Raw genomic sequence first — 47329 nt, forward strand, 5'->3', positions numbered from 1 at the left:
CGGTGACTGGGAAGCTGATACCGTACTGGGTAAGCATGGAACGGGTGCCATAGTCAGCCTAGTTGAACGCCAAAGCAAGCTTTATTTAATACGTAAAGTGCCAGCAAAGAGCGCGGCAGACGTAAGCCGAGCTATGATAGGCATGTTGTGGCGATATCGCCGCCATGTGCATACGATAACCGCTGATAATGGCAGCGAATTCTGTAACCACGAGTTAGTTGCAGATAAGCTCAATACGGATATCTATTTCGCTAATCCGTATTCCTCATGGGAGCGCGGGTTGAATGAAAACTTCAACGGTTTACTGCGCCAGTACATACGCAAAGGCACGGATTTAAGAACGGTCACGGATAAGCAGGAGGCCGATGTAGAACGTGCGCTAAACGCCAGACCTAGAAAGTGCCTAGGTTACAAACAGCCTGTCGTTGTGTTTAACGAATTACGCAATGCGGCCTAATTTAGCGAGTGGTGCACTTCGGGGTTGAATTCGCGATTAGTGAATCATAATTATTTTTAGAATTAATATTATATATCAGTAGAGAAAGCTATCGCGTTGTTTTTTAAATTGCTCTCGTGGTTAATTAACACCTGATGTAAATCCAATGAATTTGATATTAAGAATAGGACATAGATCAAAAAAAACCGCCTACAAAATGATGAGGCGGTTTTTAGTTGGGATCTAATTTGTGTAATTCTTGGCGCTTTTAATTGTTTTATTGAATTCACTAAGGAGTGAGTCATAATCTATTTCAGTTTTAATATTGTACTTTTCACTAAGGTTATTTAGCTCGCTCATAGTAAGCGTAGCAGATGATGAGAAATTAGGCTTTGCAACTACATAACTTTCATCAATAAGCATTACCCCTTTGAGCTGATGGAGCTTAATATAACGCTCGATATAAGATGCCAGCTCTGCAGGTGTAGCCCCCTCTGATGTAATGCGCTTTGAAATTTCTTCTGGATTAAACGTTTGAACTTTCGCATAACCTGCAATTAAATCAGTTACTTCAATCATCGATTTTTCGCTTACTGCTTTTGTGTAAGATACACCAGCAAAAAATGCTAAGGCTGACATTACTAGGCTGATAAGAATCATTTTTATATAGTCATTCATTGTTTAATCACCTAATTTTAGTTTAGTGCCAGATAGCACAGCGAATGTAATTGAACGTCCCGGTGATATCTCAATTACTGGGTGAATCTGTTCTGCTAAAGCGATGTAGTATTCAGCTAGTCTATCCATAGCATCAGCTGAGCCTTGGAACACACCAGCGGAAGCAACGGAGCCTAAGTCTACTGATTCCCATACCGCTCTATCACCACCAGACGTATTGATTGATGTAGTTCGTTGAGGTGCAACAGCTTCAGAAATGCCACTCATAAATCCAGCTGCCATAGAGCCTGCTAAGAGGTTACCATTTTTGCTTACAAGTCTGCCGGCTATACCAAGTTTGCCATCAAAGTCAGAAACTGCATTCGCTTGAATCGCGCTTTCAACACTCTTACCGTCATTACGTACACATGTAATTGATTGTGCGCGTATATGCGCTCTTTCGCTTGATAAATCCCCGATTGCTTGGCCAATAACGTGACACTCGCGAATATCTAAAGTGAAATGGTTAGGCAAGATAGCTTCTTTTTTAACTCGGATAACAACCGGCATAGGAGAAGACTTGGCTGCAAGCTGTGTTGGAGCATCCAAACCAGTAAGTAAAACACCAGAGAAAAATGAGCCTGCAGGCAAGTAAACAACACCCTCGTCAGAATCAATTAGTCCACCTTCATTTGGATCGCTTTTCTTTTGGACCTCTTTTTCAGGTTTTAGACTTTGTTGTGTGATCAATAAATCTTTTTGCTGTTTTTCTTCAACAACACCGAACTCTTAATACTTCGAACGCTGCGTTGGGTGATAGTTCTAATAACACGGCCTTCGATTTGTGGTTTTGCAGTAACAAGCTGAGTAGGGGTTCTGTCAAAGACCCTCTCATCGTACTGTTGTGGTGCATCAGCTATAGCTTGTTGCCCTTGCTCTGCACCAGAGTATGAAGTGTTGTAATTTGAGCGTGAGCCACCATTTGATTGTCTATTATGTTGGGTATTTGCATATGCTCTATCGCGAACTTCCAGTTGGCGCTCGTAATCTTTCAATTTTAGCGTCAGGTCATCGATGCTTTGCTGCTGTTGCTGAACCATCTCAAGTACACGCTCTTTTTCTGTATATACCTCACGCTCTTTTCTGCGAATTGAGTCTACAGACTTGTCATAGATTTCGTCGAATTCGTTTTTATCGATGTTAGCAATGCTTTCAGAATCAAATAGCCCGCGTACTTTACCCTTTCCATCAAGGCGGTCTTCAGCTTGTCTTGCTGCAATTCTGTCCTGCAGACTGGTTTTATTATCACTCGAAGACATCGACTTATAACCAAAGAACGCAATAGGAATAATCACCAGTATTGCTGCAAACTTTCTAACTTTGGGATTTTCCCATTGTTTTTTAATGCTCATTTCCACCAGCCTTAGTTGATTACACGAGGACGTTTAGAGTTAGTGTTAACAATGCTTTGGCGCAATTTGTGTCGCAGGATATAAACTTCTGTTGCTTCGCCAGGTTGAAGTAGTGATTTGTTGTAAATGGCAACGGCCATAACATCACGTGACTCGCACATTTGTTCACGAATTGTATAGGGGCGAGTAGTTGTATTTTGGACTCTGACTACATCAACAACTTCTCTTGGACCGACAATTCGCTGTAGTACTTGCTGACTAATGGTTAAGCCGCAAGGTTGGTGCATCGCTTTTGATACATCATGAGAAAGTGAGAAACCTTGTGGTATTTCACCTTTACCAACAGGTTTTAGAATTTGCTTAATACGCGCCACTCGATCTGTTTCAACATTTGCGACGTGGCCTTCAGTTAAAGACGCTTCAGTTAACGCTTCTTGCTCTTTTATTTCCGCTCTGTGATTTGCGCCTTTGTATTGCATCGTTTTTGAAAGATTCACATCGATATTTACAACAACGGGCATCGCTTCCATTGGTACCAATGTAAGATTAATCATTGACTCTGGCACACCTTCTTCAAACAACATTAAAGCAACAGGCTTAAGTGAGTTTAAAGTGATGTATAAACGGCCATCTTCTAATTCAATGACTGATTCTTCGTCGTGGGTTCTAGCGGCAACCATCTTAAAGTTAGTTATGATTGGGTTCGTCAAGCCGACGGCTACAGGTATAGCGATATTAGCACCCGGTTCAAGGTTGCTAAGGTTTTGGGTTGGCTTGTATTTTGATTTAACGATATCTAGGAATGAGTACCCATTTCCTGAGCGAATTGACTGTGCAGTTTGTGGCTGCTGGTATTGGTTAAAGTCAGCTTCATTCATCATTCCGTTTGGTTTTACGTTATCGGCAATTTGATTGATTTCATCTTGAGGTGAGACTGTTTTCATTGCAGGCTCACTTCGACTATCTAATTTAATGCCGCTTTTAGTCGCTTCAAATATGGCTTGTTTTGTAACCGGAATAGGTTGTTCATTTACTACTTCTGTTGGTAGCTTGAATGTATTGCTTGGATTTTCAGTTGCATCATTAGCGAAGATGAATGTACTAGACGCACAACCAATGGCTAAAAGTATTGATTTCATTTTCATCTAGTTGCTCTCCTGTTGTTCTTTCACTTTCAGTTCTTTTGCCGCTTCTAGTACCCCTATCTCCAGCTCACTGTCATAGTAAGGTTGCGACTCTAAAGTTCCCGGTTCAGCATCGCCACGCGCTTCCATCGCTTGTTTTCGCTTTCTTGGGGTGCCCGGATATTGATCTAAGTGGGTGATTTTAGGTCTTCCATTTCTTGCGGTGATCTTAAATTCGTAGCTCCACTTCGTATCTGCTTTGGGTTCTCCACCAATGAAAGTGATTTTTTGGCCCCAAATGGTGATTAAATCAGTTTCAGGTTCATGAATTAGGTCGTCGGCAATAAAAACTTGTCGTATATCACGCATTTTTATCATTTCAGCTTGTTTATCTAGCATTGGCTCGATTTCAACTTGTAGTTGTGGAGATAACATTTTCATCATTATCTTTTTTACAAAATCGATGTTTTGCGAGTTAATGTTGCCTATTAGAGTAGAAACGCTGTAGGCCCATGCTTGTTGGTAATTCTGGTTAGCTTTATCGCCTTGAATTGTAAGCTCACCAAAGTAATTCTGTTCTGGGATAACAACGACTTCACTGTCTTTGAAAAACAGTGTTAAAGCGCTTAGAGCAACTGTAATGGATAAAAATAGGTTAGCTACTCGGCTTATGTTGTTAGATGCAACCATCGATTTGAAGCTTCGAACTGAAGCGGATTTATCATCAAGCATTTTCTTGCCTTAGCGGTGGTATGTACGTTTAACTGGATCTGCAATTGATTTGCTTTGATTGGTTAAGATGAACCCATAAGACCAAAGCTTGTGTTTAACATAGGCTTTAGGGAATCGGCCTTTAACCTTTTGAGAGATATAAATGTATGCCATGGCTAGGCATACAAGGATAAAGGTCTGTTTGGTCACCATGCCAATCGCTACTGCGGCCATCAACGGTATTACTTGCTCTTTAGTAAATACAAACAAGATTAATAGCGGTTGGTTGATGTGGGTCTTGCAGCGGTAGCGATTGGGCGTTTCCATGGTTTAAAGCACTCCAACTGAAGCCGTTAGGAAGTACTCAACAGCATCTTGTGCATTTGCAAATAGCAGTGCTATAAGGAATGCGCCCACACAAGTAGCATAGTTCTGCTTCATAATGCCTTGGAAAGCAGCAAAGCCAAATGTGAAAATTGAAATGATGATGCCAGGTGCGCCGGTTAACCAGCCAACTACTTCATTGTAAACTCCGTATAGGAAGTCACCAGAAGTTGGGGCCGCAGCCATTACACCTTGTGAAATTAACAGAGCTAAAAAGAATACCATCAGTGCGATGGTCGCTTTTTTAGCTGTAGACATTTTTTTAGTGATTGTTGGTGCTTCAACAATGCTTGATTGGTTGGTTAGTTCCATTTTTAAACCTCTTAAGAGTTAATGTTCAACGTTAAAGTCGAATTAATCTTAAACTCTTAAAAACAGCATAAAGCCGGATTTTTATTTAAATTTGAATAAAAATAGTGGAAATTGATATTTAATTGGCGTGTTTTATTTTTACGTTAGTTGGTCTCACTTCATGAAAGAATGAGAGAAAGCTTAATTTTAAAATTAAGCTATGTGTTTAAGATTACGTGAAATTTGTAATTGTTGAAATAAATGGCTTGTTGCCTATAGTTTTTTTACTTTATGGTTGTGGATGTATTCGATTAATTCTTCCAAAGGTAAGGGCTTTGAATAAAAATATCCTTGGATCCTAATCTCTTTAAACTTTCTTAAATAACTAATCAATTCTCTACCTTCGACACCTTCCACTACGACAGCTTTATCTAAATCGATACAGGCATTGATTATTGTATCTAATAGGCGTTGCTCTTTTGAAGGTATCTCTGCGCCAAAGGTGAATTCTCGATCAATTTTAATGATGTTTGATGGCTGGTTCGCAAGAGATGATAAGCTAGAGTAACCAGTCCCAAAGTCATCAATAGCAATGTTAATTCCCTTGTTCATAGCAGCCTGAAGAGTTTGACTTACAAGTGATTTATCCTGAAGAGATGATTCAGTGACCTCTACTGTAAAGTTATTAAATTGAGCAGCGCTATTTGCTATTTGATCAATTAAGTTGTTTAGAAAATCAGGCTTAATAATTTGTTTAGCTGAAAAGTTTACAGCAACTTTGATTCTTTGAAGTGCAGGTGAGCGATTAATATCACTAATTACACGCTGTAAAACTAAATCTCCTATCTGGACTATTTGCTCGGTTGTTTCTGCGATAGGTATGAATTTTGCGGGTGAAATCCATTTATCATTGTGCTCCCAGCGAATTAAGGCTTCAACACCAACAACGCTTTCGTCCTCAAGCTTGTGGATTGGTTGATAAAAAACAGAGAACTGATTGTCTTTAATAGCCCCAAACAAAGCATTCCTTATGTCAACAGCCTCCTTGTATTCATCCTCCATTGCTGCTTGGAATAAAACGGGTTGATTTCCACCCCTTTGAATAGCTTGAGCCAAAGCTATATTAGCTTGATGGAGGTTATGTTTTATGTCTATATCAGCTGGAGTGGTATAACTAACGCAGCCTGCACTAGCTGTAAGATTAATTTTTAAATTATTGACTTCATATGTTCTAGATATTTCATTCAGTAATTGTGTTAAACATTCACTGTTCTTGTCACTCGGTTTTTCAAATAAGTAAATAACAAATGAATCCCCAAAGCCTTTAGATAAAACAAAGTTACCTCGCATGGTTGCTTTGATCCTACAGGCAACTACTCTTAAAATTTCATCGCAAACTTCATGTCCTAAGGAGCTGATAATTGATTCAAATAAATCTATTTTCAAAATAAATACTGAAAATTGCTCAATGCCTTTAAATTCTCGTAATTCATCGCGAAGAGAGTTCAATCTTAATAAGCCAGTGACTTCATCAAATTTAGCTCTTAAAGCGGATTCTCTTGATGCGTCGGCTATTAAAATAACTACAAATAGAAATAAAAACGTAAGCCATAGTGTCAGTTGAGTAATAACAGTATTGAAATGGATTGTTTGATAATTACTGATAAAGCTAAATACCCGGTGTGTGATAAGTTCCTTAATAGTAATCTTATCGGTAATGAAGTGATTATACTTCGCTTTGATATCCAGAAGTTTTTCTTTTGTGCTATTTTCAATGTCGATAGAGAAAAATAACTCTGGAGTTAATTCAATAAAAGTGTCGTATTTACTTAGGTAGTCTAGGTAATTCTTTTCGAATAGTAGATTCATGTCAACTAACATAATGATGTGTCTGACTTTATCCCCATCAAGATTAGTTATGGCATGAAACATTAGTACTGGCGTTTCAGTTTTAAGGGTCAGAGAGTTGGCCGCAAAATTTGTAACTTTTGACTTTTCTAACAACCAACTTTTTATAGTTGGCTTTTCAAGTTTACCCGTGTAGTAAAAATTTTCTGCAAATTCATTTCCGTAAACTAGTTTGAGATTATCATCTAAGACCAAGATCCCTTTTACCATTTCGTAGTCTGTAGTGTAATGGTGTGTGTCCGTTTTAATTAATTTGTTGAACTCAGTTGGATTTAAGTTTTCGGCTCTTGCTATTATTCTGCTTAAAGATTTTTGTTGATCTGTAAGTGTCTTATTTAACATTATTTCTATTAGCTTAACTTTCTCTCTTGCATTCGTTTCTTCTGTTTTAATGAGAGAAAAAGAGCTTTGATACCAAACAACTAACCCTAAAGTAAGTATGAAGAGAGATAGAGTTTGAATGCTTCTAAGTTCATTACTCCTTACGTTAGAAAACTTTAGCTTGATAAACACCCCAGAAGTAATAGCAAACATAAAGACTGGCGCTAGAGATAAAGTGAATGGACTTTTATCGATTGGGCCTAAGGGGATTGCTATATCCATATGCAGCCAAAAAGCAAGCTGAAGAAATGTAAAAACCAGGAAAAAAATTAGAGTTAGTGGTAATAAGGCTTTTAGGGCTTTTTCACTAAGCTTCGCATTTTTTAAGAGATGGAGCATTAAATAACATGTAGCAGATATAAGAGCTGTCATTGGCGTTGTAACATACATCAGCTCATTATTGCTTAAAATAGATTCCGTCAATCCTAGTACAGGCAGAATTAAGAAGAAATTCATAATGGCACTGTAAAACATGCTTGCTGCTGCCTGGGATATTTTCAATCTCATATTTTCAATAACTCATTTTGGTACTTAAGGGTTGTTTTTTATTTTAGTTTCACCCTAAATGATTATAGAGCGCATCGTTGTTGAAGTTAACCTTTTTGTTTTATTTATAGCGCCTTACTTTTAAAAAAAATCAGGAAATACTTAAATATATTTTTTACAAGCCAAGCGTTTTGAGTGTTGCATAATTTTTGCCTAGCATCATACCTGTCTTTGCAGTCGTTCGACTTAATATAGCATGTAGTTACAACTTAACTCTTATGCTTTATACATTTACATCGTACGGCTATACTGTTTTTGAACTTATCAATGAGTACAACAGGAATCAAAGTGGCTTCAAATAGATCTGATTTAGAGGCGGAAAATAAAGCGCTAAAAAAGATGCTCGATCAAATTACCAGTGAGCGTGATAAATATAAGAAGTTATTTGAAGTCTCGGGTGATGCGTTATCTATAATAGATTTGAAGACAGGTAAGTTTATAGAGTGTAATCAAGCGGCTATCGATATGCACGGTGTTGAAAGCTGCCACAATTTTATAAACTTAAGCCCATCAGAGTTATCACCTAAGTTTCAACCCTGCGGTAACTGTTCAGATGAGCTGGCTAACAAGTATATTATGAAGACAATGTCAGATGGACCACAACTATTCCAATGGACCCATGCTAGACTCGATGGCTCTACTTTCCCATGCTTAGTTTCATTAACTGCATTGTCAGTTAGGGATAAACAATTAATTCTAGCAATTGGTCGAGATATCTCTGAGCTGGTAAATACCCAAAATGAGTTACACGAAGCGTCAATCAAGAAAAGCGAGTTTGAGCTAGCTTATCTAGAAGAAAAGCAAAAGTTTGAGAAGTTCGTTAATCTTGCACCTATAGGCATTGCTATAAACTCAATTGAAGACGGTAGTTTTGAATTTGTAAACAAATCATTCAGTGATATCACAGGCTACAGTATCAATGAACTGAATCAAATGGATTATTGGCAACTCACTCCTAAAGAGTATGAAGAGCAAGAGTATTTGCAATTAGATTTGTTAAATGAGACTGGTCGTTATGGGCCTTACCCTAAAGAATACATACATAAATCAGGCGTAACTTATCCTATATTGTTATCAGGCATAAAAATTAGTCATAGCAACGGTGAAGCCTCTATTTGGTCAATTGTGCAAGATATGTCAGCACAAAAAGAAACTGAAGCACAGATACAACTTTCTAAAGAAAAAGCTGAGAGCTTGGCATTGAGGCTTCAACTTGCTAATGACTCCGCAGGGATTGTAGTTTGGGAATGGGATTTAATTTCAGGAGAGTTAGACTGGGATAAGTGGATGTATAGGCTTTATGGAACAACAGAAGCCAGTGTAAAAGAAATAGGTACTAAAGAAACTTGGATAAACAGAGTTCACCCCGACGACATCGAGTGCATTAAGTCAAAGTTAGAGGCTGTGATTGAGGGCGTTGAGGTGTATGAACCAGAATTTAGAGTGGTTCATCCAAATGGTGATATTAGGAATTTAAAAGCTTGTGCAGAAGTGCTAAGAGATAGTTTCGGTAATGCAATTAAAGTCGTTGGTGTTAATTATGATGTTACTGATAAAACCCTTGCCATGCAGATTTTATCAAGCGCTAAGGAAGCAGCTGAAAGTGCCGCAAGAGCTAAAAGCGATTTTTTAGCTAATATGAGTCATGAAATACGAACTCCAATGAATGCAATACTAGGTGGATTACAGCTACTTAAGGATGCTGAGTTACCATCTGATTTAAAGCTAGTGCTCAACAATGCTACTTTTTCAGCCCAGTCTTTATTAACTATAATCAATGACATTTTAGACTATTCAAAGATTGAATCTAATAATGTGATTCTTGAGCAGGAGCAATTTTCATTATCAGAAGTTTTAGATTCCGTAAAGTATGATATGGAAACACTTGTGATTAGTAAGGGAATTGAATTTTTAATCGAAAAGGATGATAGCTTCATTGATTATTGGGTAGGTGACTTGGTTAGGGTAAAACAAGTTCTCTTAAACCTTGTCTCCAATGCCGTTAAATTTACTAATGCCGGAGGCGTAAAAATAAGCGTTAGCAGTCATAGAGAAGGTCAACAGTCCGCATTTCTTGTTAAAGTGATAGATAGCGGCATTGGTATGAATGAAGAAGCTGTTTCCAAAATATTTGAGAGATTTACTCAGGCGGATACTTCTACAACAAGGAAGTATGGGGGGACAGGCCTAGGTATGTCTATCGCTTTAAGTCTGATAAAGATGATGGATGGTAATATTGAAATTACTAGCTCGGAGGGAGTTGGAACGAAGGTTGAAGTTACATTACCATTAAAGCCTGTTGATATGGTAAAGGTACCGAAAACACAAAAGTCACCATCAGCACCCAATTTAGCCGATAAAAAAATATTAATAGCAGAGGATAATCCTATTAATAAAATATTGATAGAGTCGATGCTGAAATCAACAAAGGCTCAATTAACAATAGTAGAAAATGGCCAATTGGCAGTGAATGCGGTTGAAAAAGGTACTTATGACTTAATTTTGATGGATATCCATATGCCTGTCATGGATGGTTCAGAAGCTCAAAGGCTTATCAGCGATCTAAAACCTAGCCTACCTGTAATAGCACTAACCGCAAATGTTATGAAACAAGATGTAGATGGCTATTTAGCTCAAGGCTTCATTTCCCACATCGCCAAGCCTATCGACATTAATGATTTGTATGGTTCGTTGAAGAATATCTTTGATAGTTGACCACTTCCTAGTTAAGAATTGGGAGAGTCTCAATACTTTGAGAACAAGTTAGGCTTTTTCAAACTAACTAAGAAAGGCATAAGATCTGAGAATTCATAAAAAATAATAAAATAAGTTTAACTTATTGATTTGCGTTGATAAAATTATAAATTCAAGCTTCGTGTAACTAAAGCGCTTTGCAAGGTAACATGAGTAATTTCTAGTAAATAACAATAATAGTCTTTTCGCTTAATTAAACAAATCTCCTCCACCTATTAAGAGTAAGTTTGTAGCAACTGCTACTACCTAAAACCAATACATTAAGACAATTTGTAGACATCTTATAAGTCATAATCGCCATATAGGTTTGATAGTGTCTGTAAATGAAACCAATTTTTCTGTATATAATGGAGGGGATTGTTGATGGTTGTTCTTCAACATCAATTACTAGTCGTTTGTGTACTGGACAGGTATTGTTATTGATCAGCTCACGTTCTGGATAATATTGTTCACATGCTTAGCAGTAGTTACCTGAATAGTGCCCTAGATATATATCATTTTGTTTTTGTAGAGTTTTCCATAAATCCTGAATATGCGCTTTGTGATCTTCAGATGTTGTACGTATAAAAACATCAGGCTTTATCCATAACTGTGGCCACAATATTTGAAAAGACTCCGAGGTCTCATCTACAAATTCTTGTATGGGTTGTTGTCGAGATAGAGCTGTGTTCGCGATTATCTACTCATGTTCATCAGTCCCTGTTATTAGTTTACTTTCAACTCCCAACAACAAAGAGAATCGGTTAAATATATCAGCGATAATTCCTGAATATGCATGCCCTAAATGTGGTTCCCCATTGGCATAAAAAATAGGGGGCGTTATAAAAGGTTTCTTGCTTGATACTGAGGAAAGAGTGTTAATTAATTGATTTAAGCTCATAATATAATCTCTTTAGATACCATCACAGTGGTCGAAAGGAGATCTTAATATCTGCTTAGTAACATCACCTTTCCAACAATATGTTCTGGAATGGTGATGCAGTGAATGAATAATTTAGAATACGCAACCCATCCCTCCCAGCATTCGCTGAGAAGGCATGTTCATCATGAAATTTTTTATAGAAAAATGAGTCATTGATTGTACTTTTTAGTGTTCACTTGCCCAAATTATCAGACTTTTTTTAACAGGCAACAGTTTCTTAGGCAAAATCGTATATATGAGGGGTTATAGCTCCAACAAGAAACTTCTGCGTTATAGTTGTGTTGCTTTGGTATCTGTTAAACAGCTGTTGAAGTTTCGCTTTAATCAGCGAGGGCGATGAAAAACTTCGCTGCTTAGAATACACCAGTAACACTAACTAAGCTGTTACATGCTCCGTTATATACAGGCTCCTTTAGAGTCCCACCCTTAGTTCTAAATATGCTTTTGCAGTGTTGCTATGTATCTAGATGTTAGGAATGATGCAAATAATAAAGCAATAAAAGGTATGTATGCCCCAGCTGTGGGGTAAAAGTTGGGTAGGGCGAAATAGACAATAATACCTACTAAAATACCTTTGATTAGTTTCTTAATAACTAACATACGAGTCTTAGTTTTGTTACCGAATGTATAAGCCCTAATTCTCCAGCTATAAAGACCAATAACTAGTTGAGCAAGTGCGAAAGGCACTAAAATATAAAGCCAAATCATTAAAAGGTTTGCTCTGTGTAAGATTTGGTATGTAAGCGTTTGTATGTTGTTTGTTACTCTTTTCACTAAAGGCAAAAGTTTTGCTGTTAGCCTGGCTAAAGGGTTTTTATCGTCTGTATCTCGATTTACTTTGTCTAAGAAATACTGCTTAAATCCTGACCTCACAATGATTGTGTTGTAGTGCCTATACGATGCATCTGTAAGGTTAAGCCAATTTTTTTCACCGATGGCCTTGTAGCTCGCTTTAACTTCATTTTCTAGCATTCTGTTAAAGCTGGTGGGGTTTAAAGCAAGAACCTGTGCTGCCAACGCAAATAGAATAAAGATGAATAACTTTGAGTATTCTTTTTTTCTATTTTGCTCTCCAGACTTATCCTTATATAGGTCTTCGCTGTCATTCTCATAAATCATGACGAAAACGCCTCCTTAAATGTAAGGGTTTTACTTTCATCGAAATTAGGAATGCCGAAATAGAACAGGTGTGAACGCTTCACAATCTTGCTCAGTAGAAAGTGTTGTATCATCAGTAATGAATCTTGATTTAACTCTTTTTCAATTAAGTTTGGTTTAGCGCGTATTGCTGAGTTCTTGTGCGTGATTAGAAACTGGCTGATTGTCTCTAAGAGTGGGTCCCATACTGCAATACACGAGCCTGACCCCCCTGTGTAGACCATAACATCGAGTACGGCTGTAAGTTCACTTGTAACCGTGAAGAGAAAGGCTTTAAAAAACTCTGCTCGGCTCAGATGTGAACTATGTACAAGAGAGTGCTGACCAGCTTTGTTAATGATGTGATTAAATAGATCTACATCTTGTTGTGGATGCTTCAATTCATCCCCAATAAAATCTAACAAATATCGAAGTGTTTCTTCCACAGCAGGTGCTTTCTTGTAGATGACCGAGTATATGTGCTTGTTATCTTCTGAAAGTGAATTATTCACATTGCTTTTTTTGTAGCATCTACTTTGAATTTTATATACTTTTTCTCTGCTCATCGTTGTATTACCGGTACTTTAGCTTTGATTGTTCTGCCGTCAGCAAGTCGTGCTACATATTGTAAAATAGGCAGCGAACCAAGTAGGCTTTCGTTAAATGCTTTGTCGTTTTGTTGTGTAAGCCTCTCAGCGTATGAAGAACCAAAGTCAGTCATGTCGTTTGTGTTCCCTGAACTTTGACCTAAAGTGATTTGTTGGCTGGTTATTGGCACTTCACCAAATTGGCTGGAAGCATATTCTTGAGTTGATGTGTCGTTTGCTCTCATAGAGAAGAAGTTGTTGCACAGACCTAATACACGGTTTGCAGTAGCTGGGTCTGTTTTAGCTTCAATATCAGCTTTAGTTTGGGTTGCAATAAACATTTGCATAAATGCTGCACGACCTTGAGCTAATAAGTTCAAAAGAGCATCATTCCCAGCAATCGCTGCATGTACTTCATCCACAAACACCGCTACTCGACGGCCTCTCCCTTCTGAGAAGTTGTATCGTGAACCTGCTACAGCAGCAATGTCAGCTAAAACAAGTTTACTTAAATAACCAGCTGTCTTTGTGTCGCTGAGAGAATCAAGCGCCATGTAAAGTAGTCCTCCATTTTCAACGATGTCTGAAGTGTCTACATAACGACTGTCTTTCTCTCTTATTTTCCCTGATTTCTTTGATACACCTTCAATGTGATTTGATGTGTAATATATATTTTCACTTTCAGCTGTATCGTATCTAGTATCCTCATCACGCGCATCTAAGCTTTCTGCTATCGCCTCTTCTGGTGATATAAGCTCATCCATAGGTGTAGATGTAAGGACGCTAAAAATAGGAAGTAAATTAGCTGTCATCTTTTGCATATGCTCGGCGTTGTGCGTAAGCAACTGAATTATGCCATCCACTTCTGGTGATTGATGTTGTTGAGATATAACTTGTTGATAGTAATTTAGCATTTGCTCTAAACGAGTTTTCCCGAAAGAGCTTATTTTGGTGCTAAGTTGAGTCTCCCAATCTTCCCCTAAGCATTTAGCGTAGTGTCTTTCAAGGCACTTTTGAGTTAAGGCGGTTTTGCCTGTTGTCACATAACGAGCAATCGATTTGATTTGTGGTTGTATGCCCGCATAAAGCATCGCGTTAACTGTTGAGTTTATGACGTTCCAGTTGAATCGAATGAAGCTATCTTCTTTACCCGACTCAACCATAATGGATGCGATACGTTCAGCTATCTCAGTCGGTCTATTCCAGTTTTTAATCGGATCTATTGTGCAAGATGTAGATGGTTTAGAAGGGTGAAAGTAGTGGAAGTGCTCGCCCTTACCAAAATGTTCCATTTCCGCTTGTAGGGCTTTGCGCCACGATGAGTCGTTTTTTGGGTCTAATACAATGACGGTATAGCCTTTGTGGATCATCGCGAGGCTAAGCAAAATGAACATTGTTGTTTTACCGGTACCAACATTGCCCATAATCATAGAGTGGCCAAAGAACGTTTCAGCATCTACGTATTGCCTTTCGGCATCCCCGACACCATCAATCCATGGCTTACCGCCAAGCTTTAACGTTTCTTTACGCCATTTTTTAACGAATGGTTTAAGAAATAGTGGAAGCTTCACTTCTTGTTTGTCAGAGTATAATCCTTGTATTTGATATGAACGATTTGCATGCTCCACGCCCCATTCAAATCCATTTCCAATGAATATCTTGTTATTTCCCTTCTTTTTGTTGTTTGGATTTAGGATATTCTCTTTAGCCATGTGCTCTTGACGTATTGCTTTTATATCCTCGAATTCAATCTTGTTGAAGAAGATTTTGCACTGGCGTTTGACTAGTGGAATTGCCTTTAAAGTATAGTGTCCACATTGAGCGGTGAGTATTGTAGTGATTCCAAAACCCACCATACCGATATGGCCTTCACTCTCAATAACGCTTGAAGTAAAGGTTACAACACCAGCGGCTAAAGAGGCGTAAGCCTTATTTAGTTCATATACAGGGCGGTATAAATTTTCGTGGAATAATGGGTTACTACGTTCCTGCGTCATGTTTCACCTTAATATGTATGTCATTCTTATCTTGTACGATTGAACTCGACAAGATATTTGTTTCGCTGGCTTTGCTGTTTGTGACGGCATTAACAAGAGTTTTCTTATCTCTTATAGGGGCAATTAAAAAGCCGTCTCTTAACTCAACTTTTTCGTGAATAATGTTTCCAAATAATAATTCAGCAGTCTTAGGGGTTAAGCCAATAGCAAGCAGAGATTCAATATCTAACTTTGCTTTCTGAGATGTATTATCAGCCGCGGTTACATCTGAACTATCCTGATTTTCATTTGATTTCGGCTTTTTTTCAGCTTTTTGGTTTTGACTTGATTCAAGCGACTTCGCTTTAACGTATTTACGCTTATTGATGATGAAGTAACGAATTAATGCTGGTGGCTTTCTTTCGATAAGCCCCGCTTTTTCAAGTTCGTTTTCTAGATTGTCGTCAAGGTTGTCTTTCCATTTATCATCAACAAGGTAGTAGTTTTGACCATCGATTAAAATCGGCTCTAAGGTCTTTATGAACTCAATGGCTTTGGTCGTTGAAGTCACCTTAATACCACTCTTAGGTTTTGGGGCTGCTTTTTTAAGTGTTGTTTCGTTAATTTGCTTTTCCGGTACCTTTGCGCTTTGTTGGTTGGTTGGAGCAAACAGCTCACCATTAGTGTTCTTTGGTTTTTCCTTTTTAGGTTTATCTTTGTTTGGGCTATCCTTTTGAGCTGCTTTTGCTTTTTCAAATGGGTTGTTAGGCTTAATGGGCTCTTCTGCAGTAGCTTCTCCTTTGGCTTTACTGGTATTAGGCTTGCCGTTTTTTTGCGGACTTTTTGTTGTCGAATGCTCAACTTTCATTTCTAGAGAATCACTATTAGCTTTTAAGTGAGCCGCAGCCTCATGAGCAATAACATTTTCTTCGCTTATGTATCGGTAACCCTCACTTGAGTAGATGACTGCGTTTAGCCCCATGTCGAGTTTTAATAGCCCGTAACGGTTTGGTGGAATAACTTCACCTTTAAGCAAAAATAAAGGCCACTCCAGACGAATAACGCCAATACCGCCCTTAAGATTTTTACTGATGAGTAAATCAATACCCTCAGACAGGTTAGTAACAGTTTCAAAAAAGAGCGCGTAATCAGTTTTTTCTTGCTTACGAAGAATGCCCCTATCCATCATTTTTTCACGCAAAAGACTTGGGTTGTTAGGAACAGTTGGATCTGATTGATGCATTTCCTTTGCTAACTCATTGAAGCATTCAGGCCACCGAAGGTATATCTCGTTATCAATAGCAATAGCTTTACCTTCTTTTAGCCATACTTTAGCTTTATCTTGCATTAGCTTGAGGATTTTCTCGTGTAATGCTGACTTCCTTGCGCCAAGGTCATTGTCCCAAGTTGTTTGAATGTCTTTCGCAGTTGAAACATAGTCAGCTGAGCGAACAGCTCTCTGTAAATAGCCATCTATACCTTGATAGTTTGCAAGCGTGGTGCTTATATCTTCAAGCAAATTGCCAGGGCATGTGCCTATGTACCTCTTTGCATCAGGTGTGAGGATTTGTTGAAATATGGGTTGCGGAGAAACTTCATGCCCCTTATGAATTCTGTCTTTTCTCCATCTAATGCCAACTTTTGTTATTTTGTTTTTTTCTTTCCAACTAACAAGGTCCTCTATAATTGGAATCCAGATATTATTTGGATTGCTTTTATCGTAAATATCCATATCAGTTTGCATCTTCCCTGCGTCGTGCACTAAGCCGCAAAGCCATGCGGCGTACTGATATCTTTTTGTTCTTTGTCTCTCGATGTCTAGAGGGAATTCTTGAGGGAGGAATTGAGACTTTGCTTGCCTTAATGCCAAATCAGCTACTTGTAAACTATGTTCAATTAAGCCGAACTCTTTAGCATGGTGATAACCCTCAGAAGCAGGAAGGTTGCCACAATATCTAGCGTAGTTTTTAATCGTATCTATAAATAGACCCTGAAAGGTTAGGTTCTCTTTTTCCCAATCATGGCAATTTCCAAAACAGTAGCGAGTTTGAGCAATTAAATATTTATTATCATCAATGATCTGATTAACTAACTCTGGGCTATTCGAACTATCAAGATCTACATTGCACTTCTTTGCGTCATCTCTCATCAAGCGAGCGGCATTTTCACTTTGAACGATTAGATACTTTTTCTGAACTTTAAAAAAAAGCTTAATTAAAATAGTAAAAGGAATAAGTAAAAGCTTCATATTTCTCTCTGGAAAAATTAGGCGGTTTCCCGCCTAGTCATTTTAAGCTGCGTTAACTTTTGAGTTGCTTGGCTGTTCGGTTTCGTTCTTAGAGTCTGCAGAAGTGCTATCCAATGAAGTGGATTTTGAGTCAGTCTTTTTTTCTGTGTTTTTAATTGAAGCTTTGGCTTTAATTTCTTCATTTTGTTTTAAAATAAGGCTGTCATCTACATATAACTCTAGGCCACCTCGAATTAACGAAATTAGTTGGGTGGATTTAAATCGACCCCCACTTCTGTCTTTACCAGGTGATGTAGCATTGCTAATTTTTGCTACTAATTTTCGTAATAGACCAATCGCTCTATTGCTGTTTTCATGACGACCTAAATCTGTAACAAAACCGGTTAACCAAAGATTTTCTAATTCTGCGATTTCATTATCTAAAGTTTGAATTAAATTTAGTAACTTCCAAGTGACTGGATAGCAAACTGGTACGCTTGATTCATAAGAGCTTGGTGTCATAACTTCTGGTGATTCTTCTAAACCGGCATTTTCCATAAATGCTTCTTTTTGTTTTTGTATACTTTCGATTTCTTGGTTAAACCAATCAGCAAGCTCTGACTCCCAAGCGCTTACTTTCGAATAGAGTTCATTTTCTGTTGTGGTTAACATTAATAATGAACCAATGCGTTCATAAATATTTAATGTCCGGTCACCTTCGTTTTTCCAAAAGTTATGGATGGTGTGTGATTTGAACTGGATATTAGTAACAAATGTTTTATGGATTAGTTGGTCATTATTGATCATGATTTTCTTCCTCAGCTGGAGCGGTAAATAGTGTTTTAGAAAGTTTGCAGATCTGCTTTTTCAAACTAACTCTGGATGAATGCAACACTTCAAGTGACTCCCTTAATGGAGCAAGTTGCATTTCAGTTTCCCAATTAATTTTTGCGTGGCCATCCTCGCAATTTTTACTCAGTTGTTTTTCGGTATATCCTTTTTTTGTTGGTGGAATTTCTTTCCCCCCCCAATGCCTATTAATTTTCTTGATAGGTGAGTACTCATGAGAAACCCAAGTGATGTAAAATTTTTCAGAGTTTTTTCGCTGCCTAACTTTTACTTGTAATGTCGATTTTTTAAAATCGCCCGACTCACCATGAATTTGATCTAAAAGAACTCTCCTTTTTTTGTGTTGATCACAAATATCTTGCGCACTTTCTACAATTGGTTTTTCAGCATCCTCGATAGCCTCTAAAACTAATTTCAGCACTTCTATTTCTGTAGACAGCATCTTTAACCCCGAACTTTAATTGAGACTTAATTATGCTTTGCAAAAAGATAGCTAAAGCCGAATTTTCAAACGTATATTCAAAAAAATTAGCCAAAGCACGTTTTTAAGTGTGGCGAACAGAAAGTTGAAGTGAATTAAACCTCAAGGGTGTAACTGGGAAATAAATCTAGAGCAATAAAAAGGCTTGCTCTATTTAGACGCAAATAAAAGTTTTCTGCGTTGCGAAACTGCCAAGGAACACTGTGAAGGGAGATTGTTTTTTGCATCATAGATACGCAAAAACTTGTCATTGAATGACATTGGTTAAATAAACTATTTTCTGCATCATAACTACGCAGAAAACCCGTTTTTATGAATTGGAGAGCTATTGTGGCAGGTTTAACATGTAGTCAAACCGACTGTAAATGTTGAATGGTTGCATCATAATTTATGCAACAGAATAACTGTGAACGTTAAGTCACCTTGTTTTAAACGGTTCTAAAGAAGATAGTTCAGGAAAGAAATATCATTTACGGTTACTGCAATAAATTGAAATTTTGCATCATATATGTAGCAAACTAACTTATATTACTTGAAATCTAAAAGTTGAGAGCTTTGATGCTTACATCATCAATCTACTCTACGTCTCTTTTGTGTGTTGATTTATTTACTTAGAAAAACCCAGCCTTAGCTAACTGAGGGGTTACTCAAAATTTTATGAGCATGTGGCTATAGGCAGCTTTGGTGTCATGATGAGCAATTTTAGATTTTATAGAATGTGAAGGGTCATACCTAAAAACTAGAACTTGAATAACCCTCTTTTAAAGTTAAGTGCTCACAATCCGTATAGTGGATAGTGTTAGCCATTAAAAGATAACAATCACTTTCCGCAAAGCGGTTAAATTGTTCGCTATATGTTTAACTCATCCTTCATATGCATTTTATGAGTTGTAAGTTCTCTGAAGCTTCAGATAAGCTCATTTAAAGTCCGCCATATGAACCATAGTAAACTTAAGCTTATTCCTCTTAAAGGATGTCGTTGTTGTTTGGTAATTCCGCATTATGGAAAAACAGTTTCCAGTATTCTTCCGTATAATGAACCGAGGCTTTGTCTGGCGGTATTTTCAGAACAATAGCGCAATAAGTAATATTGTTAGTTTTGACCAAAATATATCACTCGATGACAAATCCGCATCATGGAGTCTGTAAGGTATGGGCGTCTTCCATAATTCGGAAAACAATGTTGATACATTTCCATTCACTTGGATTAGTAATTTAGAAGGGGAGGTGAGCAAGTGGTCTATGAATTGAACGGAGCTTACTCCGCAAAGCGGACGTGCATTCTAACCAGAATACTGCTTTTGCTTTCAAGCTCAAAATGAAATTAAGGCAACACATCTAACAAGTCTAAAGAATAAAACAAATGTGATTGCACTCCACACTACGGACAGTTGATTAGCATTAGCATTCCGTTTGGCGGATTAAATTTGATGTATTCAGCTTCCGTATTTTGGAAGGATTCAACTGATTACAAATTATGATATTCCATCGACAACAATGAATTTGGAAATATATCATCTTTAACCACCAGCTTAATGAAGTCCATTAAATGGATTTCGTCACACGAATTTACACTTCGTATAACGGACACACGATGCAACCGTATGCGTCCGAAGAATGAACAACATATAGTCCGTATAAAGGAGCTTCTTAGCTTTGAAGTGAATGTCTTGTTTGCTTTTCGGTGAAGTTTCTTTGCCCGACTTCTGAATTAAGCTTATAGCTAAAAGTTCAAATGTATTTACCAGCAGGTGGATTAGATGACTTGTTAAAGCATTCCGGTATTAGGATTCAATTGATTTGGTTACAGGCCAAATACCGGAATGAGTGATTGAATATGTAAAATGAAATGGGGCATCTAATTTAAACGTCTTAGTTGGTGGTTTTTAGGTGTTTTTGAAAATTTGAAACAGAATATCTGAATTATCATAAGTTACTTGGTATCCGTAATATGGTATCTGCTCCCTCCTAGCCAGCTCCGTTTTGTGAACTTGACCTATTTAGGCACCTATCCGCAACCCGAACCATTCTAGGTGGGGGCGGCTTACTTGAATTGTGAGGCATTTGTTTTTAAATTACATATTAAGTCCTCTGGAGTGATTACATTTACTGGGTAATTGCTTTCTAACTTCTTAAGGTTTTCATGATAAAAGATAGATGTTTGACCAGCACTACTGGCTCTGTCATTAGTACAGAAGTAATCAATACCATAACCATAACTTGCTGCCAGAGCATCACCATCAACCCACTCACCAACACTTTTTGCATATTTCTTATCAGATAAATTGTTATCGGCCTTAGTTCTCTGTATGAGGCCACCTTCAACCTTCGGTAATTGATTCATTAGATGGCTTCTTCCAGCTCCCAGGCTTTCAATAAACCTAAGGCACTCGAATGATCGTTCTAATCTATCGCCTAAATCATGTCTTACATCTGGTGCAAGATACTTTTTGTCAAACTCAAGCGCAGGTGCGCCAACTCTTGGTAGCTTAGTAAATCTAAATCCAAGTTCTAATGCTTTAGGTATCATACTTGCTAAATACTCAGTTAACTCTGGAGCTTTTGAGCCTTTAGAAGATGAAATTTCCTCCCCGTCTAATGTTATGGAATATGCACCTTTAAAATTTGCTATATAAGGTTTTCTTTCTGACTTTTTCATTGTCTCGATCGTTGCTATGCCCTCAAAGAAAAATGGAGTAATAATTTTCGACTGTATCAAATGGAACAACTGAGAATATACCTCGGCAGAGTTGGCCCTTTTATTTTCATCAACTATTGATTCCCATACATTTGAATCAAATGTAACCCAAACTTCCATAACTACTCCTTCATTATTAGTTCGCTGTCTTCGGATATTTCCGCCCTTACCTTGGGGTTTTTCAACATAAATACAATTTAAGAAAGTAAAATGAAATTATAACCTAATCAAAGTCAAAGCATGGGCCTTTGATTTGATAATACTCGATCGGCAAATTAAACTTGTTTTGCAGTTCATTCAGATAGGAATGTTCAACGCTTGTGCATTTTACAGGACCAGCAACAATTAACTTTTCAACGAAACCTGCTTTATAAAAGTACGCATACTCTAGAAGTTGCCCAATTGCTTGCCGTATGCATGATTTAGCACTAAATGCTGTTTTGATTTCATACAACCTGTACTTATCACCCAATTGGAGAGTCAGATCAACTCTTCCGCATCCTATAATGTTTTCAGTGCCTACGTTATCCCTGCCATAGACTTGCACTAATTCATCATACAAAGCCTGTTGAAGATCATTGTGTAATAGTCGTACATCTATTTGCTGATCTTTCTTATAGGAGGCTTTGGTAAATGACAGTTTTGCTCTGCAACCTGGTTTGAAAACAAAAGAGGGAGTAGAAGGGCTGTCATTATTTGATGCTATCTCTATGTGAAGATACAAAGGTAGTAAGCGATCTAACACATCACAAACTCGCTGATAATCAATTTTTTCACGATTTTGTTTTTCACCTAGGAAAATAAAAGCATTAGTTTTGCACCATTCTGACTTGATTATGGTTGGCTGAAAGTCTTCACTTCTAGAGCCGTCATGCTCAACATCATAGTGCCACATGCTTAAATCGTAAAACTCAGTTCCGAATTCATCGATGTATTCATTGAATAAATTAATTTTCTCTATTAGAGCATTAAGGTTTGGATGATCTCTACTAGGGCGAAGGGAGAATGCTACTCCGTATCGAAACGAATTATTTTCAAAGCCGATGTTAAATTGAAGCTCGGCTCGACCTCCGAAGTGAGCTCCCCAATCTTTTTTTACCCCCCTTTGGTCAAATACGTACTTTGAGGGAACTCGTGATAAAGAATGAATATTTTTCCTCAATTCTTGAAGGTTACCCAGCTCATATTCGGTGAGCATTTCATTAATTTTATTTGCAATGTGAAACAGAGATGTCATTTAAAAACCTAAAAGTTATTCCTGAGTTGAGTATTACATTTGGATTGTGAATGGCCAACTTTGATTTTTGATAACAGTACTCGACTTAAATGTCTGGTTATAAAGTATTAGTGATTGTGGTTGTGTTTATTTTTTAAATCATAATGTGGCGATTTATAAATAAATTAAAATTTACAAAATCAACCGTTTAAAATTTCTATAAATTTTAATTGTGAATTATACACTTTGTATAGTTGCCAATTTAGTGAGCTTCTGTTTAAAATGTAGCTTCATTGTTAATAATTTTTTATTGGTTGTGTTATGGAAAATCGAAGTCAATTTTTGGATGAAGCAATATCTATTCAAGTTAGTGCGTTGCTTCTAGTGAAACATGCTGCAGTTGTAGATATTCAATTGGCTGCGCACCTTTTCTGTATTCAATCTGAAGCTGATGTAGTTGCTATACGTGATGCAAGTACAATGGCATTGCAACGACTTGCTAGAGAAAAAACAGTTATTAACGCGGCATCGCTTGGTCTGAATGGAATTAAACAAATGCTAGATGCTATTAAAAGTGCTGAGAATAATGATTCAAAACTTGGCAAGCTTAAAAACTTAGCTGCAAGTACCTCAATCGCTGTGGTAGGGAATTAATTATGAATGCAGTTAGTTCAGAACTCATAGGTTTAGTGGATGGAAGAAGTGTTTCATATAATATAACAAGGGACATTTCACTGATTGTTTCGCTGATGTCTCTTAATGCAAGACCTGCTCTTGTTGCTGAGCTCTTTCCTTATATCAAAATTGGACGCTATAAAGAAATAAAAAGGGAAGTAGACACTATTTCTTCTAAGCCATTTGAGTTCAAGAAAATTGCAAATTCGGTTGGGTATGGATGGGTTGATTCAAACCGCGAAGGATTTTTGATAGCGAATCTACTATTTAATGAAGCTAAAGCTCTTTACCCTAATTTTGATTTTGATAATCAGAATGTTTTTGCCGATATGCTTGTTAATGTTTGTATAAGCTTTAATAAGCGATTCCAAGATTTGGTCGACCCAATTGACATTAATCAAGTTAATTCATTGTTTTGTGGAATTTCTAAGCAGGACTTATACCCAAATAGATGCTCATGTGGCCGCTTTTATTTAAGAACAACCCAAAGCTTCACTTCTTCTTGTCCTTGGTGCCGTTGTGGTGTTAATCCTAAATCAGTGAAAACAATAAAACTTAAAAAAGTAAATATCCATCATTTCGTTCAAGAGCAATCAGTTCGAGTACAACACACGCAAGTAGCTAAAATTTCGTAGGTTGAAAGGAATGAGATTCTATTTAAGTTTAACCATTGTAGCATTGGGAGTAATGAATGCTGGCTTTGTGTCTGCTAAAAGCTCACCGGTTTCTGGAACAGAAAAGCCTAGTAGAGGATGGCACTTTTACGAAGATCCTGAGCTTGTAGATGAGGAAAAGCAAGAAGTTCCAAAGGCGCAACCTCCTTCTGCACAGCCAAATGACAAGAAACAACCAGAAATGGTTGAAATTAATTCAGCATGGTTAAAAGAAAACCTTCCTAAATTACTCAATATAGCTATTGATGATCCTAGTACAGAGAACATTTCTAACTATTATTACGCACAACGTTTAGCTATCGACAAAGCGAATGCATTTAGCGATCAAACAAAAGAATTTTTTATGTTTGAAGAGCAACTTTCTGAAAGTAACCGCCGACCAAATTCAAGTAATGCGTTATTTGCTCATAAAGTAAAAACAAATAAAGATAAAGCCAAAGTGTTCAATTCTTTATTCGATAAAGTTGGGCTGTGGATGTTCTATCGTTCTGACTGCCCGTATTGTCACCAACAACTTCCTGCGATGGAGTCCTTAGCTAAGATAATGGGGGTTGATGTGTTAGCAATCTCAATGGATGGCATTCTTTTAGATAAAGAGTTCCCGGGAGTTAAGCATGTCATCGACCCTAACATGACTTTGTCTCGAAAGTTTCAAGTGAGCATTACCCCTACAACAATGCTTGTCTCAAATGATGGTCAGCACTTTCAAACAATTAAATATGGCATGGCATCAGGTAGTGAACTTGTTCAAAGAGCATTCTATGCAGCAAAACGGATGAACCTCATTAGTGAGGAGCAATTCGTTAAAACACAAGAAGTGAAAGACATTCTTGTGTCAAAGGAGCCTTTAGTAGTTGAAAAGCAAAAGTTAGAAGACAACCCTTCAATTCTATCTGATCTACTCAGAAAGCGGCTTAATGAGATTAACCTTTCAACGACATCAAAGGCTCAGTAATGTTTAAAATTAATAAATTAACAGTGCTAATTGCACTTAGCGCTTTGTCTCCATCAATTCATGCTTCAACTGTGATGGAAGATGTCTTTACTGAAGCTGTAACATTTCAAACGACAACTGCTACTTCATTCAGTACACCAACAAGAAACGGTATTAGTTTTGGTGGGGCTTCTTACAGAGTAAAAGGGGTAAGAGCGAATGTCGTTAATTTCCAACCTCCGAAAATATCTGGAGGCTGTGGTGGCATCGATTTTTTTGCTGGAAGCTTTAGCTTAATAAACTCCGACCAATTAGTGCAAATGGGAAGGGCGATTGCACAAGGTGTACCATCATACGCCTTTAACTTGGCTTTAACTTCAGTTTGTCCCTCATGTAGTAAGTTAATGTCAGACCTTCAAACAAAACTTGATGAATTTAATCAAATGACAGCTAATGGTTGCGAAAAGGCTGTTGGATATTTGGGAGATCTGAAATTAGATGACGGCACAAATGCAGTCGATACTTTCAAGAGCTCAGTGCAGTTTGGTGCTTTAGAAGGACTCGCAAATGATGCTTCAGGTTGGTTAACAGATAGAGGTGAGGCAAACGCTACAAAAGGCGATACAGATAATACAGCTGTTAAAGCAGAAAAAAATGGTGTCGAAGTAGAAGTTAATACAGCTCATCATATTCTAGTGAATGCAAATGTCAGTGCTTATACCCATTCCTCAATCTCAGGTTTGGGTGGTGCAAACTTAAAAGACCTGATCATGTCGTTAACCGGTACAACAATTTCTAGAAAGTCTGGAAGCACAAGCTCGACCGATACTGGGATTGATGTAATAACTAAACCTGCAACTGTCTCATTAAGAGATATTTTCGAAGAGTCTGATACAGGCTCAATTAGAGTAATGAAGTGTAAAAGCACAGATCCAAATTGCTTAAACCCTATTGAACAAACTATCTCAAGCAGAGGCTTAAAGTACATTTTTGATGATATAGCAGAAAAGCTCGTTGCCAAAATTGATAAAAGACTGAATGTAGCTCAGACGGCAGATGAAATAGCACTACAAGCTATTGCAGATTTAAATGCTACAGAGTTAGTTAGCGCTTTAAAAAGCCCTCGGTTGGCCGCAAAGACATTATCATTGACAGCGCAGGAAGCTGTAGCTCAGCAAATAATAACGGTACTTCAGGAAGTGCTTCATAACATCAAGTCAAATTCATCTGTAGGTGTATCACTAAAAGGGGCTGTTGCTAAACCATATATCGAATCACTGGATAAGCTCAATGATGATCTTGATAAAATGCGATACAAAATAGGTGAAGATTTGAAGTTGGTTGCTACGCCATATGCGGTTACCCAGGCAATGAAGTAATTTAAAATTAGCTGGTGGGTTTAATGCTCATGTATGATTAAGTTGTTGTGTCAAAGCGCCTTAACAAATATACGGAAAATTTGTTTGTTAAGACGCTTTTTATTGAAGATTGCAAAGAGGGTACTCATTAAAAGTACGCTTAGAATAATAGGTGAGTTAAATCAATAACTGAAGGCAAAATATGGCGGAATCTAGAGAACTTAGAAGCTTTTGGAAAATGGTGATAGCTGTTTTATATATAATTTATCTTTTGCATATCTACGTCACAAATAGGGTTGTTGCTCTTCTCAGTGATGGTACCCCAAATACGACATTAATTTTACGAGGTTGTACATCAGTTGAATGTCATATCAAAGGTACATTAAGAACAGATCCAATATCTTTGGAAAGCTACATTTTGAAAAGTGATGGAACAAAGCTTTATTTTAATCGCGATGAAATTTCAAGTTTGTCATGGCCAGTTATAGGTGCCAATTCTGAATAAGCTTTGTAATCTTGCTACTCTGGTTAGAGACAGGTTATAAACGATCTAACAAGATAATGCTAGCCGAGTTTGAATATTTTAATGATACTGTATTTTGTTTGGTGCTAAATGATCCAGTAATTCCAAGCAAGCTCTTTATTTCATTATGAGCCCATTCAATGAACTTTTGTGAGCCACTACACAAGCCAATACAAAAGCATTTATTATTTCTTTGGTAATATTTCCTAACCCATTCATCACCTTCAATATAGCCTGCAATAAATGCCAGTACATTAGTTGATTGAGATAATTTAGGTGGGCTTATAGTTAAACTTTTCTTACGTACAATGCCAAACTGTTTTAGTGGTTTAGCAATTACCTTAGAGGTAAATCTAACTTCAACCATAACCGCGTTACTTGCAGAAAACCGGTAACTTAAGGTGTTCCCAAAATCTAAATACTTAGCAAAATCGATCAAAATGAGCTCATTGTTAATGTGTTGAGAAAGGCCAATACGTTTATCACCATCAACCCATCCATCTGCAGCAATAAAGCCAGCCCAGAACGCACTTTAAATTGATCCGTCAGAAAAACATTCATCATTTACTGCAAAGCGGCCATAAGCGAGTTTTTTAATTTCAAACTTGGGGTTAAATCCATCTTTACTGGCTGGAAATTGTTGAAGAAAGCTAGGGCCTGTTGAACTTTACTGTACATATTTCAATCAGCAATACATAGGCAACCACATCATTGAAAATGCCAGTGAGACCATGCTGACATAGTTCCGTGCTAATTTTTCATATCTAGTTGATATTGCAAGATAATGTTTAATTCTCGCAAAGGCATTTTCAACTAAGTGGCGATATTTATAGAGACACCAATCGATACTGTTTTTGTCTATATCTTGACCATGATTCCGCTTGGGGATGACTGAAGCGCCTCCTTTGGCTTCAATATATTCCCTCAACATATCACTATCATACCCTTTGTCGCCGACGAAAATGTTCACTTCCCGCAAAATGGTCAACTAAGCTTTGAGCGCGAGTTATGTCATTTCTCTGGCCTTCCGATAGTTCAAAATAAATGGGAAGCCCTCCGCTATCCACGGCTAAATGGATTTTTGTAGAGTTACCACCTCGACTCTTTCCTATGCACTCATTGTCTGAGGTCGCTTCGCCAGTGCTATGTTGATGAGCTTTAACAATCGACCCGTCAGCAAAGACCCAATCGTAATCAGAAAGTTTTGCTAACTCATTGAATAACCGGTTTAATAACCCTTTCTTTGACCACAAATTGAAGCGTCTATAAATGGTGCTCCAACCACCAAACTCTGTGGGTAAATCTCGCCATGGGATACCCGTTCTCAGCCGGTAGAGTATCCCTTCAAACGTCATTCTGTGTTCTGGTTTGTTGTATATGCGGCCTGTATTTTTCATTACTTGAAGTAGCTTTAGCCACCGCGTATCAGTTAGCATTAGTCTAGGCATGGTATTGGGTTGTTATTTTACTTTTGGCGAAGCAAATTATAACGCTTTACCATGCCGCTCAAAAACTAATCACGAAAGTTCAACAGCCCCTAATTCTAAGCCTGTATATGCTATTTAAGTAAAAAAATTAAATTTTTTATAAAATGAGATAAAAGTATGAATGCTGGCTGAATGCCTTGTCAGCGTTACATTTGTAATAAAATGAAAGGTAAGTAAATAAAAAGTTCTTAATTTGTAGGGTTGCATTTTTTCATAATTTCGGTAATTTTAATAAAATATCCAAGGAAGAATGAACCAAGTCAACAGCTTAGCTTTGTGCTTTCTTGTGTTTTTATAAGTATAGGGAAATAACCTAATGAAAAAAGCTAGCTTATCTGCCATTATCTTCGCCCCCCTTTTCGCCGGTTGTGTATCTACAACCGACACAAGTACATCTGCTAATCTAGACAGAAGTGCAGCCGTTGCAGAGTTAACAACTCGCATGGACACTCTCGGCTATTTTCACCCAGTTGAAGTACAACCAGGGATAGATGAGTTTTTAAATATGTCCGCTATTATTTTAGAACGTCAACGCAAGGTTATGGCTGAGTATCGCACTCAAACTGATAACTATAGAGATGTGCAAGCATTTTTATATGCTCATAAGAATTCTACACCTGAACGATTACAAGCTGCCATTATTGAATTTGACGCAGGAGCTAAAAATAAAGACGAAGAAATTGGTCATAAAATTGCGGCTTATAATTTAGCTAATGAAGGTATTTACCAACAAAATGTAGAGCTTGCGACAGACTTAACAATTGAAATAGCTAAGTCTGCTTATATTTTGAGCCAGCACAGTAGTGCAGTAGCTAAAGTTACAGCTTTGCGAATGGGAGGTGATGTAGTTAGCTCTTGGTTATCAAGCGATGAAGAAAACGCCGAAAAAGAAGAAGATCCAAAAGATATAGGCACTGCACTTGTTAAAGCAAAAGATCAGCTTGCATTAGCACTTGAAGCAAACGAGATTATTGAACTTGAGCAAGCAACTATCACAGCTATAAATGAGCTTCAGCTTGAGCAAGAAGAGAAAGGCAGATGAAAACAAGCATTTTTGCTTTTTTAGTAGGATGTGTTTTTAATTGTTCAGCTCAAAGTTGGCCTGACTGGGTAACCAAATCCCATAAAAGTGATAAATACATTACTGCAGTCGGCATTGGTGAAAGTCGCTTAGCCGCAAAGCAAGCGGCTCTAGCCGACATTACGACTCAGTTAAGCGTTAATGTAAATACACAGCAATTACAAACGCTAAAAAAGCAAAATAATCGAGTAAATAACTATTTTGAACAAACAACGAGCTTAACTAGTTTACCTATTACATTAACGGGGCTTGAAGAGCTTAATTCGATTAACCAAAATAATTTATTTGCTTTAAAAGTGGGCATAAAAAAAGCGACTTTAATCGCTAATCTTAAATCTGATTTAGAGGGACTAGAGCGTATAGCCATCCCCAAAAATAATGTAGAACAGCGATTTATATGGGCTCTTCAAAAAAGTGAAGAGCTTAATCTTGCCTCAAAAAAAGTCGCTTTGTTAGAGCACCTATCTGGCCCTAAGCCATTTATAAAACAAATTTTAAATAAACTTTTAAATGAACAGTCAATAGGGTTAGGCGCTATCGCTTGCGATGTGATAGGCGCTAATAACATTAGCCAAATAAAGTCCGCTCTAAATGATGCGTTACCGCATAGTGGTTCAACTCGCTTATGGGTAAGGCCACAATTACGATGGCAGTATGCTCAAAGCGATAATGCCTACCTCGCTAAAGCAAATCTAACCATTGTACTTACTCGAAGCGTGAGTCCATTTAAAGTACTGTTACAGCACAACATATCCGCCCAAGAAAGTGCCAGCACTCAAGAAATCGCAAAACAAAACGCGATTAATCATTTAGTAAAACAAATTAAAGCGCCTGCTAGTCAGTGGCTGTTTGATAATTAGGAATAGCAATGAAATTAGTCAAAAATTTAACTCTTTCTGCACTAACTATTGCCTTATTGGCTGGTTGTAACACAAGCCCAAAACAGGGAAGCACGACTCAATCTGGCACAGTGAGCAACAACGCTTCGAATACAGTAATCGCCAAAAGTGCTTATGAATTTAAAGATGCTGATATTGTAATGCCAGCCTATTTTGATACTCAAGGTTTAGAGCGTTGTACCTTCGATATTAATAGTGAAATCGATAGTTGCCCACTCAAAAAACCTATTGTACGTATGTATTTTGACTTAGCTGGTGTAAGCGGAAGTGGTATTGGTGTTGATGCAATGCGTGAGTTTGATAATCAAAATTTATTGCTTATGCTCGAAAACCAATTTGCTGGTATTAATCGATTTAGAATTGTTACGCGTGATGATGATGCTATTTCAAAAGAACAACAGTTAATTTTACAACAACAAGGTGTAGCAACAGCAGCTAAACGCGCTGAAGTTAAAGCATTAATTCCCGATTTTGTCGTGAAAATTGATTCACTAAGGACACTAAAAACTGAAGGGGCGATCACGGATTGGGCCGACTACACATTAGAGCTGACAACTGGTGTTATAAACCCGCAAACACGTGAAAAGCTATCGCACCCAAATTTAGGAAAGATTCGTGTTAAATCGGAAGATGTACGTGATCGCTCAGAGTTGAAATTTACAACTGTAAGCGGACGCTATGCAGCGGGTTTCCATTTTGATCAAAGTGCTCATGTAAATGCAGTACTTAGCGACATGGGATCGCGTGGTATTGATATTTTACTTACTCGTATGTTGAGTGAAATGCCAGCAACAGCGCAAGTGTTAGGTATTAAAGGTAATAAGATTAGCTTAGACAGAGGCCAAAATGCAGGTGTGCTGCCTAACGAAACGATGATCATTTTTAGCTATGAGGCTGGATTTGTTGAGCCACTTGGCGTTGCAAATGTAAACCCTTCGCGAAGTAGCGCTAATGGTGAAATTATTCGTTGGAAAGACTCTCGTGCAGCTGATGATGTTAAAAACAAAGCTGAAAATGGCATTTACCGTCCATCAAATGTTGCCAAAATATTTGCTGTATCGGTTGGCACGCCAGCAGACTTTTTGGAGAATAGGACATGATCAAAAAGCTTGGCCTATTAGCTTTGTGTTCTTTAAGTGCACAAGCCCAGGTTGATGTCTTGGCTGATGGCACACTGCAAACACAGGCGTGTGCTTATGGTCGAGGTAGCACGGCTATTTCTGGTGCAAAAGCTCAGGCAAGTGCCGAGCTTATAAGTTTTATTAAAGGTAACAAAAGCCTAACAACACAAGGTGCACAGCAACATTTAACATCCAGATTAGATGATGATGCGGCCAGCTTATATGAGCAGCAACGAACTACGATGATGGAAGGGTTGAGTGCCGGTGCTGTTCCTTTAAACTACTCAACGCCTACGCTTAGCGGTAACGACACGTGCATGACTGTAAGCCTCAATCCACAGGAATTAGGAGAGCCACTACAGCAAAACTGGCAGCAAACCACGCAAAATTTTAGTGTGACAGTAATAGGCCAAGGCTGGAAAAAAGAAGGTAAAACAGCACTAACCATAGCAGAGCAAGATGCTTTACAACGTGCTGTATCGCAAGTGGTAGGTGTATGGCTTACTCAGCAACATACCCAATCTTCAAGCACGAGTATGAGTATTGCTGAGGGTAATGAGTCAACAAGTATGCAAGAGCTGATAGGTCAACAGCTTTCGAGTCACAGTGAAGGGCTTGTTAAAGAGTGGCAAACGCTGCAAACCAAAGAGCTCAAAAATGGGGGGGTAGAAGTTACTATTTTGGCTGTGGTAGAAAAAGCACCTCTCATTCAAAAAGCATCTAAATTACTGAGCATGATTGGTTCGCCTAGAGTCCAAGTTGTTGCGCCAGAGCCATTAAAAACAGAGCTTAAAGTTTGGCTAAACGAGCAGGGTATTGAGGTTGGTAACGTAGCGAGTTTAGCTATTTATGCGAAGTCTACAGTGATTAGCCGAGGGAACAACAGGCAGCTTTATTTAACTGCTGACGTTAGAGACTTAGCTGGAAATATTTATGGTCAATGGAAAAACGACCCTTCATTTATGTCATTGCCTAAAGGCCCATACGTTGAAAAAGATTTAATGGCTGTACATTTAGCAAGTGAGTCACAATCAAAAGCACTTCATAGCACGCTTAATAATGCATTTACTCAAGTTGTTGCAAGGGGGGGGTTAGTTCGTGAAGTCATGTTGCCAAGTAATAAGTTAACCCAACCAGAAAAACTGCATGATGTATTAAGTACATTAGGTGGCGTAAGCGACGTATCTATACACAGACAACAAAAATATACTGTAGCAAGCCTTAGGTTTAAAGGTGATACCGGTGAGCTTGCTAATGCGCTCGATCAAGCATTAATGACAATAACAGCAAAAAACCTTTCGAAAATTACAGTCGAAGACGATTTTACACTCAGGTACAAATAAGGATGGATGATGAAATTTAAAATATTAACATTAGCAATGGTTTTAGCTATGCCTGCAATTGCAACTGAAGAGTTTAGCCTAACAGACATGATACCTGCTCGCCCTGGAGCGCAAGTAGCGGGAGCTGAACAAGCACAAGTTTCTGGCGATGTAGTGGTTGCAAAAGATACAAATGTGGCAGTGGCTGTTGCGCATCAGGCACTAATTGATGATAACGAAGATGGCATAAAAATGATTCAGGTTGGCAGTGGTACCGGTATTTTATCAATCGGTAGTGCTAGCTATAACACTTACGACAATATGAATGCATCGTTACTTTCTAAACGCGGGGCTTATAATCAAGCGTATCTAATTGCTAAAAAACAATTAATTGAAAATATGAAGGGAGTGGAGCATCAGTGCAGCAATGTCGTGTCTGCAATTATGGATTCTATCGATACAGGCGTCGAAAGTACTGTAAATGAACAGACTAATATGATGGAAGCGTGTAAAGAGTCTGTATCTGGTTCGCTAGCGGGTTTTGTTACCTATGATGTATACGACAACGTTGATGAAAAAGGTGTACGAGTAAGCCTGATTTCAACACCAAAAACACGTGCTCAAATTAAAGAAAACCGCGGTGCCGTAGCGGTGACTACTGAGCCAAATGCTATTTTTCAACAAGTAATTGGTGATGTTAAAAGCGGTGTTTTACCTCCTGTAGGCGCTAAAGTACTAACTAATGCAGAAACGGGAGAAGTAATTGTATTAGGTTACGGCTCAGCCATTGCCCGTCAAAACCGAAATAAAACGGTTGCACGTAAGCTTAAAGGTGTTGCTAAATCTCAATCACAAACGCGTGCCCGTTCAGCGTTGCTTGCCACCATTCAAGGTGAACAAGTGTATTGGCAAGGTAGCTTTAATGAAAAGCAAATGGAAGGCACTAAGCAGTTTGAATACGAAGACCCATATTTAAATGATCCACAGCAAGTAAAAATTCTTGAAGAAGACCGCAGTACTTTTTTAAATCAATTAAAAACATCAGATGAATACTCAACTGTTGCAAAGGGTAAATTACCACCGGGAGTGAGCGTCAAAAGTTTTGCAAGTGATGATGGTTTCTGGCAGTACAGTGTTGCTGTTTACGCGCCAAGTTTAGAGGCAACAGCGCGCCAAGCTGCAAAAGAAATGGCTGGTAATAATGGACAAACAGTAAACGGCGTCAGTCGTTATGGTCATAAAATTAAAGCTCATGGTGGGTTAAATGATAAAGCGGCTAATCCTCAGGGGGCATCAGGTAAAGTAGCGAGTGAAAAGGAGCTTTAATGTTAGCACCTATTTTAGCGCTTACATTGGTGGCTTCGGGCACCTTTGACTCAGAGCAAACAATTGAAAAGCAAACTGCTTATTTTAAAAGCCAGGCTAATGGTCAATACGCCCGAGTAATGGCGTTAAAAACGAGTGCAAAAAATGCGCTTGAGCAGGCATGTCGAAATGCGTTGACCCTGCCCCAGCGCAGTATTATTAAAAATACTTTAGCTAAAAAGCTCAATATTACTTTGCCAGTATCGGTAAGCTTTATTGACGCTGAGATTGCGGGCTATAAGCAAGAAAAACAGCAAGAATGGTTAACTTGTACTGGCGTTGTAATACCTGCTGCGCATGATATTAACGAAGCAGGTCTTGCCGTTAGAGCTGCTTGGCAGATTGGTAGCCAAAAAGATAAAACAAACTTACGTTCTTTATTGCAAATAGCATTAAACCACCCTACAACAATGTCTGATGCGGTGGCATTAGTTGCAGATCAATCACCAGAAGAGCAACGCTTAAGCTATCTCGATAAATATTTAAAAGTGAGTGAGTTAATACTCGATGAAGCTAAAGCGTCAGTTGCACAAACGTGGTTTGTTAATAGGCGCTACAAGCAAGTTATTTCACTAACCCAGCAATGCAAAAGTTTAGATTGTAAGCGTTTAAATTTAGCTGCTCAAACTGCTTTTGATAACCTACCAGCTGATGATTTAAGTAGCTACTTTTAATTTTATTGGGATATAAAAATGCATCCAATAGCTAAAATTCTTCTAAAAATAGGCGTATTCGCTAATTTAACAATGGGTTTTACCAGCATAGCTCAAACGAATAATGAGGCTGAATTTGAGGCTTTTCTAAAAAAGCGCCAGAGTGAGTTTAGCCAGTTTGAGCAACAACAAAAGCAAGAATTTGAAGCGTTTGTAAGTGCTTGGCATGATGCGCAAAATGCATATTTAAAACAAGTAACTACAAAATGGCAAGACCCAAATCTGCCAAGTTCAAAAGTATGGGTCAAATACAGTGATGACTTAAATAAACGCACCAGTGTAAATTTTGAAAGTGGTGAAGTGGTGGTTGAGCTATTAAATAGCCGAAACAACGAGCAAGCTGTTGAATATGCAAAAGAGCAATTAAATGAACTTGCTCAAGTCTCGGTTGATAAAACACTTGCAAAGGATCCGGTATATATTGCAGCTAATAATACCATTAACAATAAGAGCTTCACTTCTGCGGGTCAGTCTTTAAATAGAAAAATTGAAAGAAATAAGCCATTAACAACGATTCAACCTAAAAAAATAGCCGAGCAAACGGTGCTTTCTACCGAGATTGTAGAAAAGGTACTTTCTGCCAAGGCGCCTAAAATAATTAAGCAAAAAGACAGAGTAACAATTAGTTATAAGCTGCCTGCTAATACGCTCTCTAATCAAGCAAAACGTTACTTACCTGAGGTTCAGCAACAAGCAAGGCGCTACAATATAGAGCCGGCATTGTTATTAGCCATAATTCATACTGAATCAAGTTTTAACCCATTAGCTCGCTCACCCATACCTGCCTTTGGTTTGATGCAAATAGTTCCTACATCAGCGGGTAAAGACGTGAGTAACTTTTTGCAAGGTAAACCATTACTACTAAGCCCTGAGTATTTATTCCAGGCAGATAATAACGTAGAGGCAGGGAGTACTTATGTGCATATTTTAAGTAATCGTTACTTTAAAAATGTACGTAACGAGCAATCAAGAATTTACATGAGTATAGCTGCTTATAATACTGGCCCTGGCAACGTAGCCAAAACGCTAAGTGGCTCTAAATCACTTAATCAGGCAAGTATTGCAGCTAATTCAATGTCTGCAGAGAAAATTTATACCTTAATGGTTAACAATTTACCTGCGCAAGAAACCCGTAATTACTTACAAAAAGTGGTAAAACGCACCGCTTATTATCAAAAGCAATTGAAAGGAATTTAAAATGAAAAAGTTATTACCTGTTATAGCCGCTTTAGCTTTAGGTGCGTGTTCAAGCACTCAACAAACACAGTCTGAGCCGTTAGCAAAAAATGATTCAGTGCCAAGCTGGGTATTATTACCTGTGTCGGATAAAGGGTTAGCTTCATCATCATGCGTACCTTGGTCTGGCAGTATGTCTACCGACAGAGCACAAGCTATTGCAGCAGCTCGCGCCGATTTATCACAACAGATACAGGTTAAAGCAAGCGTTATGGACAAGCTATATCGACGTAAAGCGCAAAGTAATGATGAGCTAAATGTTGGTGGAACGTTTGAGCAAGTAAGTAAGCAAGTTGCACAGCAAAGCCTTGTGGGTGCTGTGCCGCAAGAAGTTGCTTTTGCTAAATTAGATGGTGTAAAACAGCTTTGTACATTCGTTGTAATGAGCAATACACAAGAAACGTTTAATAACCTGGTCGCTCAATCTGGTAAGCGTTTAGATCCAAGTTCACGCGAAGCTCTTTACGAAGAGTTTAAAGCCCAAAAAGCAATGAAAGATCTTGAAAAAGAGTTAGATAATTTAAATAAATAATAGAAAATTCTTTATTACTAGGGCGTGTTGATCTTTGTGGTATGAAGAACAAACAGCATGAAGATAAAGTATAATTGAATTCGCCAGAAAACTTTACACCGAACCTACATGCCAAGATTAATGTTAACAGACGGGACATGGAATGTCTTATCAAAAGTAATGTACTTAAGTGGTCGAATTTATAATAAGCCCGACCAAAGAAAAACGCTCGAAGGCATACTGTATAAGATGCGCACAGGTATTCCATGGCGAGATTTACCTTCTGATTTTGGCCGTTGGAGTGCTATCTACAGACGGTTTAATTTATGGTCCAAAAAAGGGATTTTGAATGAACTGTTTCGCGCATTATCTCGTGATGCGGACATGGATTGGGTCTTCATTGATGGCAGTATTGTCAGGGCTCATCAACATAGTTGCGGTGCAAGAACTGCTGACAATGAATCAATTGGAAAGAGCCGAGGTGGAAATTCTACGAAAATTCATCTTGCAGTCGATAGCGGAGGATTGCCTGTTTATTATGAATTATCCTGTGGAAATACGCATGATATCGTCCATGCAGAGTCACTCGTAGCTAATTGCCCAACAAGTAATATGGTTGTCGCAGATAAAGGCTACGACAGTGAAAAACTGAGAGCGTTTATTCGTGATAATAACGCTACTCTCGTTATTCCACGTAAGGGCAACCGTTTAGTAGGCAATGAAGATATTGACTGGTGCATGTACAAATATCGGCACTTGGTTGAGAATGCATTTGGCCGTATTAAGCAATATAAAGGGATAGCCACGCGGTATGAAAAGCTTGAACGAAATTATCATTCAATGCTCGCTTTAGCATTTACTATGATGTGGCTACCAATGTGGGCTGATTGATATATGTACTACAAAGATCAACAGCCCTAGCAAAATCGTTTGCATTTTAAACGATATACTGAGTTTCGGGCATACCTATCCCTGTTAGCTTGTTGAGTGCTTTGAGCATGGCGTATGTCTCCCCAACTTGTGCATTGTAATTTCGAAGCGTGAGTGAAGCGCCTAGTAGTTGTTTTGCGCGATACTTAGCGGTCTCCGACAATGAACGCCTGTGGTAACCATATTTTCGTTTCCACTTTTTGTTCGAACCATAGAGCTTTTGGCAACCAACCGCCAGATTACGTGGATGACCTTTTTCCCAGAAGGCGGCTCCTTCACGTGGAGGGATTAGTAGAGGTATCGCTTTCTTAACCCTAATCGCCCTGTGGCACTCCCTTGTATCGTAGGCGCCTTCTCCCGAAATTTCCTTGATGGATCGGCGTGTTCGTTTGAGTAAATTTGGGAGTACTTCCGCATCTGTCACGCCTGAAATATTGTACTTGCGCCAGTTAGTGGTTTTTAGCGAGGCTTCGGCATGTAATCAAAGTTAGTGAATGAATATCCCTGATCTGATCGTAAGATTCTGATTTAGTTCATTCGATTTCCGCAAAAAAGCCCACGCTAATTATAATCAGGCACTGACTGAGTTGAGAGACTAGCGTAAGCTACGAACTGTTAATCAAGTTCGACCACTATTTTACCAATCTGCTGATTGGACTCCAGATAGTGATGCGCTGCTACTATCTCTTCAAATTTAAAGCTTCGATCAATGACAGGATTGAGTGTTCCCTCGGATAAACCCGAGAGGATAAATTGCTTTGCTCTGCGAAAACGCTCGATGTCTTTTATAACTTCAGTAAACACATACCCCCTAACTGTCAGACTTTTACGAAGTGCTATTTTTAAGGGAAAAGGAGTTGTTTCGGGACTTAATGCTCCGTGAACTATTATTGTTCCTTCAGGGCTCATTGCTTCAGCAATTTCAGCTATCTGCGGCCCACTGACAGCATCAAATGCGATTTTTAAATTGTTTTCTCCCAAGATACTTCTCAAGCTATCCAGCAGCGGTTCTTCTTGGGTTGCAATCACATGGGCCGCGCCAGCCTTGAGCACAGCAGCCTTTTTAGCTCCTGTTAGAGTTGTAGCGATTGGGATACCCCCCAGAGCATTCACAATTTGAATCGCAGCCAATCCAACACTGCTCGATGCGGCGGTTATCAGTACTGCATCGCCTTTTTGCACGTTAGCAATTTCGACCAAAGCGCCATAAGCTGTCATGTACTGCATCCAAGCTGCTGCGCCTTCAGCAAAGGTTAGCCCTGCTGGTTTGAGTGCCACATATTCACTTGGTACGACAATCTCTTCTGCGTAGCAGCCGTTCTGAGAAAGCCCCATCTGAGGGACAATACAAACCTCGTCCCCAAGGCGTAAATGATTTACCTCTTCCCCGACTTCAATGACTATCCCGGATGCTTCATAGCCGATTCGCGAAGGGAAGTCAGCCTTTTCTATATAGCTGCCTCGCCTAAACATGGCATCAGCACGATTGAGCCCAACAACTTTGACCGCAATACGTACATCAGTGGCCTGCAAACTTTGACTCGCCAGCGAGTCAATAGTTAATACCTCGGGGCCACCTAATTCATGGAAACGAACAGTTCGAATTAGTTTTCTTGGGCTCATATGCATCCTCAACAATGACTTTTTAAGTAATTACATCAATAACGACTTTACCCATGGCTCCCAACTCTACGGCATTATGTGCATCCATTGCCGTGTCTAGGGAAAAGCGTAACGGATCGAGTAGTGGCTTAATTTGTCCAGCTTCAACAAGAGCCGTAATTTGCCGCAGAATGTCACCATGATGTTTGCGCCCCTCTCCGCTGAGCTGTGGATGTAACACAAAAATCGCTGACAATGTTGCAGAGCGTAATGACGACGGTGCCAGGTTATGTGAACTGAATGCAGCACAGCTTAAAATATGTCCATAATGTGCAATGATATCTAATGAAGCATCGAGTACAGAGCCACCGACAGTGTCGTAAATGATATCGAATCCTTTGCCTTGGGTGTATGCGTCCACGTACTCAGCAGGGCTTGCAGTGTGATAATCAATTGGCGTGGCACCTAGCGCCTTGAGCAGTTGTTGTTTTCCAGTCGACGCAGTGGCATAAACGTCGGCACCTAAGGCCTTAGCAATTTGCACAGCTACATGCCCAACTCCGCCAACTCCACCTTGGATAAGGACTTTCTGGCCCGCTTTAACATTCGCCTTGTCAACCAAACCTTCCCAAGCGGTAAGTGCAACCAGAGGTAAAGCCGCAGCTTCACGCATGGACAAATTTTTCGGTTTGAGAGCAAGTAACTCAGCATCTACGTTGGCATATTCAGCCAATGATCCTTGCAATCCTCGCACTCCGCCAGTCAGACCATAAACGGCATCGCCTATTGCAAAGTCGGTGACGCCGTCGCCGACAGCAACAATTTCTCCAGTTAAATCGGTGCCAAGTACTGCGGGCAATTCCGGCATGGCGTAAGGAGCGATACCTTGGCGGATCTTGTAATCAATAGGATTGACTCCACTTGCAAATATTTTTACTTGCACCTGACCTGCTGATGGAGAGGGTAAGTTAATCAGGGCATCCCGGAATACTGTATCCTCTTCATAGCTATCTAATACCAAACCACGCATTTGTCTGTTTAACGCTGTCATCAATAACCTCACAAACTGAATATTCAGCGGGTGGTTAAATCACCCGCTGGTTAATCGGTCTTTTATTAAACGAATTAAAACTCTTGAACAGTTGGGCGCAGAACAATCTCGTTGATATCCACATCCGCAGGCTGCTCAATTGCGTATGCGATAGCACGAGCAACAGATTCAGATGGAATTTCATTTTGCTGATAAAAATCTTTTACAAAGGCTGCACCTTGAGTATCTGAACTTCCATGTTTTAATTCAGATTCGACTGCACCTGGTGAAATGATTGTTGAACGAATTTTACCGCCAACTTCATGGCGTAAGCCTTCGGCAATAGCGCGAACAGCGAATTTGGTTCCGCTGTAAACCGTGCCGCCGGGACTGAATACTTTGATACCCGCTACGGAAGAAATATTGATAAAGTGGCCTGCTCCCTGAGCCTGAAAGATCGGAAGCGCTGCGGCTACTCCATACAGCAGACCTTTAACGTTGATGTCAATCATGCGATCCCATTCGTCAACTCGAGTCTCAGCTAACGGTGCAATCGCCATTAACCCTGCATTATTGATAACCACATCAACTTTACCGAAGCGCTCTTGTGCAAGATTTACAAGGGCCTTCACTTCGTCCTGGCTAGTCACATCTGTCGCTTGAACCGCAACTTCTCCGCCCGCTGCACGTATGTCAGCAGCAATAGCTTCAAGCTTCTCAATGCGTCGGGCACCTAAAACAACAGATGCGCCAAGGCTGGCTAAATGTCTTGCCGTGGTCTCGCCTAAACCGCTGCTACCACCAGTGATAACAACGACCTTACCGCTGATGTTATTTGCTAAAACACTGCTCATAGTTAATATCCTCAAATAAGTTGAATGACGTTGTCTAAATAACAAGCAAAGTATCTCTTACCTTCAAAAATCAATAAATGGAAATATTTTAATTTCACAATTCCATATTTTGGAATAATATTTATGTATTTATTTCAAACCTGAATGTGACTGTGATGCTTAACAGATTGGAAATGCTCCGGATATTTTGTACTGCTGCTGAGTCTCGCAGCTTTAAAGAAGCGGCTAACCGTCTGGGAATTTCTCCTCAGGCAGTGACGCGAGCAGTGAAGGAGTTAGAGCGATTGCAAGGGGAGCTTTTATTTCATCGAAATACTCGACACATACAAGTGACCCTAGTTGGAGAAAAATTTGCTTTGATAGCAAAAGAACGCCTGCGCGCTGTAGATGAATTGTTTCAAACAAGCGCCCCTAACTCGGGTAATGAATTACAAGGGCGTGTTCGTATCGCAGCGCCTGTTGGTTTTGGTCATAAGTGCTTAATGCCTGTGTTACTGGAACTTTCAACAATACATCCTCAACTAGATATAGACCTGACACTCAGTGACGAGCGCGTGGATGTAGTTGACGAAAAAATAGATATTGGGATTCGTATCGGCTTCATGAGAGATAGTCGATTTATTGCCCGCCAGCTCACCAAAATTAATATGTATGTCGTGGCTTCGCCTGACTTAATAAATAGAGTGGGAAGGCCTGCGTCTATTGAAGAACTAAACCACTTGCCGGTTACAGGGTTAGTAGATCGCAATACGGGAAAGCTTTGGCCATGGGTTTTTTCCATGGACAGACAGTGGACGCCATCCATAACACGTTTTCGAAGTGCCGACACCGAAGCTGAATTAATGGCTATACAAAATGGACTGGGGTTTGCTCAAATTCCTGACTTTTTGGCCCAAGACTTATTACGCCAAGAGAAACTTGTGAGAGTGTTAGAAGAGATCGAGCCTGTGCCTTGGGATTTATATATTTATCGCCCTCAACGTGGTCCAGTACCACAACGTATTCGATTGGTTTTTGATCACTTGGTGTCAAGATTGAGTGTCCGCTAATGGGGATGTAACACGTTTCTGGACAAAAACGTTTCAGAGGCGAATTGCGGCTCTTTGTCAAAAACGGCCATTATTTCAAGTTAAGCCTATGCCTTTTAGATTATTCAACTTTACATAAGCTAAAGTGTTCTTATCTTCTAGATAATAGTAGGTAAGATAAAGGATGACTACTCTACTCTAGTGTACTGTCTGGCTCCATGAAGTCTTCTAAAAACCAAGCTGAAAACTCATGCCGACCCTCTACATCCGCTTTGACATATATACTAGAAGCCTGCTGACGAACTGTTTTTTCTTTGGTATCTCTTACACCACTAATTTCTCTAAAACTCAATCCCTTCAGCATTAACATAGCAACTTCTTGTTCACTTTTTGTCAGTCTCCACTGATTAAACTGTTCATTTATGACTTCACTGTACTTTATACGAGCGCGCTTCATTTCTTCCGAAATATTTTTTAGTTGAATGCCCGATTTATCTAATTCACTTTTCAACTGTTTAATACGCTTTGTGCGGTTTGAAATATCTCGAACCAAAAAAACAAAACCAATCGCTGAAGCTAAAACAATCAAGCTTTCTTCGACAATATGCCAAGTTGGAACACCTAAAGAAATATCAGTAATTACATCAAAAAAATTGAGTACCATTATTATAGCTAGAAGCACCGCTATCGATTTATCTTTCATTTAAAATCAACCAGTTAAAAAGTCTATGGGACATTTGTCTCATGAATCTACAACACATGCCTGACGTAAAAACTAAACATTATTTGTAAGGTAACTTCACTTTACAAACCATTCAAGGCAACTATCCCAGTTAGCCTAACAAGAGTCAGTAACAAATGATAGCAACCTCATATCGATTATTCTCATTAATAGCGTCAATGTTGTTAACTGTTTTAAGCATGCATATTCAAGCTGAACAAGTCACCAATTCAGTGATCGCCATTTCACAATTGGGAAATTTTAAACATAAGTTCCAAACCGTACATCGGGTTGACAGTATGGAGATAGAGCAAGTGCTTGGAGAAGTATCCTTCAAACCTAAATCCAGTTTCAAAGTACAACTGCCTTTTACACCGCAACAAATATCTTTTTTATACAATCCGGGTGTTAAGGTAAGTAAAGGACAAAAAGTAGCTAGAATAGAAGGGCCAGAAGTAAATCACTTCTTAGAAGAAATAGATGCCAGTAAATCAATACTTTTAAAAAGTAAGAAGCATCTTGAGTCTGTTAAAAATTATGCAAATTCGAAAACGATAAAAAGTGCTGAATGGTTAGACATCAACAAAACCTATCTTCAAGCAAAGTTAAGTTTTGAACACTTAAGCCATGCACTACAACAATTAGCCATCGATAAGAACGGCGATATTTTTATAATCAGTCCTTCTAATGGTCAACTTGAGTATACGAACGAACAATCACCATACCTTTTTGAAATAATTCCTTCCCATAATGTTTTTGTAAAATCTTCGCTATTAGCTAGCAATGTAAAAAATGTTAACTCATTTAAAACTGAAGATAATTGCATACTAAAAGTAGAAAATGTTGACGAAACAATCAGCCGTTATAAGCAAACAGTATGGAGTAGTTTCGACTCATCGTGTGAGCTTAAACTCGGGCAACAACTGTTACTAACACCTATCGTTTTAATTGAAGGTATTAAAGTCCCTCACCAGTCATTATTCGAACTCAATAACAAAAGCTATGTTGCAGTAAAACGAGGACAAGAAATAAACTTAGTTAAGGTCATTATTATTGGCAATGAGAATGATAGCTACATTGTTCAATCTGACAATCTAACACCTCAAGCCGAAGTACTTAGCTCCTTTGTTAGCATTGCCCAAGGTCTATTTCTCGGGCTGGGAGAATAAACGATGATAAGTGCGGTGATCAGGTTTTCTCTTATTCAACGAATTTTTATTACTATTTTGACTTTGCTCGTGACTGCTGCAGGAGTCAACGCTTGGTTTAATTTGCCAATTGATGCTTTTCCCGACATTTCTCCTACCCAAGTAAAAATCGTCTTAAAAGCACCGGGAATGACAACTTCGGAAATAGAAACTCAAATTACACGTATTGTCGAAACAGAGTTACTCGGTATTCCATCTCAAAAGATTCTTCGTTCAACCACAAAATATTCTATTACTGATATTACACTTGATTTTGAAGAAGGCACTGATATTTATTGGGCGAGACAACAAGTAAATGAAAGGCTGATGAATATTTGGGCTGAACTCCCAGAGGGTATTTCTGGTGGTCTTGCTCCTATGAGTACGCCTCTAAGTGAAATTTTTATGTTTACAGTTGATAATCCAAACTTAAGCCTTCAACAGCGACGTGATATTTTGGACTGGCAGATCAGACCGATTCTTCGAACAGTTGAAGGCGTCGCAGATGTAAACAGTTTAGGCGGCTATGTAAAAACATATGAAATAACACCAACTACTTTGAAAATGAAATCACTAGACGTTTCTTTTAGTGATATTGAACAAGCCGTAATAGCTAACAATTTAAATGGAGGACTTGGCCGAATAAACAAAGGTAACGACAATTTTGTTGTTCGAACACAAGGACAATTTGAAAAAATTGATGATATACGTCAGTTAGTTATAAAAAACAACCAACAAGGAATAATCAGGTTAGCCGATGTTGCAGCAATCAACGAAGGAAGTTTAATACGTTATGGTGCAGTGACACATAATGGTGAAGAGGCCGTACAAGGCTTAGTTATTGCGCTAAAAAACAGTAATACCGACCAAGTAGTAAGTTCAGTTAAAGAAAAACTTTTAGAACTAGAGCGCTCACTACCTAGTGGCACTACTATCAATGTCTTTTATGACAGATCTAATTTGATTAGTACTGCTATTGAAACCATCACAAATGCATTAGTTCAAGCTGTAGTGCTCGTTATCATATTGCTAGCCTTATTTCTTGGCAACTTTAGAGCGGCACTAATTGTCTCTATATCCTTGCCGGTGGCAGCTCTTGCTACTTTTATATTAATGAGCCATTTTTCCATATCAGCAAATTTAATGAGTTTAGGAGGCTTAGTTATTGCTATTGGTATGCTTGTTGATTCATCTGTTGTCGTTGTTGAAAATACTGTAAATAGGCTTTCAGAAAACAGCAAACTTCCTAAGCTGCATGTTATTTATAGAGCATGTAAAGAAGTTTCTGTGCCAACTGTATCAGGAACATTAATTGTCGTTATTGTTTTTTCCCCTCTATTAACTCTTTCAGGGTTAGAAGGGAAGCTGTTTACGCCTGTTGCATTGACGATTGTTTTTGCGATGTTATCTGCGCTAGTTTTAGCGTTTACTTGCATCCCGGTGCTAGCTTCAATGATACTGAAATCAAATGAAGCGAGTGAGCCTAGCTTCATCAAATCATTACAAATACAGTACAAAAAGTCGCTATTAAGCGTTATTAATTCACCTAAATCAGCATCATCGATAGCTTTTTTGGTGTTGATCACAAGCATTTTTGCCTTTGTAAGTTTGGGGAAAAGTTTTATGCCTACGTTGGATGAAGGAGACATCATTGTTCAACTAGAAAAGTCGCCATCTATTACCCTGCAATCCTCTCTAAATATTGATACCCAAGTAGAGAAAGCACTACTAAAACAAGTACCTGAAATACTTCAAATTGTAGCCAGAACTGGATCAGATGAGCTTGGCCTAGATCCTATGGGCCTAAATGAAACGGATATATTCATGGAGTTGAAGCCTCAAAATGAGTGGCGCTTTGATACCAAGCAACAGCTAATCGAAGATATACGCAACGTATTATCAAATTACCCCGGTATGAACACGAATTTTACTCAACCTATTCAAATGCGGGTAACTGAAATGCTAACTGGCACTACAGGCGATGTATCAATAAAAGTTTTTGGGGATAAAGTCCAAGAATTAGCAAATATCGCTGAAAAAATGAAAGTGTTAGTAAGCCAAGTATCTGGTAGTCAAGACATACAAACAGCATTGATAGAGGGTGGAAAATACATTCGCATTTCATTAAAACCTGAAATAGCTCATCAATTTGGTTTAACCACTAAAGCATTAACTGATTTTCTAAAGCCACAACTTGAAGGCTCACAAATATCTAAACTAGTTACCGTTAATAAATTTACGCCTATTGTTTTCGGTGCTTCGTCGAAGCACAAAGCAAGTCAGATTGGCTCAATAAATGATTTGAAACAAGTATCTGTTTTAATGCCTGATAATACCATTTTACCTCTAGAGAGCGTCGCTGACATTAAGGGGTTCTAGGGATTTTCCCCTCTAAAGTAACATAGAACGCTACAGGTATTATATTATATGGTCTGTGGCGGTGGGTTACCTTCCAATATTCTGCCATCTTATATAAACACCATCAATCATATTGGCGTTTATTCATCATGGCAATTAGTAATGAACTCTCGATTCTGACTCAGGCAGAACAACGAGACTTGTATTCAGCACCTCAGTTTTCTATTGAGGAACAACGTTTGTATTTTTCGCTAAACGATGTAGAACAGGCCGAATGCCGTACTATCAGGCTTACTAAACATCGTTGTTATTTCGTGGCGCTTCTGGGCTATTTTAAATCTAAGCCAGTGATCATTGCTCCGAGTTTCCGTGATATCAGTATCGACATGCAGTTTATTGCCTCCCAAATTCAAAGAGGTAAAGGGATCAGGCCTTTCAGTGTCAGTAAAATGCAGCGTGACCGTATTTACTCAAGGATACTGCGTCTACTAAATTACAATAAGTGGAATGAAAAACAGCACCTCAATGCTCTGTGCCACCACCTGGTTTACATTGGTCATGCCTGGCTGGAGCCTCGACACCTCTTTGATGCGGCCATTGAATACCTTGCCAGCCATAACATTGCCATTCCTAAGTACTCCGTGCTTCAAAGACTGATAAGCCGCACAATGCAACAGGTCAGAAAAGACCTGACGCTCCAACTGAATCAACTTACCAGTAATGAACTTAACGTCTTTCTGGACAACATAATCACTACTAAAGACGACGGGCTGAGTCTGAGCCATCTCAGGGGTGGTGCCAAAAGTCTGACCGTGCCTGAGCTTAAAAAAGAGCTCGCCATTTACCACCGGTTAGCACCATGGCACACGCAAATAAATGACGTTGTGGACAGGCTCAATCTGTCGCTAAAAAATCGACAACACTTCAGCGGCCTTATTGATTACTACGGCAGTAAAGTGCGGCGCTTCAAACGCTCACAGCAGCACCTGTGGTTACTGTGTCATCTGACAGAGCGCATGCAAC

42 protein-coding genes and 2 pseudogenes are annotated in these 47329 nt (G+C 38.8%); 20 read left to right on the forward strand and 24 right to left on the reverse strand.

Going from position 1 to position 47329, the window contains the following annotated elements; all coding sequences use genetic code 11:
- Positions 1 to 457: IS30 family transposase (locus NH454_RS19185; protein WP_235373829.1), on the forward strand; the 457-nt coding region annotated here is incomplete at its 5' end.
- Positions 458 to 679: 222 nt separating this feature from the next.
- Here the strand turns inward: NH454_RS19185 and NH454_RS19190 are convergent.
- The 8 genes from NH454_RS19190 to NH454_RS19225 form a co-directional block, all read right to left on the reverse strand.
- Complete coding sequence (locus tag NH454_RS19190) at positions 680 to 1114, reverse strand: hypothetical protein (protein WP_235373828.1); 435 nt, start codon at positions 1112 to 1114, stop codon at positions 680 to 682.
- 3 nt (positions 1115 to 1117) lie between these two features.
- A complete protein-coding gene (locus NH454_RS19195) occupies positions 1118 to 1843 on the reverse strand; it encodes a TraB/VirB10 family protein (protein WP_253039989.1) in 726 nt (241 codons plus the stop codon).
- Positions 1840 to 2505 carry a hypothetical protein gene (locus tag NH454_RS19200; RefSeq protein WP_253039991.1) on the reverse strand — a complete coding sequence of 222 codons (666 nt, stop codon included), beginning with the start codon at positions 2503 to 2505 and terminating at the stop codon, positions 1840 to 1842. Before NH454_RS19200 ends, NH454_RS19195 begins: the two co-directional genes overlap by 4 nt.
- An 11-nt stretch (positions 2506 to 2516) precedes the next feature.
- The gene (locus tag NH454_RS19205; RefSeq protein ID WP_235373827.1) at positions 2517 to 3650 is read right to left on the reverse strand and encodes a type-F conjugative transfer system secretin TraK; all 1134 of its coding nucleotides are present in this window, start codon (positions 3648 to 3650) and stop codon (positions 2517 to 2519) included.
- Positions 3651 to 4361 carry a TraE/TraK family type IV conjugative transfer system protein gene (locus NH454_RS19210; RefSeq protein ID WP_036973924.1) on the reverse strand — a complete coding sequence of 237 codons (711 nt, stop codon included), beginning with the start codon at positions 4359 to 4361 and terminating at the stop codon, positions 3651 to 3653.
- Positions 4362 to 4370: 9 nt separating this feature from the next.
- Positions 4371 to 4667, reverse strand: a complete 297-nt coding sequence (locus NH454_RS19215; RefSeq protein ID WP_036973922.1) for a type IV conjugative transfer system protein TraL — start codon at positions 4665 to 4667, stop codon at positions 4371 to 4373.
- Between the two features lie 3 nt (positions 4668 to 4670).
- The gene (locus NH454_RS19220) at positions 4671 to 5036 is read right to left on the reverse strand and encodes a hypothetical protein (protein ID WP_036973921.1); all 366 of its coding nucleotides are present in this window, start codon (positions 5034 to 5036) and stop codon (positions 4671 to 4673) included.
- 252 nt (positions 5037 to 5288) lie between these two features.
- Entirely contained in the window at positions 5289 to 7811 is a 2523-nt protein-coding gene (locus NH454_RS19225) for a bifunctional diguanylate cyclase/phosphodiesterase (RefSeq protein WP_235373826.1), read from the reverse strand.
- A 306-nt stretch (positions 7812 to 8117) separates the two neighbouring features.
- On the opposite strand from NH454_RS19225, the gene NH454_RS19230 reads away from it, so the two are divergent.
- On the forward strand, positions 8118 to 10565 hold the full coding sequence (locus NH454_RS19230; protein WP_235373825.1) for a PAS domain S-box protein: 2448 nt from the start codon (positions 8118 to 8120) through the stop codon (positions 10563 to 10565).
- A gap of 496 nt (positions 10566 to 11061) precedes the next feature.
- Here NH454_RS19230 and NH454_RS19235 read toward each other — a convergent pair.
- From NH454_RS19235 to NH454_RS19275, 9 genes and pseudogenes are all read right to left on the reverse strand, one after another.
- Positions 11062 to 11484: pseudogene (locus NH454_RS19235) on the reverse strand (class I tRNA ligase family protein).
- Positions 11485 to 11958: 474 nt separating this feature from the next.
- The gene (locus tag NH454_RS19240) at positions 11959 to 12645 is read right to left on the reverse strand and encodes a DUF4400 domain-containing protein (protein WP_235373824.1); all 687 of its coding nucleotides are present in this window, start codon (positions 12643 to 12645) and stop codon (positions 11959 to 11961) included.
- Positions 12642 to 13229 carry a hypothetical protein gene (locus NH454_RS19245; RefSeq protein WP_235373823.1) on the reverse strand — a complete coding sequence of 196 codons (588 nt, stop codon included), beginning with the start codon at positions 13227 to 13229 and terminating at the stop codon, positions 12642 to 12644. Before NH454_RS19245 ends, NH454_RS19240 begins: the two co-directional genes overlap by 4 nt.
- Entirely contained in the window at positions 13226 to 15247 is a 2022-nt protein-coding gene (locus NH454_RS19250) for a type IV secretion system DNA-binding domain-containing protein (protein WP_063528343.1), read from the reverse strand. The genes NH454_RS19245 and NH454_RS19250 overlap by 4 nt, the downstream gene beginning before the upstream one ends.
- Positions 15231 to 17474, reverse strand: coding sequence for a MobH family relaxase (gene mobH / locus NH454_RS19255; protein WP_235373822.1), 2244 nt, complete (start codon positions 17472 to 17474; stop codon positions 15231 to 15233). Before mobH ends, NH454_RS19250 begins: the two co-directional genes overlap by 17 nt.
- Positions 17475 to 17516: 42 nt before the next feature.
- Entirely contained in the window at positions 17517 to 18260 is a 744-nt protein-coding gene (locus tag NH454_RS19260; RefSeq protein ID WP_063528494.1) for a hypothetical protein, read from the reverse strand.
- Positions 18250 to 18744: a conjugative transfer protein MobI(A/C) gene (gene mobI, locus NH454_RS19265; protein WP_253039993.1), complete on the reverse strand. Its 495-nt coding sequence runs from the start codon at positions 18742 to 18744 to the stop codon at positions 18250 to 18252. The genes NH454_RS19260 and mobI overlap by 11 nt, the downstream gene beginning before the upstream one ends.
- A 2083-nt stretch (positions 18745 to 20827) precedes the next feature.
- A complete protein-coding gene (locus NH454_RS19270) occupies positions 20828 to 21601 on the reverse strand; it encodes a hypothetical protein (RefSeq protein ID WP_199524914.1) in 774 nt (257 codons plus the stop codon).
- A 103-nt stretch (positions 21602 to 21704) separates the two neighbouring features.
- On the reverse strand, positions 21705 to 22718 hold the full coding sequence (locus tag NH454_RS19275; protein ID WP_199524913.1) for a hypothetical protein: 1014 nt from the start codon (positions 22716 to 22718) through the stop codon (positions 21705 to 21707).
- 300 nt (positions 22719 to 23018) lie between these two features.
- Here NH454_RS19275 and NH454_RS19280 point away from each other — a divergent pair, with 300 nt between their 5' ends.
- The 5 genes from NH454_RS19280 (at position 23019) to NH454_RS19300 (ending at position 26843) form a co-directional block, all read left to right on the forward strand.
- On the forward strand, positions 23019 to 23351 hold the full coding sequence (locus NH454_RS19280) for a hypothetical protein (protein WP_138558826.1): 333 nt from the start codon (positions 23019 to 23021) through the stop codon (positions 23349 to 23351).
- Positions 23352 to 23353: 2 nt separating this feature from the next.
- Complete coding sequence (locus NH454_RS19285; protein ID WP_138558825.1) at positions 23354 to 24007, forward strand: hypothetical protein; 654 nt, start codon at positions 23354 to 23356, stop codon at positions 24005 to 24007.
- A gap of 10 nt (positions 24008 to 24017) precedes the next feature.
- On the forward strand, positions 24018 to 25001 hold the full coding sequence (traF, locus tag NH454_RS19290) for a conjugal transfer protein TraF (RefSeq protein ID WP_235373821.1): 984 nt from the start codon (positions 24018 to 24020) through the stop codon (positions 24999 to 25001).
- Positions 25001 to 26359 carry a conjugal transfer protein TraH gene (locus NH454_RS19295; protein ID WP_235373820.1) on the forward strand — a complete coding sequence of 453 codons (1359 nt, stop codon included), beginning with the start codon at positions 25001 to 25003 and terminating at the stop codon, positions 26357 to 26359. The genes traF and NH454_RS19295 overlap by 1 nt, the downstream gene beginning before the upstream one ends.
- A 181-nt stretch (positions 26360 to 26540) precedes the next feature.
- Positions 26541 to 26843: a hypothetical protein gene (locus tag NH454_RS19300; protein ID WP_036973894.1), complete on the forward strand. Its 303-nt coding sequence runs from the start codon at positions 26541 to 26543 to the stop codon at positions 26841 to 26843.
- 34 nt (positions 26844 to 26877) lie between these two features.
- Here NH454_RS19300 and NH454_RS19305 read toward each other — a convergent pair whose 3' ends face one another.
- A complete protein-coding gene (locus NH454_RS19305) occupies positions 26878 to 27300 on the reverse strand; it encodes a hypothetical protein (RefSeq protein ID WP_036973893.1) in 423 nt (140 codons plus the stop codon).
- A gap of 246 nt (positions 27301 to 27546) precedes the next feature.
- A protein-coding gene (locus tag NH454_RS19310; protein ID WP_235373819.1) for an IS5 family transposase occupies positions 27547 to 28309 on the reverse strand; the annotation gives its coding sequence in 2 pieces (ribosomal slippage) (positions 27547 to 27840 and positions 27842 to 28309; 762 coding nt in all).
- 355 nt (positions 28310 to 28664) lie between these two features.
- Here NH454_RS19310 and NH454_RS19315 point away from each other — a divergent pair.
- From NH454_RS19315 to NH454_RS19355, 9 genes are all read left to right on the forward strand, one after another.
- Positions 28665 to 29390, forward strand: coding sequence for a hypothetical protein (locus tag NH454_RS19315; protein WP_036973892.1), 726 nt, complete (start codon positions 28665 to 28667; stop codon positions 29388 to 29390).
- Positions 29387 to 30289 carry an LPP20 family lipoprotein gene (locus NH454_RS19320; protein ID WP_235373818.1) on the forward strand — a complete coding sequence of 301 codons (903 nt, stop codon included), beginning with the start codon at positions 29387 to 29389 and terminating at the stop codon, positions 30287 to 30289. The genes NH454_RS19315 and NH454_RS19320 overlap by 4 nt, the downstream gene beginning before the upstream one ends.
- Before the next feature lie 8 nt (positions 30290 to 30297).
- Positions 30298 to 31428, forward strand: coding sequence for a hypothetical protein (locus tag NH454_RS19325; protein WP_036973889.1), 1131 nt, complete (start codon positions 30298 to 30300; stop codon positions 31426 to 31428).
- Positions 31425 to 32792, forward strand: coding sequence for a hypothetical protein (locus NH454_RS19330; RefSeq protein WP_235373817.1), 1368 nt, complete (start codon positions 31425 to 31427; stop codon positions 32790 to 32792). Before NH454_RS19325 ends, NH454_RS19330 begins: the two co-directional genes overlap by 4 nt.
- Positions 32793 to 32801: 9 nt before the next feature.
- Positions 32802 to 34097 (forward strand): hypothetical protein, encoded by a 1296-nt coding sequence (locus tag NH454_RS19335; protein WP_036973886.1) that lies wholly within the window; start codon positions 32802 to 32804, stop codon positions 34095 to 34097.
- Positions 34097 to 34810: a hypothetical protein gene (locus NH454_RS19340; RefSeq protein WP_036973884.1), complete on the forward strand. Its 714-nt coding sequence runs from the start codon at positions 34097 to 34099 to the stop codon at positions 34808 to 34810. Before NH454_RS19335 ends, NH454_RS19340 begins: the two co-directional genes overlap by 1 nt.
- An 18-nt stretch (positions 34811 to 34828) precedes the next feature.
- Complete coding sequence (locus NH454_RS19345) at positions 34829 to 36046, forward strand: murein transglycosylase domain-containing protein (protein WP_036973883.1); 1218 nt, start codon at positions 34829 to 34831, stop codon at positions 36044 to 36046.
- Between the two features lies 1 nt (position 36047).
- Complete coding sequence (locus NH454_RS19350; protein WP_036973882.1) at positions 36048 to 36617, forward strand: hypothetical protein; 570 nt, start codon at positions 36048 to 36050, stop codon at positions 36615 to 36617.
- A 108-nt stretch (positions 36618 to 36725) separates the two neighbouring features.
- Entirely contained in the window at positions 36726 to 37487 is a 762-nt protein-coding gene (locus NH454_RS19355) for an IS5 family transposase (RefSeq protein ID WP_036973881.1), read from the forward strand.
- 46 nt (positions 37488 to 37533) lie between these two features.
- Here the strand turns inward: NH454_RS19355 and NH454_RS19360 are convergent.
- From NH454_RS19360 to NH454_RS19375, 4 genes and pseudogenes are all read right to left on the reverse strand, one after another.
- Positions 37534 to 37956, reverse strand: a pseudogene (locus NH454_RS19360) (IS5/IS1182 family transposase); the annotation flags it as partial.
- A 185-nt stretch (positions 37957 to 38141) separates the two neighbouring features.
- Complete coding sequence (locus NH454_RS19365) at positions 38142 to 39149, reverse strand: zinc-dependent alcohol dehydrogenase family protein (RefSeq protein ID WP_036973880.1); 1008 nt, start codon at positions 39147 to 39149, stop codon at positions 38142 to 38144.
- A 22-nt stretch (positions 39150 to 39171) separates the two neighbouring features.
- A complete protein-coding gene (locus NH454_RS19370) occupies positions 39172 to 40179 on the reverse strand; it encodes a zinc-dependent alcohol dehydrogenase family protein (protein ID WP_235373816.1) in 1008 nt (335 codons plus the stop codon).
- Positions 40180 to 40253: 74 nt separating this feature from the next.
- The gene (locus NH454_RS19375; protein ID WP_235373815.1) at positions 40254 to 41012 is read right to left on the reverse strand and encodes an SDR family oxidoreductase; all 759 of its coding nucleotides are present in this window, start codon (positions 41010 to 41012) and stop codon (positions 40254 to 40256) included.
- A gap of 155 nt (positions 41013 to 41167) precedes the next feature.
- On the opposite strand from NH454_RS19375, the gene NH454_RS19380 reads away from it, so the two are divergent.
- Positions 41168 to 42061, forward strand: a complete 894-nt coding sequence (locus NH454_RS19380) for a LysR family transcriptional regulator (protein WP_235373814.1) — start codon at positions 41168 to 41170, stop codon at positions 42059 to 42061.
- 172 nt (positions 42062 to 42233) lie between these two features.
- On the opposite strand, the gene NH454_RS19385 is transcribed toward NH454_RS19380, so the two are convergent.
- Positions 42234 to 42743, reverse strand: coding sequence for a LuxR C-terminal-related transcriptional regulator (locus NH454_RS19385; protein ID WP_062564760.1), 510 nt, complete (start codon positions 42741 to 42743; stop codon positions 42234 to 42236).
- 197 nt (positions 42744 to 42940) lie between these two features.
- On the opposite strand from NH454_RS19385, the gene NH454_RS19390 reads away from it, so the two are divergent.
- The 3 genes from NH454_RS19390 to NH454_RS19400 form a co-directional block, all read left to right on the forward strand.
- Positions 42941 to 43930 carry a hypothetical protein gene (locus tag NH454_RS19390; RefSeq protein ID WP_055022336.1) on the forward strand — a complete coding sequence of 330 codons (990 nt, stop codon included), beginning with the start codon at positions 42941 to 42943 and terminating at the stop codon, positions 43928 to 43930.
- 3 nt (positions 43931 to 43933) lie between these two features.
- Positions 43934 to 46327, forward strand: a complete 2394-nt coding sequence (locus tag NH454_RS19395; protein WP_235373813.1) for an efflux RND transporter permease subunit — start codon at positions 43934 to 43936, stop codon at positions 46325 to 46327.
- A gap of 128 nt (positions 46328 to 46455) precedes the next feature.
- Positions 46456 to 47329, forward strand: an 874-nt coding sequence (locus NH454_RS19400) for a DUF4158 domain-containing protein (RefSeq protein ID WP_235373812.1), incomplete at its 3' end; no start/stop codon positions are given.

It is taken from the genome of Pseudoalteromonas sp. Ps84H-4 (assembly GCF_024124645.1).
Classification (GTDB): Bacteria; Pseudomonadota; Gammaproteobacteria; order Enterobacterales; family Alteromonadaceae; genus Pseudoalteromonas; species Pseudoalteromonas lipolytica_C.

Bases quoted from the DNA above. Each gene is read 5' to 3' on its own strand.
- mobI (WP_253039993.1), bottom strand. From the start codon at position 18,744: ATGCTGTCTACAGAAATAGAAGTGCTGAAATTAGTTTTAGAGGCTATC.
- NH454_RS19200 (WP_253039991.1), bottom strand. From the start codon at position 2,505: ATGAGCATTAAAAAACAATGGGAAAATCCCAAAGTTAGAAAGTTTGCA.
- NH454_RS19300 (WP_036973894.1), top strand. From the start codon at position 26,541: ATGGCGGAATCTAGAGAACTTAGAAGCTTTTGGAAAATGGTGATAGCT.
- NH454_RS19260 (WP_063528494.1), bottom strand. From the start codon at position 18,260: ATGATCAATAATGACCAACTAATCCATAAAACATTTGTTACTAATATC.
- NH454_RS19250 (WP_063528343.1), bottom strand. From the start codon at position 15,247: ATGACGCAGGAACGTAGTAACCCATTATTCCACGAAAATTTATACCGC.
- NH454_RS19370 (WP_235373816.1), bottom strand. From the start codon at position 40,179: ATGACAGCGTTAAACAGACAAATGCGTGGTTTGGTATTAGATAGCTAT.
- NH454_RS19240 (WP_235373824.1), bottom strand. From the start codon at position 12,645: ATGATTTATGAGAATGACAGCGAAGACCTATATAAGGATAAGTCTGGA.
- NH454_RS19350 (WP_036973882.1), top strand. From the start codon at position 36,048: ATGAAAAAGTTATTACCTGTTATAGCCGCTTTAGCTTTAGGTGCGTGT.
- traF (WP_235373821.1), top strand. From the start codon at position 24,018: ATGAGATTCTATTTAAGTTTAACCATTGTAGCATTGGGAGTAATGAAT.
- NH454_RS19220 (WP_036973921.1), bottom strand. From the start codon at position 5,036: ATGGAACTAACCAACCAATCAAGCATTGTTGAAGCACCAACAATCACT.
- NH454_RS19385 (WP_062564760.1), bottom strand. From the start codon at position 42,743: ATGAAAGATAAATCGATAGCGGTGCTTCTAGCTATAATAATGGTACTC.
- mobH (WP_235373822.1), bottom strand. From the start codon at position 17,474: ATGAAGCTTTTACTTATTCCTTTTACTATTTTAATTAAGCTTTTTTTT.
- NH454_RS19320 (WP_235373818.1), top strand. From the start codon at position 29,387: ATGAAAACAAGCATTTTTGCTTTTTTAGTAGGATGTGTTTTTAATTGT.
- NH454_RS19190 (WP_235373828.1), bottom strand. From the start codon at position 1,114: ATGAATGACTATATAAAAATGATTCTTATCAGCCTAGTAATGTCAGCC.
- NH454_RS19380 (WP_235373814.1), top strand. From the start codon at position 41,168: ATGCTTAACAGATTGGAAATGCTCCGGATATTTTGTACTGCTGCTGAG.
- NH454_RS19340 (WP_036973884.1), top strand. From the start codon at position 34,097: ATGTTAGCACCTATTTTAGCGCTTACATTGGTGGCTTCGGGCACCTTT.
- NH454_RS19285 (WP_138558825.1), top strand. From the start codon at position 23,354: ATGAATGCAGTTAGTTCAGAACTCATAGGTTTAGTGGATGGAAGAAGT.
- NH454_RS19330 (WP_235373817.1), top strand. From the start codon at position 31,425: ATGATCAAAAAGCTTGGCCTATTAGCTTTGTGTTCTTTAAGTGCACAA.
- NH454_RS19205 (WP_235373827.1), bottom strand. From the start codon at position 3,650: ATGAAAATGAAATCAATACTTTTAGCCATTGGTTGTGCGTCTAGTACA.
- NH454_RS19275 (WP_199524913.1), bottom strand. From the start codon at position 22,718: ATGACATCTCTGTTTCACATTGCAAATAAAATTAATGAAATGCTCACC.
- NH454_RS19335 (WP_036973886.1), top strand. From the start codon at position 32,802: ATGAAATTTAAAATATTAACATTAGCAATGGTTTTAGCTATGCCTGCA.
- NH454_RS19315 (WP_036973892.1), top strand. From the start codon at position 28,665: ATGAAAAAAGCTAGCTTATCTGCCATTATCTTCGCCCCCCTTTTCGCC.
- NH454_RS19365 (WP_036973880.1), bottom strand. From the start codon at position 39,149: ATGAGCCCAAGAAAACTAATTCGAACTGTTCGTTTCCATGAATTAGGT.
- NH454_RS19280 (WP_138558826.1), top strand. From the start codon at position 23,019: ATGGAAAATCGAAGTCAATTTTTGGATGAAGCAATATCTATTCAAGTT.
- NH454_RS19390 (WP_055022336.1), top strand. From the start codon at position 42,941: ATGTTGTTAACTGTTTTAAGCATGCATATTCAAGCTGAACAAGTCACC.
- NH454_RS19375 (WP_235373815.1), bottom strand. From the start codon at position 41,012: ATGAGCAGTGTTTTAGCAAATAACATCAGCGGTAAGGTCGTTGTTATC.
- NH454_RS19230 (WP_235373825.1), top strand. From the start codon at position 8,118: ATGAGTACAACAGGAATCAAAGTGGCTTCAAATAGATCTGATTTAGAG.
- NH454_RS19225 (WP_235373826.1), bottom strand. From the start codon at position 7,811: ATGAGATTGAAAATATCCCAGGCAGCAGCAAGCATGTTTTACAGTGCC.
- NH454_RS19210 (WP_036973924.1), bottom strand. From the start codon at position 4,361: ATGCTTGATGATAAATCCGCTTCAGTTCGAAGCTTCAAATCGATGGTT.
- NH454_RS19345 (WP_036973883.1), top strand. From the start codon at position 34,829: ATGCATCCAATAGCTAAAATTCTTCTAAAAATAGGCGTATTCGCTAAT.
- NH454_RS19295 (WP_235373820.1), top strand. From the start codon at position 25,001: ATGTTTAAAATTAATAAATTAACAGTGCTAATTGCACTTAGCGCTTTG.
- NH454_RS19245 (WP_235373823.1), bottom strand. From the start codon at position 13,229: ATGAGCAGAGAAAAAGTATATAAAATTCAAAGTAGATGCTACAAAAAA.
- NH454_RS19215 (WP_036973922.1), bottom strand. From the start codon at position 4,667: ATGGAAACGCCCAATCGCTACCGCTGCAAGACCCACATCAACCAACCG.
- NH454_RS19395 (WP_235373813.1), top strand. From the start codon at position 43,934: ATGATAAGTGCGGTGATCAGGTTTTCTCTTATTCAACGAATTTTTATT.
- NH454_RS19270 (WP_199524914.1), bottom strand. From the start codon at position 21,601: ATGGAAGTTTGGGTTACATTTGATTCAAATGTATGGGAATCAATAGTT.
- NH454_RS19355 (WP_036973881.1), top strand. From the start codon at position 36,726: ATGCCAAGATTAATGTTAACAGACGGGACATGGAATGTCTTATCAAAA.
- NH454_RS19325 (WP_036973889.1), top strand. From the start codon at position 30,298: ATGAAATTAGTCAAAAATTTAACTCTTTCTGCACTAACTATTGCCTTA.